At 74.4% G+C, this 54,780-nt stretch carries 42 protein-coding genes, 1 tRNA gene and 1 pseudogene; 23 read left to right on the top strand and 21 right to left on the bottom strand.

What is annotated here, in order from left to right; all coding sequences use genetic code 11:
* The 6 genes from E1298_RS47780 to E1298_RS06405 form a co-directional block, all read left to right on the top strand.
* On the top strand, positions 1–471 hold a 471-nt coding region (locus E1298_RS47780), incomplete at its 5' end, for a DUF4132 domain-containing protein (RefSeq protein ID WP_165975330.1).
* A gap of 501 nt (positions 472–972) precedes the next feature.
* Positions 973–3,864 (top strand): class IV lanthionine synthetase LanL, encoded by a 2,892-nt coding sequence (lanL, locus tag E1298_RS06420; protein ID WP_131889927.1) that lies wholly within the window; start codon positions 973–975, stop codon positions 3,862–3,864.
* Positions 3,861–5,771, top strand: a complete 1,911-nt coding sequence (locus E1298_RS06415; RefSeq protein WP_131889925.1) for an alpha/beta hydrolase family protein — start codon at positions 3,861–3,863, stop codon at positions 5,769–5,771. The genes lanL and E1298_RS06415 overlap by 4 nt, the downstream gene beginning before the upstream one ends.
* Positions 5,772–5,778: 7 nt before the next feature.
* Positions 5,779–5,931 carry a VenA family class IV lanthipeptide gene (locus E1298_RS47775; protein ID WP_165975329.1) on the top strand — a complete coding sequence of 51 codons (153 nt, stop codon included), beginning with the start codon at positions 5,779–5,781 and terminating at the stop codon, positions 5,929–5,931.
* 148 nt (positions 5,932–6,079) lie between these two features.
* Positions 6,080–7,912 carry an ABC transporter ATP-binding protein gene (locus E1298_RS06410; RefSeq protein ID WP_165975328.1) on the top strand — a complete coding sequence of 611 codons (1,833 nt, stop codon included), beginning with the start codon at positions 6,080–6,082 and terminating at the stop codon, positions 7,910–7,912.
* Positions 7,909–9,624, top strand: a complete 1,716-nt coding sequence (locus E1298_RS06405; protein WP_207944476.1) for an ATP-binding cassette domain-containing protein — start codon at positions 7,909–7,911, stop codon at positions 9,622–9,624. The genes E1298_RS06410 and E1298_RS06405 overlap by 4 nt, the downstream gene beginning before the upstream one ends.
* Positions 9,625–9,776: 152 nt before the next feature.
* Here the strand turns inward: E1298_RS06405 and E1298_RS06400 are convergent, their stop codons facing one another.
* Together E1298_RS06400 and E1298_RS49320 are read right to left on the bottom strand one after the other, a co-directional pair.
* Positions 9,777–10,172 carry a hypothetical protein gene (locus E1298_RS06400; protein ID WP_131889921.1) on the bottom strand — a complete coding sequence of 132 codons (396 nt, stop codon included), beginning with the start codon at positions 10,170–10,172 and terminating at the stop codon, positions 9,777–9,779.
* Entirely contained in the window at positions 10,169–10,531 is a 363-nt protein-coding gene (locus tag E1298_RS49320; protein ID WP_207944475.1) for a hypothetical protein, read from the bottom strand. Before E1298_RS49320 ends, E1298_RS06400 begins: the two co-directional genes overlap by 4 nt.
* Positions 10,532–11,270: 739 nt before the next feature.
* Here E1298_RS49320 and E1298_RS06390 point away from each other — a divergent pair.
* From E1298_RS06390 to E1298_RS06370, 5 genes are read left to right on the top strand one after another with little or no spacing between them, the layout of a single operon-like run.
* Entirely contained in the window at positions 11,271–11,597 is a 327-nt protein-coding gene (locus tag E1298_RS06390; protein WP_131889919.1) for a hypothetical protein, read from the top strand.
* 52 nt (positions 11,598–11,649) lie between these two features.
* A complete protein-coding gene (locus E1298_RS06385) occupies positions 11,650–11,883 on the top strand; it encodes a hypothetical protein (RefSeq protein WP_131889917.1) in 234 nt (77 codons plus the stop codon).
* Positions 11,884–11,894: 11 nt separating this feature from the next.
* Positions 11,895–12,440, top strand: a complete 546-nt coding sequence (locus tag E1298_RS49315) for a glycine-rich domain-containing protein (protein ID WP_207944474.1) — start codon at positions 11,895–11,897, stop codon at positions 12,438–12,440.
* Between the two features lie 24 nt (positions 12,441–12,464).
* Positions 12,465–13,268, top strand: coding sequence for a phosphotransferase (locus E1298_RS06375; protein WP_131889915.1), 804 nt, complete (start codon positions 12,465–12,467; stop codon positions 13,266–13,268).
* 4 nt (positions 13,269–13,272) lie between these two features.
* Positions 13,273–13,680, top strand: a complete 408-nt coding sequence (locus tag E1298_RS06370; protein WP_131889913.1) for a hypothetical protein — start codon at positions 13,273–13,275, stop codon at positions 13,678–13,680.
* A gap of 212 nt (positions 13,681–13,892) precedes the next feature.
* Here the strand turns inward: E1298_RS06370 and E1298_RS47770 are convergent, their stop codons facing one another.
* The 3 genes from E1298_RS47770 to E1298_RS06355 all read right to left on the bottom strand — a co-directional run bounded on the left by E1298_RS47770 (position 13,893) and on the right by E1298_RS06355 (position 16,176).
* On the bottom strand, positions 13,893–14,117 hold the full coding sequence (locus E1298_RS47770) for a hypothetical protein (RefSeq protein WP_165975327.1): 225 nt from the start codon (positions 14,115–14,117) through the stop codon (positions 13,893–13,895).
* A 128-nt stretch (positions 14,118–14,245) separates the two neighbouring features.
* Positions 14,246–15,424 carry a helix-turn-helix domain-containing protein gene (locus E1298_RS06360; RefSeq protein ID WP_131889911.1) on the bottom strand — a complete coding sequence of 393 codons (1,179 nt, stop codon included), beginning with the start codon at positions 15,422–15,424 and terminating at the stop codon, positions 14,246–14,248.
* Positions 15,425–15,585: 161 nt separating this feature from the next.
* Positions 15,586–16,176, bottom strand: coding sequence for a TetR/AcrR family transcriptional regulator (locus E1298_RS06355; RefSeq protein WP_131889909.1), 591 nt, complete (start codon positions 16,174–16,176; stop codon positions 15,586–15,588).
* Positions 16,177–16,253: 77 nt separating this feature from the next.
* Here E1298_RS06355 and E1298_RS06350 point away from each other — a divergent pair, with 77 nt between their 5' ends.
* The 7 genes from E1298_RS06350 (at position 16,254) to E1298_RS06320 (ending at position 29,881) form a co-directional block, all read left to right on the top strand.
* Complete coding sequence (locus E1298_RS06350; RefSeq protein ID WP_131889907.1) at positions 16,254–16,664, top strand: VOC family protein; 411 nt, start codon at positions 16,254–16,256, stop codon at positions 16,662–16,664.
* 68 nt (positions 16,665–16,732) lie between these two features.
* Positions 16,733–20,047, top strand: a complete 3,315-nt coding sequence (locus tag E1298_RS06345) for a DUF4132 domain-containing protein (RefSeq protein ID WP_131889905.1) — start codon at positions 16,733–16,735, stop codon at positions 20,045–20,047.
* A 1-nt stretch (position 20,048) separates the two neighbouring features.
* On the top strand, positions 20,049–23,333 hold the full coding sequence (locus tag E1298_RS06340) for a DUF4132 domain-containing protein (RefSeq protein WP_131889903.1): 3,285 nt from the start codon (positions 20,049–20,051) through the stop codon (positions 23,331–23,333).
* Positions 23,334–23,410: 77 nt separating this feature from the next.
* A complete protein-coding gene (locus tag E1298_RS06335) occupies positions 23,411–24,505 on the top strand; it encodes an ATP-binding protein (protein ID WP_131889901.1) in 1,095 nt (364 codons plus the stop codon).
* Positions 24,505–26,784, top strand: a complete 2,280-nt coding sequence (locus E1298_RS06330) for a DUF5682 family protein (RefSeq protein WP_131889899.1) — start codon at positions 24,505–24,507, stop codon at positions 26,782–26,784. The genes E1298_RS06335 and E1298_RS06330 overlap by 1 nt, the downstream gene beginning before the upstream one ends.
* Complete coding sequence (locus E1298_RS06325; RefSeq protein WP_131889897.1) at positions 26,781–27,929, top strand: VWA domain-containing protein; 1,149 nt, start codon at positions 26,781–26,783, stop codon at positions 27,927–27,929. The genes E1298_RS06330 and E1298_RS06325 overlap by 4 nt, the downstream gene beginning before the upstream one ends.
* On the top strand, positions 27,926–29,881 hold the full coding sequence (locus E1298_RS06320) for a hypothetical protein (RefSeq protein ID WP_131889895.1): 1,956 nt from the start codon (positions 27,926–27,928) through the stop codon (positions 29,879–29,881). Before E1298_RS06325 ends, E1298_RS06320 begins: the two co-directional genes overlap by 4 nt.
* Before the next feature lie 13 nt (positions 29,882–29,894).
* Here E1298_RS06320 and E1298_RS06315 read toward each other — a convergent pair whose 3' ends face one another.
* Complete coding sequence (locus E1298_RS06315; protein ID WP_131889893.1) at positions 29,895–30,500, bottom strand: PadR family transcriptional regulator; 606 nt, start codon at positions 30,498–30,500, stop codon at positions 29,895–29,897.
* A gap of 92 nt (positions 30,501–30,592) precedes the next feature.
* Between E1298_RS06315 and E1298_RS06310 the strand changes: the two genes are divergently transcribed.
* Positions 30,593–31,750, top strand: coding sequence for an FAD-dependent oxidoreductase (locus E1298_RS06310; RefSeq protein ID WP_131889891.1), 1,158 nt, complete (start codon positions 30,593–30,595; stop codon positions 31,748–31,750).
* Between the two features lie 12 nt (positions 31,751–31,762).
* On the opposite strand, the gene E1298_RS06305 is transcribed toward E1298_RS06310, so the two are convergent.
* The 12 genes from E1298_RS06305 to E1298_RS06250 all read right to left on the bottom strand — a co-directional run bounded on the left by E1298_RS06305 (position 31,763) and on the right by E1298_RS06250 (position 46,008).
* Entirely contained in the window at positions 31,763–32,701 is a 939-nt protein-coding gene (locus E1298_RS06305) for an MBL fold metallo-hydrolase (protein ID WP_131889889.1), read from the bottom strand.
* Complete coding sequence (locus E1298_RS06300) at positions 32,698–33,891, bottom strand: vWA domain-containing protein (protein ID WP_131889886.1); 1,194 nt, start codon at positions 33,889–33,891, stop codon at positions 32,698–32,700. The genes E1298_RS06305 and E1298_RS06300 overlap by 4 nt, the downstream gene beginning before the upstream one ends.
* Before the next feature lie 4 nt (positions 33,892–33,895).
* A complete protein-coding gene (locus E1298_RS06295; protein WP_207944473.1) occupies positions 33,896–35,077 on the bottom strand; it encodes an AAA family ATPase in 1,182 nt (393 codons plus the stop codon).
* Positions 35,074–36,753: an ankyrin repeat domain-containing protein gene (locus tag E1298_RS06290; protein WP_131889884.1), complete on the bottom strand. Its 1,680-nt coding sequence runs from the start codon at positions 36,751–36,753 to the stop codon at positions 35,074–35,076. Before E1298_RS06290 ends, E1298_RS06295 begins: the two co-directional genes overlap by 4 nt.
* Entirely contained in the window at positions 36,750–37,883 is a 1,134-nt protein-coding gene (locus tag E1298_RS06285; RefSeq protein WP_131889882.1) for a leucine-rich repeat domain-containing protein, read from the bottom strand. Before E1298_RS06285 ends, E1298_RS06290 begins: the two co-directional genes overlap by 4 nt.
* A 2-nt stretch (positions 37,884–37,885) precedes the next feature.
* Positions 37,886–39,355 carry an SDR family NAD(P)-dependent oxidoreductase gene (locus E1298_RS06280; protein ID WP_131889880.1) on the bottom strand — a complete coding sequence of 490 codons (1,470 nt, stop codon included), beginning with the start codon at positions 39,353–39,355 and terminating at the stop codon, positions 37,886–37,888.
* A 31-nt stretch (positions 39,356–39,386) separates the two neighbouring features.
* Positions 39,387–39,459, bottom strand: a tRNA-Arg gene (locus E1298_RS06275).
* A 58-nt stretch (positions 39,460–39,517) separates the two neighbouring features.
* Positions 39,518–40,450, bottom strand: coding sequence for a DUF5954 family protein (locus tag E1298_RS06270; protein WP_131889878.1), 933 nt, complete (start codon positions 40,448–40,450; stop codon positions 39,518–39,520).
* Positions 40,451–40,550: 100 nt separating this feature from the next.
* Positions 40,551–41,603 carry a rod shape-determining protein gene (locus E1298_RS06265; protein WP_131889876.1) on the bottom strand — a complete coding sequence of 351 codons (1,053 nt, stop codon included), beginning with the start codon at positions 41,601–41,603 and terminating at the stop codon, positions 40,551–40,553.
* Between the two features lie 201 nt (positions 41,604–41,804).
* Entirely contained in the window at positions 41,805–42,656 is an 852-nt protein-coding gene (locus tag E1298_RS06260; RefSeq protein WP_131889874.1) for an SAM-dependent methyltransferase, read from the bottom strand.
* 83 nt (positions 42,657–42,739) lie between these two features.
* Positions 42,740–44,848 carry an ATP-binding protein gene (locus E1298_RS06255; protein ID WP_131889872.1) on the bottom strand — a complete coding sequence of 703 codons (2,109 nt, stop codon included), beginning with the start codon at positions 44,846–44,848 and terminating at the stop codon, positions 42,740–42,742.
* 113 nt (positions 44,849–44,961) lie between these two features.
* On the bottom strand, positions 44,962–46,008 hold the full coding sequence (locus E1298_RS06250; protein ID WP_131889870.1) for a polyprenyl synthetase family protein: 1,047 nt from the start codon (positions 46,006–46,008) through the stop codon (positions 44,962–44,964).
* A gap of 280 nt (positions 46,009–46,288) precedes the next feature.
* Here E1298_RS06250 and E1298_RS06245 point away from each other — a divergent pair, with 280 nt between their 5' ends.
* Together E1298_RS06245 and E1298_RS06240 are read left to right on the top strand one after the other, a co-directional pair.
* Positions 46,289–47,212: a terpene synthase family protein gene (locus tag E1298_RS06245; RefSeq protein ID WP_131889868.1), complete on the top strand. Its 924-nt coding sequence runs from the start codon at positions 46,289–46,291 to the stop codon at positions 47,210–47,212.
* Positions 47,209–48,717, top strand: a complete 1,509-nt coding sequence (locus tag E1298_RS06240; protein WP_131889866.1) for a prenyltransferase/squalene oxidase repeat-containing protein — start codon at positions 47,209–47,211, stop codon at positions 48,715–48,717. Before E1298_RS06245 ends, E1298_RS06240 begins: the two co-directional genes overlap by 4 nt.
* On the opposite strand, the gene E1298_RS06235 is transcribed toward E1298_RS06240, so the two are convergent.
* Positions 48,639–50,075 carry a cytochrome P450 gene (locus E1298_RS06235; RefSeq protein WP_131889864.1) on the bottom strand — a complete coding sequence of 479 codons (1,437 nt, stop codon included), beginning with the start codon at positions 50,073–50,075 and terminating at the stop codon, positions 48,639–48,641. The genes E1298_RS06240 and E1298_RS06235 overlap by 79 nt on opposite strands.
* A gap of 244 nt (positions 50,076–50,319) precedes the next feature.
* Between E1298_RS06235 and E1298_RS06230 the strand changes: the two genes are divergently transcribed.
* A complete protein-coding gene (locus E1298_RS06230; protein WP_165975326.1) occupies positions 50,320–51,330 on the top strand; it encodes a Rieske 2Fe-2S domain-containing protein in 1,011 nt (336 codons plus the stop codon).
* Positions 51,331–51,415: 85 nt separating this feature from the next.
* Complete coding sequence (locus E1298_RS06225; protein WP_131889860.1) at positions 51,416–53,362, top strand: N-6 DNA methylase; 1,947 nt, start codon at positions 51,416–51,418, stop codon at positions 53,360–53,362.
* 16 nt (positions 53,363–53,378) lie between these two features.
* Here the strand turns inward: E1298_RS06225 and E1298_RS06220 are convergent, their stop codons facing one another.
* Together E1298_RS06220 and E1298_RS47765 are read right to left on the bottom strand one after the other, a co-directional pair.
* Positions 53,379–54,374, bottom strand: coding sequence for an aldo/keto reductase (locus tag E1298_RS06220; protein ID WP_131889858.1), 996 nt, complete (start codon positions 54,372–54,374; stop codon positions 53,379–53,381).
* A gap of 90 nt (positions 54,375–54,464) precedes the next feature.
* Positions 54,465–54,780 (bottom strand): annotated as a pseudogene (locus tag E1298_RS47765) (hypothetical protein); the annotation flags it as partial.

The raw sequence follows: 54,780 nt of genomic DNA, 5'->3' as shown, positions 1-54,780 counted from the left end.
ACCGACGTGTGGATCACCGACCGGCCCCAGCGTTTCGTCCCGGCGGACGGCACCGGCCACACCTTCGCCGCCCTGGACCCGGTGACCGCCTCGGAGCTCCTCACCGACCACGCCCTCGCCCCCGAGGAGCGGACGGCCTGGCGCCTCACGCGCTTCGAGGGCATCACCGTCCCCGTGGGCGCGCTGCTCGCCCTGGAGAAGCGCGGCTGGGAGCGCGGCCGGCCCGAGGACAACGGCACCCAGAACTGGCTCGCCTACCCCGCCGGCTGCGCCTATGTCGTCCTGAGCCTGCACTGGGGCATCCAGATCGGCGACCCCTTCGGCCGCGACGAGGACAAGATCACCGACGTGTGGATCACCGACCGGCCCCAGCGTTTCGTCCCGGCGGACGGCACCGGCCACACCTTCGCCGCCCTGGACCCGGTGACCGCCTCGGAGCTCCTCACCGACCTCGCCTCCCTGGCCCCCTGACGCCGCGGCCGCCGTTCCATGATCGGTCCCAGGCCGCGCCCGCCGGCCTGTGATCGGCAATTCCGAATGACACTGCCGTTATTCGGATATTGCGGAAGAAGTGGACATTAAGGGCATGGGGTAAGGGTTCCTGATCATTTACGGGGCGGGATCGGGCGCCCGGAGGTCTGAGACGACTCGGCTCAACTTCTTTTTGTCAAGATCGAAGTCGAGTTCACGCCGTCAGTCAAGAATGCGAAAAGTCCTCTTGTGGACTTCGATCACCTCTGGAGTAACACCGGCAACAGGAGTCACGGCGAGAGATCTCCAAGGATAAGTTACCCACCATTCCTGTCGATTTAATTAAAAAAGGGGCCCTGGATTTTGTCAGGATTCGTGGTTAGCGTGGCCAATCGACAAGGGCAGATCGTCCGGATTCGACGCTCTTGGCAAGAGTGGTTTCGATCTTGTGCGCGACCCCGCCGATGAATATCGCAGCACACATGGGAGTGGAGATCTTTCATGGTCGACTTCAATTTGAGCGTCTTCACCGCGGCGTCGGCCGCGGATTCCGGAGATGCCGCTCTCATGGACGTGCTCACGGGGGCGCTCGGCCGGGCCTCCGCCCCGGAGCGATGGGCCACGGCGCGGACCGGCATCTGGTGCTCGGTCGCCCCCGAGGGGATGCCGCGGCGCCCGCAGGGCTGGAAGCTGCACGTTTCGGCCACCCCGGCGTCCGCGCCGGAGGTGCTCGGACGCTGCGCGGCGGTGCTTCTGGAGGCGGGCTCGGCGTTCAAGTTCGCCGCCTCGATCGACAGCGTCGTGGCGCTCAACGGGCGCAACACCTCGCGCGGCCATTCGGGCAAGTTCATTACGATCTATCCCGATAGTGACGCCGAGGCCGTCCGGCTGGCCGCCGAACTTGACCGGGCGACGGCCGGCCTGCCCGGCCCCCGAATCCTTTCCGACCGGCCCTATTCTCGGGACAGTCTTGTCCATTATCGGTACGGCGCGTTCATCGAAGAACGCCAGATCACCAATGACGGATTCTACGCCTGGATGATCCTTGATCCGGACGGCAACCCCGTGGAAGATCGGCGGATCGGCAGATACGTGCCTCCCTCCTGGGTGAGCTGCCCCTTCCCTGACAACGGTATGAGCATTACGCGGCGGGAAGGTGATGGCGGAGCTCGTTCAGGTGGAGACGGCAATAAGGTCATGATCGGGTCCCGCTTCGCGGTGCGGGAGGCGATCCGCCATTCCAACAAGGGCGGCGTGTACCGGGCCGTGGACACCGAAACCGGTGAACCGGTGGTGATCAAAGAAGCGCGCCCGCACGTGGACGCCGATCTCCAGGGGCGGGACACCAGGGAACGCCTGCGGGCGGAGTTCCGGGCCCTGGAGGCGATTCAGGACCTGGAGTTGGCGCCGCACCCCGTCCGGCTGTTCACCCAGAGCGGGCACCTGTTCCTCGCGCAGGAGATGATCCCGGGAACCGCGTTGCGGGAGTGGGCGCCCGATCTCATAGGCGAAGCGGGCTGGGGTCCCCATCTGGCCCCGGCGCTGGGCATGGCGCGCCGCCTGGCCGACCTGATGATCAGGGCGCATGCCGCCGGGCTCATCGTGCGCGACTTCAACCCCAACAACATCATGGTGCGCCCGGACGGTACCCCCGTCATGATCGACCTCGAACTGGCCGTGACCGGCGACGACCCTCAGGAGGAGCCGCCTCTGGCGGCGGGGACCCCTGCCTTCGCGGCACCTGAGCAGATGAAGGGCGCACCGATCCGGGCGGCGGCGGACTACTTCAGCCTCGGTGCGACCCTGTGCTACGTCTTCACCGGCGCCCCGCCCTACTTCCTGCCCGACAGCCCGCCGGCCAGGTCCCTGACGGACCGCCTGACCGAATGGCTGACGGCCCGCACCCAGGGCCTGGGCCTGCCCGCCTCCCTGACCGAGGCGCTCACCGGGCTGATGGCGGACGAGCCCGAACACCGCTGGACTCCCGAACGGGCGCGCGAGGCAATGGCGGGGTGGACACCGGCCTCCCAGCCCGAGCATCCCGAAGACCTCCCGGATCCAGACCGGCGGGTCACAGAAGCGATCGACGCCGGGATCGGCGAAGCCATCGACGACTCGGGAGAGGGCCATCCCGAGCCGCAGTGGCTGCGCGAAGCATGCGACGAGACCGTCGAAGGAATCACCGACTTCCTGCTCGCGTCCATGGAGCCGGAGTCGGCGCTGGCGCTGTGGCCCGCCTCCTGCGCCCATGGCGCGCTCGACCCCTGCAGTCTCCAGCATGGCGCCGCGGGGTGCCTGGGTGCCCTGGTGCAGTGCTACCGGCTCACTGCCGATGCGCGTCTCCCGCAGGCGATCGACGTCGCGGCGCGCTGGATCCTCAAGCGGCTGGAGGAGGACGCCAAACGGCAGTCCGGGCTGTACTACGGCACGGCGGGCACCGCGTGGTCGATGCTGGAGGCGGGCCTGGCGCTCGGCGACGACGGCCTGGTCGAAGATGCCCTTGCCGTGGCCGACAGGCTCCCGTCCGCGGTCGCCAGTCCTGACATGACCCACGGGACGGCGGGCATCGGCGTGACCGCCCTGCACCTGTGGGCCCGCACCCGGGAGGCGCGGTTCGCCGAGCGTGCCGGCGCGGCCGCCGACGCCCTGGTCGGCTCGGTCGAGGAGCGGCCGGGCGGGATCGTCTGGAGAACGCCGGCCGACCTGGACTCCAAGCTGGCCGGCGAGACCTACCTCGGGTTCGCGCACGGCGTCGCGGGCGTCGGGTACTTCCTGCTCGCCTACGCCGAGGCGGCCGGGCGCGCCGACTGTCGGGAACTGGCCGTCCGCGCCGGCGAGAGCCTGCTGGGCGAGGCCGTCATCACGCGGCGGTCGGCGATGTGGGGGGCCAGGGCCGGCGACGCGCCCACGGCTCCGTACTGGTGCCATGGCGCGTCGGGCATCGCGAGCTTCCTGGTCCGGCTGGGCCTGGCCACCGGTGACGCGCGTTTCGCGCGGGCCGCCGACCTGTCCGCCCAGGCGGTGACGGACCATGCGTGGCGCCCGGTGCTGGGGCAATGCCACGGCCTGTCCGGCACTGGCGACTTCCTGCTCGACATGGCCTCGCTCACCGGCGGCGCCCGGCATCGGGCCGCCGCCTGGCGGCTCGGCCGGATCATCCTCGCCTACGGCGCGCACCGCGACGGCCGGATCGTGTTCCCCGACGAGCGAGGGGAGATCTCGGCGACCTGGGGCGATGGCGTGAGCGGGATACTGGGCTTCCTCCTGCGGCTGCGGTACGGCTCGCCGAGGCTGTGGACGGCCGACGCGGCGACGGCCGACGCGGACGGTTCCGCCGGCGCTTCCCCCAACGGTGCGGTCGCCGGGACGATCGGCTCGGGACGGACGGCATGAGCGTGGCCGTGCCCGACCTTCCAGGCATTCCCAGCCGGTTCGGCTTCGCGTTCTCCGGTAACGGCCGGTGGGCCACCTGCCTGAGCACCGTCCAGGACCAGGTCACGCTGGAGAGATGGGACCTGGCCCGCGCGGTGCCGTCCCGCCGGGCGCTCGGCGGCGGCTCCACCGGCGCGGGAGGCGGCGGAGGCTGCGCCGGTACGGGGGGCGACGGCAGGGAGATCGTCGATCGGCGCAGCCGCCCGCTGCCACTGGACGACGGCCGCGTCCTGGTCGCGCGGGCAGCGGCCGGGGAACGCGGGGAGCCGGAAGGACACGGAACCGTGATCGCGGCGCAGGCGGACGGTGCGGACCTCGCCGTCACCCGCTCCTGGCCGGTCTCCTCGATGCTCGCCGGGTACCTGATGGCGGCCCCAGGGTCGCCGCAGGTGGTGGTCCTGGTGGCCGTGGAGGACGAGCGGCATTCGCGAATCTGGCGGCTGTCGGATTCCGCGCCGGCGATGGAGCCCGTCCTGCGGATCCCCGGCGTGCTGTCGGGCGGCGTCTGGCTCGACGACGGGCGCACGCTGGCCCTCGACCACACCGACGCGGGACGCCAGGCCGACTCGATCGTGGTGGACCTGCGCGAACGCACCTGGCGCCGGGTCTGGTCGGTCGCCGAGACGACGACCGACCGGATCGTCGCCTACAGCCCGCGGTCGCGCGTCCTGGTGCTGACCACCAACTCGTCCGGCGGTCGGCAGGCGGGCGCCCAGCGGATCGGGCTGTGGTCTCCCGGCGGCGGCCCGGTGCGGTTCCCCGAGGCCCTCAACCGGTCGGCCGGTGCCAGGACGCCGCTGACCTTCGACGAGAGCGGCGATCGGCTGCTGGTCGGCGAGGTGCACGGCGCCACGTCGCGGCTCCTGGTCTACACCCCGGACGGCGATCGGATCGAACCGATGCCGGGGCCACCGGGCACGCTGTGGCCGCCCGCCTCCTGGAGGGACGACCGGATCCACTTACGCTTCTCGGCCCCCGACCAGCCCCCGACCCTCGCGACGGTGCGCCGTCCCGCACGTTCCGGCTGGTCCCTGGCGGCGCGGCCCCCCGGCGCCTTCTCGGGCTGGAAAGGCGCCGAGCTCGTCGAGCTGCCAGGGCCGGCCGGACCCATCGAGGCCGTGGTCTACGGAGGTCCCCGCTGGCGGGAATGCCGCCGCCTGGTGATGGCGCTCCACGGCGGTCCCCTCTCCGCGTGGCGGTTCGAGTTCGACCCGCTCCTCCAGCACCTGGCGGCGGCCGGCATCGCCGTGGTCGCGCCCAACTACCGCGGCAGCACCGGCTACGGCGAGCGGCACCTGCGGGCGGTCATCGGTGACTGGGGCGGCCCCGATCTGCAGGACGTCGTCCACCTGGCGCGCGCCATCGCCCGCTCCCGCGACGACGCCGCGCAGCCGGGCCCGGTCCTGCTCGGCGGGAGCTACGGCGCCTTCCTGGCGCTGCTGGCGGCCTGCCTCGACCCGCGGCTGTGGTCCGGATGCGTGGCACTGGCGCCCTTCACGTCGGCCTCAAGCCTGTACCGCGACGCCGCCGATCCGGTCAGGGACCGCGTGGCGCGGTTGAACCGCCTCGAAGACGGCGGTGAACGGCACTCCCAGCGCGACATCCTCCGCGTGTGCGCCGCGCTTGAAGCGCCGTTGCTGCTGGCGCACGGAACCCGGGACGAGGTCATCCCGGTCGAGCAGTCCAGGGCGCTGCGGCGCCGCCTTCTCGAACTCGGCAGGACCGAAGGGGCCGGCTTCGACTATGTCGAGGTCGACGACGACCACACCAGCGTCGTCCAGGCATGGCCCTCGGTCCTGCGGAAAGCGGTGGTCCGCTTCTGCCTCACCGCAGAACGGACCTTAGACAGCGACCAGGAGAGGAGGTGAACCACACATGGATATCTTCGAAGGCGACCTCGTGGCAGCTCTGCAGGAACTGCCCGAGACCGACCCCATCGAGGTCGACGGGCTCCAGCTCGGCGGTACGTGCAGGTGCGATTGGGTGACGCTGATCCAAACCGTCTGCGTCACCGTCACCTCTTGCTAGTGGTGCCGATCACAGATGAGCGAGCCAGGATGAGTGAATGACCCCGGCCCGCAGACACCGGTTACGGACCGGCCGTCAGGCCGGTCCGTAACCGGACCCACTCCGTAGTCTACCGAACTACCGGCAATACCGAATGGAGTCGAAGGGCGTGGTATCGACAGAGCTCGCCGACACTGACGACTCTGGTACCGACGGCTCCGTCACCGCCCTCGCCGGACCGCGCGCCGCCTCCGCCGCGCAGCGCGCCGGGGGCAGGCGGCTGTTGCGCAAGGCCGTCTACCGCAACCGCGCGCTGATGGGCCTGCTCACGGTGCTCACGGCGCTCCGTGTCGCGGCGATGCTGGCGACGCCGGTCATGCTGGCCAGAGCGATCGACGCCGTCCGCACGGATGAGGGCATGGGCGCCGCCATGGTCGCCCTGACCCTCGTCCTCGCCGTCGCCGCCGTCGCCGATACCGCTGAGGACCTGGTGGGCGCCTATTGCGGCAGCCGCATCACCGCATGGCTCCGGCACAGCCTGATCGGACGGGTGCTGGAGCTCGGAGTGCCCGGCCAGCGGCGCTTTCCCACCGGGGACGTGCTCTCCCGGCTCACCGAGAGCGCCGGCGGCCCGGCCGGGTTCCCGGTCCTGCTGCTGTCGGCGGCCGCGTCCTTGGCGACCACCGTCGGCGCCGTGATCGCGCTGGCTCTGATCGACTGGTCCCTCGCCGCGGTCTTCGCGCTCGGCATCCCACCGGGGATCGTGGTACTGCGCGTCTTCGTCGTCCAGGCCAGCGAGCCGTTCTCGCGCTACCAGCGGTGCCAGGCGGAGATCGCGACCCGGCTGCTCGACGCCCGGCAGGGCATCCGGACGATCCGGGCCGGCGGCACCGCCGACCGCGAGGTCCGCCGCATCCTGCGACCGCTTCCCCGGCTGCGCCAGGCGGGGCACCGCACCTGGGCCGTGCAGGGGCAGGTGAGCTGGCGGCTCTCGCTCCTGGCCCCCGCGCTGCAGGTCCTGGTCGTCGGCGTCGCCGGGGTGCGCCTCGCCTCGGGCGACATCACCACGGGCCAGCTCGTGGCCGCCGCGTCCTACACCTCCCTGGCCATCGGCGCGGCCACGCTCTTCGACATCTTCGTCGCGCTGCTGAACTGCGAGGTCAGCGCCGGGCGGGTCGAAGAGGTCCTCAGCGCGCCCCCAGCCGTCAGGCCGCCCCCGCAGCCGATGCGGCTGCCGGACGGTCCCGGCCATCTGCGGTTGAGCCAGGTCACCGTCCGGATCGGTGACCGCACCGTGCTCGACCGCCTCGACCTGACGGTGCCCGCCGGAGCCTGCGTCGCGGTCGTGGGCGCGTCCGGGACGGGCAAGAGCGTGCTGGTATCGACCATTGGACGGCTCCTGGACCCCGCCGAGGGATCCGTCGAACTCGACGGCGTTCCCGTCACCGTCATCGCGCTCCCGCAGCTGCGCCGCGCCGTCACCTACGCCTTCGAGCGCCCCGCCCTGCTCGGCGCCACCGTGCACGACATGATCGCCTACGCGCGGCCCGAGGCGACCCGCGCCGAGGTGGTCCGGGCGGCCCGGACCGCGGCCGCCGACGGCTTCGTCCGGGCGCTTCCGGCCGGATACGACACGCCGCTCGCCCAGGCGCCCATGTCCGGCGGTGAGCTCCAACGGCTCGGCCTGGCCCGCGCGGCCCTGACGGACGCCCGGGTCCTCATCCTCGACGACGCCACCAACAGCCTCGACACGGCCACGGAGCTGAAGGTGACCCAGGCGCTCCGGACGCTGCTGACCCGCCGGACCAGCCTGGTGGTGGCGCGCCGCCCGGCCACGGCGGCCCGCGCGGATCTGGTCGCCTGGCTCGACGCGGGACGGATCCGCGCCCTGGCGCCCCACGCCGACCTGTGGCCGGACCCCGGCTACCGCGCCGTGTTCTCCGCCGACCCCGCGTCCCCGTCCGCCGTCCCGGCGCCGTGCCCGGACCCGGCCGGCCCATGAGCCTCCCGCCCGGCGCGCGGCTGCTTCGCCGCCACCTGCGCGGGCGGGGGCCGGCGATGCGCCGCCTCGCCGCGTGGTCCGTCCTCGAAAGCCTCCCCGCGTTCGCCTCGGGATTCCTGCTCGCCCAGGCCATCGACCGGGGCTTCCTGGCCGGCGAGCCGCTCGTCGGGCTGTGGTGGCTGGCGGCCCTGGCCGCCGTCTACGCGCTGGGCGCCGTGGGCACCAGGCAGATCTACCCCTGGCTCGCCGCCACCGTCGAGCCGCTCCGCGACTCCCTGGTCGCCGACGTCGCCGCCGCCGCCCTGAACCGGATGGCCGACCAGGCGGGCGGCACCGCGGGCGCCGGGGTCTCCCAGCTCACCGAGCAGGTCGAGGCCGTCCGGGCGCTGCTGGGCACCGCGCTGCGCAACGTCCGGCAGCTGCTGGCCGCCGGGCTCGCCGCGCTGCTGGGGCTGACGCTGCTCTCCCCGCTGCTGGGTCTGGTCATCTTCCTGCCGGTGGCGCTCGCGCTGACCCTGTTCGCCGCCTTCCTGGGCGTCCAGGTCCGCCGCTACCGGGCCGTCGTACGGCACGCCGAGCGCATCGGCGAGTCCGCCACCGCGATCGTCCAAGGTGTGCGCGACGTCGTCGCCTGCGCGGCCGAGGACCGCGCGGCCCGCACGGTCGCCGAAGCGATCGACGCGCAGGCCGAGGCCCTGCGCTCCTTCGCCCGCTCCCGCCTGGTCCGCCTCCCCGTGCTCGCGCTGGGCGTGCACCTGCCCCTGCTCGTCCTGCTCGCCCTGGCGCCCTACCTGACCGAGCACGGGCAGCTCACCGCGGGGCAGGTGGCCGGAGGGATCAGCTACCTCATCACCGGGCTCCAGCCGGGGATCATCCTCCTGGTCGACGCCGGCGGCACCCTCCTGCTCAGCCTCGCCGTGATCCTCGGCAGGCTCGCCGAGATCTGCACGGGCTCCGACCGGACGTCCCCGGCCACCCCGAAGAGCGTCGCCACGTCCTACGACATCGAGGCCGACCACGTGACGTTCGCCTACGCCCCCGAAGCCGAACCCGTGCTCGCCGACCTGTCCCTGCACATCCCCGAGGGCACCCACCTGGCCGTGGTCGGGCCCAGCGGCACGGGCAAGTCGACGCTCGCCAACGTGCTCACGGGCCTCGTCCAGCCCCAGCGGGGCGGCGTGACACTCGGCAAGGTGCCGCTGCCCGGCCTCGACACGGCGCACCTGCGGTCGGCGATCACGCTCATCCCGCAGGAGAGCTACGTCTTCGCCGGGACGCTGCATGAGAACCTCACCTACCTGCGGCCCCACGCCACCACCGCGCAGGTGGACGAGGCCGTCGACGCCATGGGCCTCACTCCGACCATGAGCCGGCTCGGCGGATACGACGCCGACATCCCCCCGGGAGGCGGCACGCTCTCCCATGGCGAACGCCAGCTCATCACCCTCGCCCGCGCGTACCTGTCCGCCGCGCCCGTCATCATCCTCGACGAGGCCACCTCCCACCTGCACCCCGCCGCGGAGGCCCGCGCCGAACAGGCCCTGGCCGGCCGCGAGGGCACGCTGATCGTCATCGCGCACCGCATCAGCTCCGCGCAGCGCGCCCACCAGGTGCTACTGCTGGACGGCTCGTCCCCGCTCCTCGGAACACATCACACGCTGCTCGACCTCAGCCCCCTCTACGCCGAACTGGTCGGGCACTGGCAACGATGACAACCGCCCGACCGCCTTTTCCGTACGGCCCGTCCGCCACCCCGACACTCTCGCCGAGCATCCAGCAATGCCGCGCTCGGGGGACGGGAACTTGTAGCTCGTGGTCGTGCCCACAGCGGCGCGCCCCGCCGAGTCCGCCGGCGCGACGTGAATCACTCACCGACACCGCGAGTCTCGCGCTTCTCGATCTCCTCGAAGATGTCGCTATCGGTCTCCTGCTGCCACGTCGGCAGCTCATCCCAGTCGGCAACGTAGGACGGCTTGGGCTCGGGGATGTGCTTGTAGATCTGGGCGATCCAGCACAGGGCGACGAAGCGCCCCTTCTGCTGACGGGACAGGTTGACGGTCGCTCCGTCCGCCGACCCCACGAACTGGGCAACCTGGGTGTAGACCGCGCTGGCAGCTTGCCGTTCCCAGCCGGGGGTATCGTCCCAGGGCGTGACGTATCCGGGCTTGGGTTCTCCCGGGAAGTACTTCCGCACCCGGGCAATCCACGCCGCGCGGAAGACGCGGCCGGGCTCGTCCTGCTGGAACTCCCGGGTTGTCATACGGCCTCCTCAAGTTGCGAAATGCGGTCGCTGAGCTGCGCCGCACGGCGGTCTGTCAACATCGGCTCAAGCTCCCCACGGAGGACCTGAAGCTTCCGACCGACATAGCCGGACGAACGGGTCTGATCGGCTAGCCCCGCAGCTTGAACGCCGTACTCAAGGGCTTGGTCGAGCTGGCGTGCCTGGGCACCGAGCACGGCCAAGTCGGTAAGGATGCTGCCCCGGCGGCGCAGCGACGTCGCGGTCTTTAGAGCTTCGGTCAGAGCCGCAGAGGCAAGGTCGGGACGGCCGAGCGCGGCGTAGCAAGTTCCCCGCTCCTCGGCGAGACGGGCGCCGTCGAACCGTAGCCATGTAGGCATGACGAACCTGCGCGCACGCCCATCGGTCGAAGGCCCTTGCCTCTTTGCTCGCGTCAGCGGCCAGCTTGTAGCAGTGCGCAGCGTCCGTGTACCTGTTCGCGTCGAACAGGATTTCTCCAGCGAGCTGGAGTAGATCACCGACCAACGTGCATAGCCGCTCATGGACGGTCTGAGAGTGGGCTTGCCGCAGCGTGCCAGTCAACACGCTGAGTTGTTGGTGGACCGTCGGGTACACCGCTCGCTTCGAGGATGACAGGGCGAAGACCTGCCAGAGGTGGGAGTTCAGCAGATCGAACTGGTCGATCTGCTCCGTGTCTTCAGCGTGGGCGACGGCGGGCGCGGGGATGGCGACCAGAGTTCCCATAATTGTCAGCAGGCGAAGCAGCTCCCGGCGGTTCATGCCCTCCAGTTCACCAGAGGACGAGCCCGAAGGGATCACCGCGTGGCCAGTCACGCGTTCGGAGAGCTGAGGGGCCGGCACAGGAAGCGACGCAGGTATGCCGCCCGGTTCGGGCGTGAGCAACTCGTCCAGCGAATCGTGCGAGATCCGCAAGTGTTCACAAAGCTTGGCGCGGTGGTGCGGCTGGGCGTGGACGCACCAGAGATGCACCACAGATGCGCCGCTGCTGCCCTGGGCTGCGTAGGCGGTTCTGGATTCCATGGTCGAAGCGAGTCACCAGCCGGGAGGTTCTCCCACTGCTATCCCACCTCCCGTGTTCCGAGACGACAGAGGATCACCATGAGTTTCGACAGGCCCCGCCGACACGGCGCTCCCACACTCGACGCTTCCCGGACGGACAGCTCCGGCCGCTCCGAGGACGAAGCACTGCTCGGGAAGATCGCGGCGGAGCTGGAAAGCCTGGGCGAGCGCGCAACGATCCGCCGGACCGGCAGCGGGCAGCCGTTCCTGTCCGCCTTCGGGGCGATCACGCGGTTCAACGAGGAGATCACCACCGTCCGCCGGGACGGCCAGATCCGCGCGATGTGGGCGTGGGACGAGGAGCTGCCCGCCGACCCCCGCGAGGCCGCCGCCGCCATCCGGCGCGTGATCAATCCGGCGGCGTGAGATGTCGGGCCGACACGCGGCCCCGTCCAACGGGCCGCACACGCCGCCGCCCGTGGCCGACGTCGAGCGGACCGACGGCAGTCACTTCGCCGCCGCGAACGAGCTGAGCAAGGCGGCGAACATCATCCGGCGCGCCATTGAGAGTCAGCCAGACGCCGGGCGGGGCCGGTGTTCGCACGACCCCGTCTGCCCCGGCCGAGACTTCGCAACAGCCAAGGGAGGTGATCTCACGGGTTCGACATATCGGGGGATCGGGTGCGGCGAACGGCGTCGCGCCTTTGACTAAGGAGCAGAGTCATGACGGTTGCGTTGGACAGCGTCACCGAGACCGGCAGGGACCCGCGCGAGCTGATACCGGCCGAGGCGTTCAATCTCCTGGTGGAGGACTTCCGCAAGGCCACCCACGCCAGCCACGACTACACCAGGCGGGTCGTCGGGCAGAGCCTCGTGTTCCTCAAGGCGGTAGGCGACATCCGCCAGGCCGAGCGCGAGGACCCCCGCAACTACGTCCGCATCGTGCCGACGCCGCCCGTAGACGAGGCGTGGCACCTCAGCCTCCAGCGGACTGAGGTGTACGTTCCGACGAGCCTGGCGTTCTGCGGGAGCTTCATCCACCACCGCCCCATCATGGACGACGACATCCGGTCGGGCGCGGCACTGGCGCGCACCATCCCGCAACTCCACGCCACGGGCTGCTTCGTGGACCCGGAGTTCTGGGAGGGCGAGGTGGGCACGAGCTGTTGTCCGCCCGAGTGCAACGACCAGAGCGGCCGGGACTGGCGGACGCTGGTCGACCGGAGCGGCTTCCTGCCGGTGGACGGCCCGCTCGCCATCCGTATCTGATCGAGTGATCTAGGAAGGGCTCACGTGCGTACCGACTGGACCGACCTGCCCGAGGAACTGCGCGCCGAGATCACGGCCCAGACCGGCCCGATCGGTCGCATCGTTCCGGCTCCCACGGGCAACCACGCGGACATCGCGTCCACCCTGGAGACCGGCGATGGCCGGGTGTTTGTGAAGGCCGCTCGCAAGCTGGCCGACAGGGACGGCCCGGAGGTCATGTCGCTGCGCCGTGAGGCCGCCGTGAACCCCGCCGTGCGCGAGTTCGCCCCCCGCCTTCGGTGGCAGGCCGAAGCCGGGGGGTGGCTCGCGCTGGGGTTCGAGCACGTGCAAGGCCGCCCCGCCGACCTCTCCACCGGGTCACCGGATCTGGAGATCTTGGCCAAGACCGTTCACACCCTCCAGAGCGCGCCCTGCCCCGATGTGCCGATGCTGTCAGGCGGGAAGCGCTGGCAGAGGTTCGCCGACGACCCCGCCCCGTTCGAGGGCAGCGCGCTGCTTCACACCGACCTCAACGAGGACAACTTCCTCATCACCGCCCAGGGCCGCGCCTACGTCATCGACTGGGCGTTCGTCACGCGCGGGGCGGCCTGGTTGGAACTGATGTTGCTGATCCCGTGGCTGATCAAGGCCGGGCACACACCGCAGGCCGCCGACCAGTGGGTCAGCCAGTTCCCCTCATGGGTCGCGGCCCCGCCCGCCGACCTCGACGCGTTCAGTGCCGCCTTTGCTCAGCAGTGGCGCGCGGCCAGCCAGGTACGGGATGACGAGTGGATCGCGCGGCATGCCGACCTGACGTCGCGGTGGGCTGCCTACCGGCTGAAGGAGTAGCCAGATGACCGACTGGACCCAGCACCACCCCACGCAGAAACTCACCGCACCCGATAACCAGATGGTGAACATCGACGTGGAGATGGTTCCGCTGGTGACCGCGCTATGGCGGTTGGGGTGCGTGACCAAGGTGTCGTGTCAGGACGCCGGGGAAGCCGTTCGTGAGGGCGGCACACGCACGCCCGAGGCCGACCGGCCGCGCGTGTCGGCCAAGCTGACCGGCCGGGCCTGGCTCGTGGTCCGGCACGACGACGTTCCGCGGCTGCTGGACATCTGGTCCGGACTCGGAACGCCGGACGACTGGATGGTGCGGCCGGTGAAGAAGGACCGCAATCCTGACGAGTGGCGGTCCATCGTGTTCCCCCGCGAGCTGATCTCGGCGGCGGCGCGGGCTGCTCACGCGGCCGGGTAGCTCTCGCCGTAGCAGTAGACACTACGGTGCTTGTTGGGACTCGGCGGGAGCCGGGGTGACGGTCTGAGTCAGTCGCTCGTTGAGGGCCTGCATGACACCACCGCCCCCCTCCACGGGGCCTCGCGCGGCCAGGCACGCCGCCGTCACCACGAACGGCATCAGCATCGCGGACACCTCCGCCGCCGCGTGCCGCACGTCCGAGCATGGTGCGATCAGACCGCCCGCCGACGACCGGAACCACGGCCACCCGTGCGGCCCGTCCGCCACCCCGACGCCTCGCCGAGCATCGGCAGCGCCGCGTCGAACACCCGCAGCAGCGCGGGCTCCCCATACCGGGGCACAACCTCGAACCCCCGCCGTCCCAGCTCCACGCCCAGCGCGTCCAGTCGTCGGTCACCCCGCCCGCCCTGGCCGCGCGGCTCACCTCCACATCCCACGAGTACAGCAGCGGCGGATCGCACGAACGCCGGACCATGAACATGTCACGCCCTCGTCTCATGTTTCGTAGTGGGACGAGCACGCTAAGTCCGCCCGGAAGACCTCCGGTTTCGCGCCGGGAATCGTCTCAGGCGAGGTTCATCCGCCAGGCCAGGCCCCGGAGGTCGCGGCCTGGGGCGCGGGTGAGGAGGTCGGCGATGAGATCCCTTATCAGGGGGTGGTTGTGGACCTGCTGGGGCGAGAGGCGTTCGGCTTGGCGTAGATCGTGGACGGCGCGGGAGTCGTGGCCGAACATCGCGTGCGCGCGTGCTCGTTCGATGCAGAGCGCCGCGCGTCTGTTGCCGGACGCCAAGGCGCGCGGGTTGACGCTGTCCGCGTAGGTCAGGGCCTCGCCCGGCTCGCCTGCCTCCACTGCGAGGGACGTCTGCCAGACGCCGACGTTGGCGGGGCCGAACAGCTCCCAGGCGTCCGGGGAGTCGCCCAGGGGTTCGGCGATGCGGGCCGCCTCGGCGGCGTTGTCGCGGGCACCGGCGTGGTCGCCGTCGACCTCGCAGGCCAAGGCGGCGGAGAGGCGGAGCATCCCGTAGACCTCGCGCGCGAAACGGTCGTCGCCGACGTGTGGTTCGAGGGTGTCGGCGGCCTGGCGGGAGGTCATGAGCGCACGAGGTCTGTTGGTCGAGCTGCGGGCGTGGGCGCGGCCGAAGGCGGCGGCGCCCGTCCACACGGGGTCGCTGAGCAGGTCAGCGGCCTGACGGGCGCGTTCCCCGCTGATCCAGGCGAGGTTCGTCTCGCCGAGGTGGCGGAGGGTGCAGGTCCCGTCGGAACCGCACGCGCGGATGAGCAGCCTCAGGGCATCCTCACGATCGGGACCGATGGTGTGGACGTAGAGTTCGCCGATGACCTGGGGGAGGAGCTGCACCACGGTGACGTAGTCGGCCTTGCGCAGCGCCTGGTCGGCGCGTTCGAGTTCCGTGCGGAGGAACTCGATGGGCCGGGCGGAGATGTCGGGCGGGTCGTCCGGAGCCGACTCCAGGAGGACGGTCTGCATCCGCACCAGGCTGAACCGGCGGCGGTCCGGGCGGATCTCGGGGGCGGGCATTCCGAGGAGCGCGTCCGCCGAGACCTCAAGGGCTTCGGCCAGCGCCGCGATGTCAGAGCGGCGCTCCAAGCGGAGCAGCCCGTTCTCGATCTTGCTCAACCATCCCTTGGAACGGCCGATCAGGCCGGCGGTCACTTCCAGGCTCAAGCCTCTTGCCCGCCGGGCGGCGCGGATGTTGTCGCCGATGCGGCGGGGGTCGTCGGTCATGATGAAACCTCATCGCGGTCGGGGTCCGCCCTTGCCACGGTACGTGTTGGCGGGGCGGGGGTGAGTCCTTTCGCGGGAGGCTGGGCTGCAGACCGTGTCGCGGGGACGGCTGGAGCGCTCCTGCGCGGACGGCCGGTGCAAGGTCCGGTGTGGTGCCGTGACTACTTGCGGCGTAGTGCCTCAAGCATTCGGGAGAGGGCGGCCCAGGTGTCGGCCAGGTCGTCGGGGTTGGTCGACGTGGCCAGCCACAGGGCCGCTTCGTTCATGGCGCCGGACAGCAGGTGGGTGAGCGGTTCGACCGGCTGAGCGGCGATGGCTCCCGCTTCGGTGAGGCTGGTGAGTGCTTCGGCCAGGTGGTGCGCCGACGCGCTCTCGTCCATCGCGCGCCATTCGCTCCAGCCGAGGACGGCGGGGCCGTCGATGAGCATGATCTGCTGGACGTCCGGGTCTGTGCTCGCGGTGAGGAACGCCCGGCATCCGGCGGTCAGCTGCTCCCAGGGGTCGTCGTGGGCCTCGGCGGTCGCGGCCACCTTCTGGGCGACCTCTTGCTGCACCTGTTCAAGGACCGCGCGGAACAGGCCGGCCTTGCTGTCGAAGTGGTGGTAGAGCGCGCCCTTGGTGACCCTGGCGGCGTACACGATCTCGGCCAGGCCGACCGTGCCGTAGCCGCGGGTCGCGAACAGCCGCCGGCCCTCACGCAGCAGGGTGCGCCTGGTCTGCTCGCGCTGGCGGGCTCGGGCCCCGCTGGCCATCACGTCCTCCTTTGACGTACCGATGGTACGCCAGTAGGCTACCTTCACATACCATCGGTACGTGAAAGGACGCTTCCATGATGCTGACCAGCTTCTATCCCGTCATCGGCACCTCGCGGCTGGCCGAATGCCACGACTTCTACACGCGCCTGTTCGGGTTCGAGACGACCTTCGAGGCCGACTGGTACGTGAGCCTGCGGCGGCAGGGGCCGTATGAACTCGCGCTGCTCGACTACACGCATCCGACGGTGCCGGAGGGGTATCGCGCACCGGTGCAGGGGTTGCTGCTCAACTTCGAGGTGGAGGACGTGGACGCCGAGTGGGAACGGCTCGTCGGCGGCGAGGGACTGCGCCCCGAACTCGAACTGCGCAGCGAGGAGTTCGGGCAGCGGCACTTCATCGTGGCCGACCCCGGCGGCGTTCTGATCGATGTCATCACGCCCATCGCGCCGTCCGGAGCTCACGCGGACCAGTACGTCACCGCGTGAGCCGGGCCGCCGGTGACATCGTGGATCTTGGAGCGGTTTGTCGGAGTGCTCCTCTACCGTGAGGGGGCATGGACGATCAGCTTTCTCCGCTGCCCGATGAAGACGCCCTGACCCTCCCGGACGCGTGGCGGCGCTCGCTGCACGCGCGGCGCGGCGGCGCGCCCGGGCCCAAGATCAAGGTGGACGCGGCGGCGCCGCGGGCGGCGCGCTCGCTCATCGAGGAGACCGGCGGCGCGGTCGCGTCGCTGCTGCGGGGCGAGCACGGCGACCTGGAGCTGACTGGGGCCGCGCGCCGGTACCTGGACGGCGCGGACGACCCGGCCGGGGCGGCGGCGGTCGCGGCCGTCACGGAGATGGGTGTCGGGCAGCGGCGCCGGGAAGAGGTGAACCGGACGTTCGTCGACTCCTGGGTCGTCGAACACGGCATCGCCTTCGCCGCGTGCGCGCTGGTGGAGTTGAGCCGCACGGAGGGAAGCCGCCGCGCCGGGGGCGACTGGATCGGCACGTGGGTCGGCGCCGTCCACCGCGAGCTGGACGACCTGAACCCGGCGTCGCCGGAGGCCATGCGGCGGGTGCGGGGGCTGCTCGCGGTCGCGGACGAGCCCGACTACGCCGAGGCCGTGAAGCGGCTGGAGGCCCACCGGTCGACGTGGGCGACGCGGTGGCTCGTGTCGTACCTGGTGCCCACCCGTGAAGACTGGGTGGACGAGTGCTGCGCCGCCGACGTCGCCCATCCGCGGGGGACGGCCCAGCGCTGGCTGGCGCTGTCGTCGCTGGGCAGGGCCGACCAGTTCGCGAACGCGTACATCGGGCGGGGGCTGTCCTGGGGGAACGCGACGCGCGCGCTGCTCACGACGATCGTCGACGGCGCGGGCGCGGGGGCCCTGCCGTACCTGCTCGACAACGCCGACGACACCTATATCGAGGCGGCCGACCGCAAGCGCATCTTCGAGACGGTCGCGGTGATGCCCACCGACGAGGCGTTCCAGGCGCTCCTGGACCGGCTCGACCGCAAGCACGCGCGGCCCGCGCTGCTGGAGGCGATGAAGCGGTTCCCGGTGCGGGCGCTGCGGCTGCTGGCCGCCGCGGGGTCGGCCGAGACCGCCGCGCTGCTGGCCGATCACGTGCGCGCGCACGCGGAGGTCGTCGCGGCGGCGCTGCCCGGCCTTCCGGACGAGACGCGCGCGGTGATCGAGCCGATCGCGAACGCGGCGGCGCCGGTGCCCGAGGCGGCCCCCGGCGAGGTGCCCTCCCTCCTGCGCGCGCCCGCGTGGCGGAGCCCCCGGCGCCCGGTCGTCCCCGGCCTCACCGCCCCGGCCCCGGCGATGGCGTGGGCCGAGGGAGAGCGCCAGACGTGGCTCACCGGAGACCCGAAGGTCGAGGAACCGGCGAGCGCGGACTGGGAGATGCTCGTCGAGGGCTACAAGAACGGCGGCCCGCAGACCGGCTCGGTGCAGCTCATGGTGTACGGGCCCGAAGAGCTGATCCGTCCGCTGCTGGCGGGCTTCCAGGGTTTCGCCAGGCCGTGGGCCCACACGTGGACGCGCGTCCTGGCGGCGAAGTACGAGCTGGACGCCCTGCCCGTCGCGCTCCTGATGGCCAAGGCCGGCCCGGACACCTGCTACCCGCCGCTGCTGCCCTTCCTGGACGCGCGGGTCGCGACGCTCGCGGCCGACTGGCTCCTCAGCGGTGGGCAGCGCCAGACCGGCGGGCGGGCCTGGCTCGACCGGCACGGCCTGGCCGCGGTGCCGCTGCTCGTCCCCGCCGCGCTCGGCAAGACGGCCAAGCCCTCGCGGACGGCCGAGAACGCGCTGCGCCACCTGAGCTCCGCCCACGGCCGCGCCGCCGTCGTGGACGCCGCGCGGGCCGTCCACGGTGACGAGGCCGCGGCCGCGCTGGACGAGCTGCTGTCCACGCATCCGGCGGGGACGGGCCTCGCCGGGCCGCCGAAGATCGGCGACTGGGTCGATCCGGCGGTGCTGCCGCAGGTGCTGCTGCGCGGCCGCGAGCGCGCCCTGCCGGCGGAGACGACGCCGAACCTCGTGGAGTTCCTCGCCCTGCCCGACCCGTTCGGGCTGGAGGAGGTGCGGGAGGCGTGCGATCCGGAGTCGCTGGCGGAGTTCGGGTGGGCGCTGTTCCAGAAGTGGCGTGACGCGGGCAATCCGTCCAAGGACGGCTGGGCGCTGGCGCAGCTCGGCCGGAGCGGCGACGACGAGACGGTGCGGCGGCTGACGCCGGTGATCCGGGCCTGGCCGGGGGAGGGCGGGCACAGGTACGCCGTCACCGGGCTGGGCGTGCTGGCCGGGATCGGGTCGGACGTGGCGCTGATGCATCTCCACGGCATCGCGCAGAAGGTGAAGTTCAAGGCGTTGAAGGCGGAGGCGCAAAGGCGGATCGAGGAGGTGGCCGGCCATCTGGGGTTGAGCACCGAGCAGCTCGCCGACCGGCTCGTCCCCGGCTTCGGCCTGGACGCCGACGGCAGCCTGACGCTGGACTACGGTCCGCGCCGTTTCACCGTCACGTTCGATGAGCAGTTGAAGCCGGTCGTGGCGGACGAGGACGGCAAGCGCCGCAAGGCCCTGCCCAGTCCCGGCGCCAAGGACGACCCGGAGCTGGCCCCGGCGGCCCACAGGGCGTTCGCCGCCCTGAAGAAGGACGTGCGCACCGTCGCGTCCGACCAACTGCACCGCCTCGAACGGGCCATGGTCACACAACGGCGCTGGACGACGGACGAGTTCCGCCGGTTCATCGTCGACCATCCCCTCATGTGGCACCTGGCGCGCCGCCTGGTGTGGATCGCGGAGGACGGCGACAAGGCGTCCTCGTTCCGGATCGCCGAAGACAGGACCTACGCCGACGCCGGGGACGACCCGTTCGCGCTGCCCGAGTCGGCGCGCGTCGGGATCGCGCACCCGCTCCACCTGGGCGACGCCGTGGGCACGTGGTCGGAGGTGTTCGCCGACTACGAGATCCTCCAGCCGTTCCCGCAGCTCGGCCGCGCCGTCCACGCGCTGACCGACGAGGAGCGCGCGAGCGGGCGGCTGGCGCGGTTCGAGAAGCTCAAGGTGCCGTTCGGCAAGGTGCTCGGGCTGGTCAAGCTCGGCTGGGAGCGCGGCGTCCCGCTGGACGCGGGCGGCGAGCGGTGGATCTCGCGGCGCGTCGCCGACGACCGGTACGTGGTGATCGACCTGGACCCCGGCATCGCGGTCGGCGCGGTCGACGCGACCGGCGACCACCAGACGCTGGACTACGTCTGGTTCGCCACCGAGCCCGACGACTACCGGCCGAGCCGGGGCACGCCGCTGCGGTTCGGCGAGCTGGACCGGGTCACCGCGTCCGAGGTCATCGCCGACCTGACCACGCTGGCCGAGGCGGCCGTCTGACATGGCTCCCGACGAGGACGTTCTGACCCTTCCGGACGCCTGGCGCGCCGCCCTGCACCCGCGGCGCGGCGGGACACCCGGGCCCGAGATCAAGATCGGCCCATCCGCGGTGGAGGCCGCGCGGAAGCTCGTCGACCGGACGGGCGGCGCGGTCGAGTCGCTGCTCGCGGCCCAGGCCGGGGACCCGGAGCTCGCCGAGGCCGCGCGGCGGCACCGGGACGGCACCCCCGACCCGGCGGGGGCCGCCGCGGTCGCGGCCGTCACCGCGACGTCGATCGACTCGCCGGGCGGGCCGGCGGTGCATCGCGCGTTCATCGACTCCTGGACCGCCGAGCACGGGATCGGGTTCGCCGCGTGCGCGGCGGTGGAGCTGAGCCGGATGGCCGGGCAGCGGGTCAGGGGCGGCGGCTGGAACGGCCTGTCGCTCGGGGTCGCGTACCGCGAGGGCCTCGGCGGGGCGGGGCAGGAGCCGCTGCGGCGCGTCCGGTCCCTGCTCGCCCAGGCCGGCGACCGCGGCCACGAGGAGGCGGCGGAGCGCCTGGCCGCCTACCGGTCGGCCCCGGCGACCCGGTGGCTCGTGTCGTACCTGGTGCCGACCCGGCGCGACTGGCTGGAGGAGTGCCTCGCCGACGGCGCCGGCCCCGACAGGGGCCACCGCTGGCTGAAGCTCTGCGCCGTGGACGACGCCGCGCTGCTCGGGAACCCGCCGCCGCGCCTCTCCTGGAACGAGACGTCCCTGGGCGTCCTCGCCACGATGGCGGACGCCATGGGCCCGGACGTGCTCGCCGTCCTGCTCCGCACCGCCGACTCGGGCCGCCTCGACAGCCGCGAGCTCAAGATCGTCTTCGAGACGGTCGCGGTGCTGCCCACCGACGAGGCGTTCCAGGCGCTCCTGGAGCGGCTCGACCGCAAGCACGCGCGGCCCGCGCTGGTCGCGGCGATGAACCGGTTCCCGGTGCGGGCGGTCCGGCTGCTCGCGGCGGCGGGCTCGTCCGAGGCGACGGCCCTGCTGAGGGAGCATCTGCCGGTGCACGCCGAGGTCGTCGCGGCGGCGCTGCCCGGGCTGCCCGCCGAGGTGCGGGCGGCCGTCGAGCCGATCGCGGCGTCGTTCGTCCGGCTGCCGGAGGCGCCTGCGGAAGACGTGCCCGGGGTCCTGGCCCGTCCCGCGTGGGAGCGTCCCGACCTGCCGGTCATGGCCGGTCTGGAGCCGCCCGCCGGGCGGATCTTCTGGGCGGACGGCCGGCGGGAGGAATGGCTCGGCGCCGACCTGACGTCGCTCAGGGCGCCGGAGGATCCCGACTGGGAGGCGCTCTCGGCCCGGTACCGTGCCGGTGGTACGCCGAGAGAGGCCGCCGAGCTGATGGTGCACGGGCCCGACGACGTGGTCCGGCCGCTCCTCGCGGGGTGGAAGGTCGCCCACTGGAGCGGCACGCGCGACTGGATGCGGTCCCTCATCGCGCGGTACGGGCTGGACTCCTACCCGGCCGCGATGGGCGCCGCGAAGGCCAACACCTCCCACACCCGGCTCCTGATGCCGTTCGCGCACGCCGACGTGGCCCTGATCATGGCGGACTGGCTGCGGAAGAGCGGCTGGCAGGGCGACATCGCCCGTGAGTGGTTCGACTGGCACGGGACGGGCGGGGTCCCCCTGCTCGTCCCGGCGGCGCTGGGCAAGGCGGCCGCGCGGCGCCGGTCGGCCGAGATCGCGCTGCGCCACGTGGACGCCACCCACGGCCGCGCCGCCGTCGTGGACGCCGCGCGGGCCGTCCACGGTGACGAGGCCGCGGACGCGATCGGGCTCCTGCTGGCGGCGCATCCGGTGGAGACGGGGCTCGTCCGCCCGCCGAAGATCGGAGACTGGGCCGATCCGGCGGCGCTGCCGCAGGTCCTGCTGCGCGGCCGTGAGCGAGCGCTGCCGCAGGCCGCCACGCGCCGCCTGATCGAGCTGCTGGCGCTGCCCGACCCGTACGGGTTGGACGAGGTGTGGGAGGCGTGCGATCCGGAGTCGCTGGCGGAGTTCGGGTGGGCGCTGTTCCAGAGGTGGCGTGACGCGGGCGGTCCGTCCAAGGAGAGCTGGGCCCTGGCGCAGCTCGGCCGGAGCGGTGACGACGAGACGGTGCGGCGGTTGACGCCGGTGATCCGGGCTTGGCCGGGGGAGGGCGGGCACCGGTACGCCGTCACCGGGCTGGGTGTGCTGGCCGGGATCGGGTCGGATGTGGCGCTGACGCATCTGCATGGCATCGCGCAGAAGGTGAAGTTCACGGGATTGAAGGTCGAGGCACAGGCGCGGATCGAGAAGGTGGCCGACCGTCTGGGGTTGAGCACCGAGCAGCTCGCCGACCGGCTCGTCCCCGACTTCGGTCTGGACGCCGACGGAACCTTGACGCTCGACTATGGGCCGCGCCGTTTCGTCGTCGGATTCGACGAGCACCTCAAGCCCGTCGTGTCCGACGAGGACGGCAAGCGCCGCAAGGCCCTCCCCAGCCCGGGTGCCAAGGACGACCCGGAGCTGGCCCCGGCGGCCCACAAGGCGTTCGCCGCCCTGAAGAAGGACGTGCGCACCGTCGCGTCCGACCAGCTGCACCGCCTCGAACGGACCATGGTCGCGCAACGGCGCTGGACGACGGACGAGTTCAGCGGCTTCATCGTCCACCACCCCCTGGTCTGGCACCTCGCCCGGCGCCTGGTGTGGATCGCGGACGACGGCGACACGACGTCGCTGTTCCGGATCGCCGAGGACAGGACGCTCGCCGACGCCGACGACGACGCGTTCACCCTCCCCGGGTCCGCCCGCGTCGGCATCGCGCACCCGGTGACGATGGGCGAGGCCGTCGAGACGTGGTCGGAGGTGTTCGCCGACTACGAGATCCTCCAGCCGTTCCCGCAGCTGGGCCGCGCCGTCCACACCCTGACCGACGAGGAGCGCGCGAGCGGGCGGCTGGAGCGGTTCGAGAAGCTCAATGTGCCGTTCGGGAAGGTGCTCGGCCTCGTCCGGCTCGGCTGGGAGCGCGGCGTCCCGCAGGGCGGCGGCAACGAGATGTGGATCTCGCGGCGCGTCGCCGGCGACCGGTACGTGATGATCGACCTGGACCCCGGCATCCCGGCCATGGAGCCCGGCGCGAACGGCGACCACCAGGTCCTGGAGCGCGTGTGGCTCGGCCGCGAGCCCGAGGAGTACGCCTTCCGGACGGCCGGGGAACCCCCGCCGCGGTTCGGCGAGCTGGACCGGGTCACCGCGTCCGAGATCCTCGCCGACCTGACCGGCTTGGCCGATACCGCCGTCTGACCCCTCGACCCCACGAGCTGGACCCCACGACCCGGACCCCTCGACCTCCCGATCCGCCCGACCCCCGGAAGCAGGACATGACCAAGGACAGGAACGAGGTGCAGCGGCCGCCCGCCGAGGTGCGGTTCGCCGACGAGCTGGAGCGGCTGCGGGAGGACGACTCCGGGCCGCGCCCGCCGGGCTGGGCGCTGAGCCTGACGGCGGCGCGCCGGTTCGTCGTCGGCGACGGCGCGCTCGGGGTGACGCGCAAGTTCGTGGGCGACACCTCCCTGATCGACCGGGCGCTGGTCACCCTCGCCACGAGCCGCGGGCTGATGCTGGTCGGCGAGCCGGGGACGGCCAAGTCGCTGCTGTCGGAGCTGATCGCGGCGGCGGTGAGCGGGACGTCCACGCTGACGATCCAGGGCGGCGCGGCCACCACCGAGGACCAGATCAAGTACTCGTGGAACTACGCGCTGCTCGTCTCGGAGGGGCCGTCCACGCGGTCGCTGGTGCCCGCGCCGCTGCTGCGCGGGATGGCCGAGGGGAAGGTGGTCCGGTTCGAGGAGATCACCCGCTGCCCGCTGGAGGTGCAGGACTCGCTGCTGTCGCCGCTGTCGGACCGGGTCCTGGCGGTCCCCGAGCTCTCCGGGCCGGACGCGATGGTGTTCGCCCGCGACGGCTTCAACGTCATCGCGACCGCCAACACCCGCGACCGGGGCGTCAACGAGATGAGCGCGGCGCTCAAGCGGCGGTTCAACTTCGAGACGGTGTTCCCCATCGCCGACTTCGCCACCGAGCTCGGCCTGGTGGAGGCGGAGGCGACGCGGCTGCTGGAGCGGAGCGGGGTCGCGGTCGCGCCGCGCCGGGACGTCCTGGAGGTGCTGGTCACCGCGTTCCGGGAGCTGCGCGACGCCAGGACGGAGGAGGGCCGGTCGCTGGACCGGCTGTCGGCGGTGATGAGCACGGCGGAGGCGGTGTCGGTCGCGCACGCGGTCGGCGTCCGCGGCTGGTTCCTGCGCGGCGAGGCGGGCGGCGCCGCCGACATCGTGGAGTGCCTCGCCGGGACGGCCGCCAAGGACAGCCCCGACGACCTGGCCCGGCTGCGCCGCTACCTGGAGCAGCAGGCGCCGCGGCGCGACGGCGAGCAGTGGAGGGCCCTGCACGCCGCCCGGCACCTGCTGCCCGGCTGATGGCGGTCACGTTCATCGGGGTCCGGCACCACAGCCCCGCGTGCGCCCGGCTCGTCCGGGACACGATCGAGCGGCTGCGGCCCGCCTACGTGCTGGTGGAGGGGCCCGCCGACTTCGGCGACCGGCTGCCGGAGCTGCTGCTCGGCCACGAGCCGCCCGTGGCGATCTTCAGCTACTACCGGGACGAGGAGCGCGTACACGCCTCGTGGTCGCCGTTCTGCGACTACTCCCCGGAGTGGGTCGCGCTCACCGCCGGACGCGACGCGGGCGCGGAGACGCTGTTCATCGACCTGCCCGCCTGGCATCCCGCGTTCGCCGAGCGCACCAACCGCTACTCCGACGCCGAGCGGCGCTACGCCGAGGCCACCGAGCGGCTGTGCCGGGAGTTCGCGGTCGACAACACCGACGTCCTGTGGGACCACCTGTTCGAGATCGGGGACGGCGACGTGGCCGAGCGGCTCGGCGCCTACTTCGCCCTGGTGCGCGGCGAGTCGGAGGCCGGGCCGGACGACGCCGCCCGCGAGGCGTACATGGCGGAGTGGGTCCGGGCGGCGGAGGCCGACGCGGACGGCCGCCCGGTCGTGGTGCTGACCGGGGGATTCCACAAGCCGGCCCTGGAGGCCCTCGCCGCGAACGGCGCGGCGCCGGAATGGCCGGAGGTGCCGCTGCCGCCGGACGGCGCGTCCGGCGGCAGCTTCCTCGTCCCGTACTCGTTCCGGCGGCTGGACGCGTTCACCGGCTACCAGGCGGGCATGCCGTCGCCGGAGTACTACCAGCGGCTGTGGGAGGGCGGGCCCGACCACGCCGCGGCCGGGCTCACCGAGACGGTCGTGGCGCGGCTGCGGGCGCGCAAGCAGGTCGTGTCGACCGCCGACCTGATCGCCGCGCGGACCCTCACCGAGGGCCTGACCCGGCTGCGCGGCCACCGCGCCCCGGCCCGCACCGACCTGCTGGACGGTCTGGTCGCCGCCCTGGTCACGGGCGACCTCGACCAGCGGCTGCCATGGACGTCGCGGGGGGCGCTCGCGCCCGGCGCGCACCCGGCCGTCGCCGAGATGGTCGCGGCGCTGAGCGGCGACCGCGTCGGGCGCCTGCACCCGGACACCCCGGCGCCGCCGCTGGTGCACGACGCGGCCGCCGAGCTGGAACGCCTCGGCCTGGACCGCGCCGGAGTCCACACCCTCAAGCTGGCGACCGAACGGGGGCTGGAGCGCAGCCGGGCCCTGCACCGGCTGCGCGTCCTCGGGATCCCGGGCTTCGAGCGCGAGTCGGGGCCGCAGAGCGGCGCCGACCCGATGCTGGAGGAGCGCTGGCAGGTGGCGCGCGACGACGCGGGCGGCCCCCGGCTGCCCGCGCTGATCGAGGCGGGCGCGTACGGGCCGACGCTGCGGGACGCGGCGGCGGCCCGGCTGGAGGAGCGCGCGGCGGGCGCGGGCGCCGGCGTCCGGGCGCTCGCCGGGGTGCTGTTCGACGCGGCGCTGTGCGGGTGCGCCGGCCAGTCCGACCGGATCGCCGCCTCGATCTCCGAGCGGATCGCGCGGGCCTGCGACATCGGCGCGCTCGGGGCGGCGCTGGAGGTCGTCCTCGGGCTGTGGCGGCACGACCGCGTCCTCGGGACGGCCCGCAGCCCCCTGTTCGGCGCGGTCGTCCAGGAGTGCGTGACCCGCGTGCTGTGGCTGGCCGAGGGGATCCGCGGCGGGCCCGCCGCCACCGACCTGGACCGGCTGCGGGCCGTCGCGGCGGTCCGGGACGCGCTGCTGCACGCGTCCGGGCCCCTCGGCCTGGACCGTGACGCCGCGCTCGGCGTCGCCCGCCGGGTCGCCGCCGACGACGCGGCCCCGCCCGACCTGCGCGGCGCCGCGTTCGGCCTGGCGCGGGTGCTCGGCGACACCGGCGACCCGGCCCGCGCGGTGCGGGGCGCGGCGGTCCCGGCCGCGCTCGGCGACTGGCTCGCCGGGCTGTTCGCGCTGGCGCGGCAGGAGGTCCTCGACCCGGGCACCGCCGTCCTCGCCGTCCTGGACGAGCTGGTCTGCGACCTGGACGAGGGCGACTTCCTCATCGCGCTGCCCGCCCTGCGGCAGGCGTTCGAGTTCTTCCCGCCGCGCGAGCGCGAGACGATCGCCCAGGGCCTGCTGGAGCGCCGCGGCCTGCGGGGCTCGGCCCGCGCGCTGCTGCGCGCCCCGGGCGATCCGCTGGCCGTCGCCGAGGCGCGGGCGCTGGAGGAGCGCGTCGGCCGGGCCCTCGCCGCCGCCGGCCTGACCCCCGGGGAGCCCGCGTGATCACACCGGACCTGGAACGCTGGCGGCTCGTGCTCGGCGCGCCCGCCGAGCAGGCCATCGGATGCCCGGGCGGTGAGTCCGCCGAGCGCGACGAGGCGCTCGGCTGGCTCTACGGCCGCGACCCCGACCTGGAGAAGCGGGGCGTGCGGCGCGGCGGCGGTGACCCCGCCCGGTCCGACGACCGCACCGGTGGGGACGGGCCGTCCGCGCTGACCACCGTCGACTGGCTCGACGCCGTGCACCGGCTGTTCCCCAAGGAGACGATCGAGCGGCTGGAGCGCGACGCCGTCGAGCGCTACGAGATCCACGAGATCGTCACCGATCCCGCCGTGCTGGAGCGCATCGAGCCCGACCGGGCGCTGCTGCGCGCCGTCCTGCGCACCAAGCACCTGATGAACCCCGAGGTGCTGGCCCTCGCCCGGCGGATCGTGGACGCCGTCGTCCAGGAGCTGATGGACAAGCTGGTCACCGAGGTGCGGGAGGCGTTCCACGGGGTCAGGTCGCGGCGCCCCAGCCGGATCAAGAACGCCCGCAACTTCGACTTCCACGGCACGATCCGCGCCAACCTCGCCCACTACCGCCCGGACGAGCGGCGCCTGTACATCGAGCGGCCGCGCTTTGTGTCGCGGACGCGGCGGCACGTCGAGCAGTGGCAGATGATCCTGCTGGTCGACCAGTCGGGCTCCATGGTCGGGTCGGTCATCCACGCCGCCGTGACCGCCGCGTGCCTGTGGGGGCTGCCCGGCCTGAGGACGCATCTCGTCGCGTTCGACACCTCCGTGGTCGACCTGACGTCCGACGTCACCGACCCGGCCGAGCTGCTGATGAAGGTGCAGCTCGGCGGCGGCACCGACATCGCCCGCGCCGTCGCCTACGGCGCGGGCCTGGTCGACAATCCGCGCCGCGCGATCGTCGCGGTCATCAGCGACTTCTACGAGGGCGGCGACGTGCACCGGCTCGTCCGGGAGGTCAAGGAGCTGGTGGAGCAGGGTACGCAGGTGCTCGGGCTGGCCGCGCTGGACGAGGAGGCCGATCCGTCCTACGACCGGGGCACGGCGCAGCTCCTCGCCGACGTCGGCGCGCACGTCGGCGCGATGACGCCGGGGCGGCTCGCCGCGTTCGTCGCCGAGCGGATCGGCCGGTGAGCCGCGCCGACCTGCTCGCGCTGACCCCGGACGCGCTGGCCGCCCTCGCCAACCGGGGCCTGGTCAAGCGCGCCGCGAAGGACCTGGACGCCGGGAACGGCCCCGAGGTGACCGTCGCGGCGGACGGCGGCGTCCACGGCGCCTACGCCGACGGCACGCGGACGGCGCTGCCCGCCGGAGCCGGGCTGGAGGCGGCCACCTGCACCTGCGCGGCGCCCTCGGCGTGCCGGCACCGGATCTGCCTGGTCCTGGCCTACCAGCGGGACCACGCGGCGGAGCCCGCGCCCGAGGCCGCCGGGGCGGAGATCTGGTCTCCGGGGGAGTTCGATGACGACGCGCTCGCCCGCGTCCTCGGGCAGCGCGCGATCACCGCCGCGCGGCGGACGTTCCGCGCCGGCTACGCGGCCCGCGTCCACCGGCCGGGCGCGGACGATCCGGTGGCGCGAGTGGAGCTGCCCTCCTGCACGGTCCGGTTCCTGGTGCCGAAGGAGCTGGGCTATGTCGACACCGACGCCGTGGCGGCGGTGCGCGGCGAGGTCACCGTGCTGGCCGTCTGGGCGTTCCGTGCCGCCGACGAGCGGGCACCCGGCGACGCCGACGTCCGGGTCGACGTGGGCGGCAGGGCGGGCGCCGCCGCGGAAGGCGCGGGCGGCACCGGGCTGGAGGGCGTCCTCGACCTGGCCGGGCAGGTGCTCCTGGAGGGCGCGGCGCACGCGGGCCCCGTCCTGTCCACGGGGCTGCGCCGCGCCGCCGCGGAGCTGGCGGCGCGCGACCTGCACTGGCCCTCGGCGGCCGTGGACGAGCTGGCCGGGCAGCTCGACGCCCACCGCGAGCGCCGCGCCGACCACGAGCCCGGACGGCTCGCCGCGCTGCTCGCCGAGGTCCACGCCCGGCACCGGGCCGCGCTGAACGGCGCCCCCCGCACGCAGGTGCTCGGCACGGACGAGTCCGCCGAGACGCCGCTGCGCCGCGTCCGGCTGGCCGCGCTCGGCTGCCGCGTGGGCGGCACCGCCGACACCCGCACCGCCGCCGTCTACCTCGCCCACGCCGACACGGTGCTCGTGCTGAAACGGCGGTGGGCCGTGCCGGACGGCGAGCAGGTGACCGGCGCCGACCTGGCCGCGCGCAAGATCCTGGGGACGTCGCTGCGGGGCCTTGCCACCGCCAACGTCGTGTCGGAGACCGCCACCCGCAGCGCGGGCCGCGTCGTGCGGGTCGCGCCGGGCCGGGTCGCCAAGACCACGGTGACCCCGCTCGGCGACGCCTGGGATGGCCTGCCGCCCGCGCTGCTCGTCCGCGACCTCGCGGCGGAGGGACGGGCGCTGGACGCGCTCCCGCCGCGGCTGGTCCGGCCGAGGGTCGAGGCGGAGCTGGTCCGCGTCGTCGCGGTCGCCGAGGTCCGCGACGTCGGCTACCACCCGGGCGACCAGCGGCTCGACGCGGTGGTCGCCGACGGGGCCGGGACGACGGCCGTCGTGTCCGCCGACTACGCGCCGCACCGTCCCGGCGCCCTGGACGCCCTGGCCGGCGCGCTCGCCGCCGGTCCCCGATTCGTCAGCGGCGCCCTCCGCCGGGATCGCGGCGGCCTCGTCATCGACCCGTTCGCCGTCATGACCGGGGACGGCGTCGTCGTGCCCGACCTGGCGCCCGGCGACGGGAGCGCCGCGCTGGACGGCCCGTCCGCCCGCCCCCCGGACCCCTTGGGCGCCGTGCTGGACGCCGCCCTGGCCGTCTGCGCCGAGGCCGCCCAGCGCGGGCTCCTGCACGTCCCGAGGGGGTTCCGCGACCGGCTGGACCGCGCCGGGAAGGACCTCGACCGGATCGGCCTGCGCGCCGCCGCCGCGTCCGTCGCGGGTCTCGCCGCCGCGCTCGACGGCGGCGACCCCCACCGCATGACGCGGACCTGGGCCGACGCCCATATCCGCCTCATCACGACCGCCGAACTCCGCTGACCCCGGGGACGGGTCAGGTCCCGGCGTCCCCGAAGGCGCGCAGGGCCTCCTCCGTCCAGGTGAGGCGGCCGGTGCGCAGGTCGTCGACCACCGAGCGGACCCACGCGGCCTCGGCGGCGGTCACGGCCCGCAGGTACTCCGCTTCGAGCATGGTGACGCGGGGCAGGCCGCGCTCGCCCTCCGCGCGCAGGCTCGCGTCCAGCCCGGCCAGCTCCCGGTCGAGGGCCTCGGCGCGCTCGCCCAGCACCTCCACCATCTCCTCGCGCGGCAGCAGGAGCAGGTTGGACAGCGCCGCAGGGAACTCGGGGAACTCCCGTTTCGGCACGGCGAGCATCTCGCGCACCCATGCGCGGGCGGTGTCGCGCCCGGCGGCGGTCAGCTCGTAGACGGTCCGCTCGGGGTACTGGCTGCCGCGCTCGGTCTGCCGGACGGCGATGAGCCCGGCCGCGCTGAGGCGGTCGATCGTCCGGTAGAGGCTCGCGCGCTGCCCGACGTTGACGACCTGCTCCTTGCCCCACTCCTTGATCAGCCGCTGGACGCCGTACGGGTGCAGCGGCCGGTAGTGCAGCAGCGCCAGCACGGTCAGGGCGAGCGGGGAACTGCGGACGGGAGTGCTCATGCCCCGGATACTAGCCCTCACGCTACTAGTTGACATAGCACTAGTTTCACTGCGACTATTAAGTCTCTGAAAGCGAGACGAAGGAGACGGACGTGACGGCCATCCGGACGGCACTGGTGATCGGCGGAGGGATCGCCGGGCCGGTGGCGGCACTGGCGCTGCGCAAGGCGGGGATCCAGGCGACCGTTTTCGAGGCGCACCCCGGGGAGGCGAACGCGGGCGCCTCACTGACGGTGGCCCCCAACGGCCTGAACGCGCTGGAGATCATCGGTGCGGCGGACGCGGTCCGCGCCGCCGGGCGCCCGATCCCGGGCATGGCGATGGGGGACGGGAGGGGCAACCGGTTCGCCGAGTTCTCCGGCCTCCCGGGGCTTCCGGCGAGCCATGTCTTCGCCAGGGCCGACCTCAACCGCGCCCTGCACGACTACGCCGCGTCCCAGGGCGTTGAGATCGAGCACGGCAAGCGGTTCGTGGGGGCCGAGGAGACCGCCGGCGCGGTCACGGCCCGGTTCGCCGACGGCTCGACCGCCGCCGCCGACATCCTGATCGGCGCCGACGGCATCCGCTCCGCCGTCCGGCCCCTGATCGACCCGGCCGCGCCCAGCCCCGAGTACGTCGGCCTGATCGGCCTGGCGGGCTTCGCGTCCGGCAGCGGTGTCGAGCCCGACCCGGACGTCATGTACTTCGCGTTCGGCGACCGCGCGTTCCTCGGGTACTGGGCGATGCCGGACGGCCGGGTCGCGTGGTTCAGCAACGTCCCCGAGCCGGACGCGGCCGTCGCCGCGGCGGCCCGGAAGACACCCCCCGGGGACTGGCTTGAGCGGCTCCGCGACCTGTACGCCGACGACGTGCCCGGCGCCGCGCTCCTGCGCCACAGCGAGCCCGGCGACCTGTTCGTCCTCGGCGGCATGGAGATCATGCCGGACGTCCCGTCCTGGCACCGCGGCCGCATGGTCCTGGTGGGCGACTCGGCCCACGCCCCCTCGCCCAGCTCGGGCCAGGGCGCGTCGCTGGCGATCGAGAGCGCCGTCGAGCTGGCCCGCTGCCTGCGCGACCTCCCCGGCGCCCCGGCCGCGTTCGCCGCCTACGAGCGGCTGCGCCGCCCCCGCGTCCAGGCCATCGCCGCCGCCGCGGCCCGCACCAACGAGGACAAGAGCAGCGGCGGACCCGCCGGTCCGGTCGACCCGGAGCAGATCTTCGGCTTCGTCCACCGCCACCGCGTCGACTGGGACGAACGCGTCACTCCCTAGCGCCGGCGCGCGTCACGCGCGGCAGGTGAGCGGGCGGCCCCCGTTGAAGGTGATCATGTCGCCCAGCGCGGCGGGCAGGTCGATGACGCCGCCGGGTTCGAGGCCGTCCAGCTCGGCGTAGGCGCGGTGGAGGTTGCCGACGAGCCGCTCGGGGTCGGTCAGCTCCGCGTACGGGCCGAGGTCGGTCTCGCGGGCCGCCTCCAGCGGGGCCAGCCCCGCCGCCTTCCCCTCGGTCGCCGCCGCCTGGACGAACCGCAGGTAGCCCAGCACGCGGTCGATCAGCTCCGGGCCCGCGACCGGGCCGTGCCCGGGGACGATCGTCTCCGCGCCCAGCGGTGCGACGACCTCCTCCAGGACCGCGACCGCGCCGGCGACCGACCCCTGGAGCAGGAACGGCGTGCCGCCGTTGAACAGCAGGTCGCCGCAGAACAGCACCCGCCGCTCGGGGACCCACACGATCGAGTCGTTGGTGGTGTGCGCGGCCGTCCCGACGTGCCGGACCTCGCAGCGCAGGTCGTCCACCCACAGCGTCACGCGGTCGGTGAAGGTGAGGAACGGCGGCTCCAGCTCGACCTCGCCCCACTCCACCTTCGTCCAGAACGGCTCGTCGAACGGCTTGCCCCAGCCGAACACGCCCTCGCGCGTCCCTTCGTGGCCGACCACGGTGGCGCCGGAGAACAGGTAGTTGCCGAACGTGTGGTCGCCGTGGTGGTGGGTGTTGACCAGCGTCCGGACGGGCAGCGGGGTGACCGACCTGATCGCTTCCAGGTACGCCCGCGTCCGCCGCTCGGTCGAGCACGCGTCCACGCTGGTGACGCCGCGCGCCCCGGCCAGGAAGCCGGTGTTGTTGATCCACCAGGTGCCATCGGGCTGGACGTAGGCGAAGATCCCGTCCGAGACCTCCTCCAGGCGGGGGGTTCCCGGGCCGTCGAGTTCGGGCGCGTCGCTCATGTCGGTCTCCCTGGTGTCGGGCCCAGGCGGACGGTCTCCACCCAGGCCGGCGGGTCGGGCGGCGCGTCGCCGACGAGCGCGGCGATCAGCCGGCAGGACGCGATCTCGGCCGGCCACGGAGTGTAACCATCGGTGAGGACGATGACCACCTGCGGACGGTCGCGCTGCGCGAGGGCCGCGGCGATACCGACGCGCATGTCCGTCCCGCCGCCCCCGCCCAGCTCGACCTGCTCGGCGGAGGCCACCCGCGTCACCGCCTGCACGTCGGCGTCGCACGCCAGCACGCTGACCCGGTCGCCGCGCACCCCGACCTCGCGGAGCACCCCGGTGACCTCGGCGAGCGCCGCCGCCAGGTCGTCCTCGCCCATCGAGCCGGAGGTGTCGATGACGATCGCGACGCGCGGCAGCGGGCGGCGCAGGCTCGGCAGGACGGCGCCGCGCAGCGCCGGGGCGCGGCGGGACGGGCGCCGGTAGGTGTAGTCGACGGCGCCGCCCGCCCACGCGACCGCCTCCCGGACGGCGCCCGCGAGGACGCGCCGCCAGTCGACCGTGGGCTCCAGCACCTCCTGCGCCCAGCGGCGCCACCCGCCGGGCAGGTGCCCCCGGGCGCGCTCGTGGCCGCGCATCGCCTCGGCGGTCGCGCGGCGCAGCGCCTCGGCCTCCACTGGGCTCACGCAGGGCCCGGCCTTCCCGTCCAGGTCCCAGGGCGCGGGACGGCCGTGCGCGCCGGACCCGCAGTCGTGATGCGGCTGCGGCGGGATGCCCGGCAGGTACGCCTCGAACAGCTGCCCGTCCGCCAGCCCGAAGTCGCCCGGCACCACGCGCCCGGCGGGCAGCGGCAGGCCGTCGGCGATCAGGTCGTCGTTGATCTCGCAGTCCTGCGCGAGGTTGATCCGGGCGTGGTCGCGCTGGTCGGCGGCGGGCAGCCGCCCCGCCCGCCCGTGGTGGTCGCGCAGCAGGTGCGCGGCCTCGTGGATCCACACCCCGGCCAGCTCCTGGACGGGCGTCGCGTCGACGAACGCGGGGGAGACGTAGCAGCGCCAGTGCCGGTCGACGCCCATCGTCGGGACGGCGGCGGTCGGCACGACCGTCAGCGAGTACAGCGCGGACGCCAGGTAGGGCCGGTCGGTCGCGGCCCGGTAGCGCGCCGCCAGCAGCTTCGTCCGGTCGAGCGCCGTCCCGTCTGGCATGGCGCTACCCGCCGCCGGGCAGCGCGCCGGACAGCTGGAGCAGGTCGACGAACCCGTCGATCCCGCTCGGGACGGGCCAGTCGGTGTCGCGGAGTGCGGCCAGGTCGGCGGCGGCCCGCGCCGCGACGTCGGGGACGCCCGCGTCCACCGCCTTGGCCAGGACCTTCCAGCCCGCCTCCCACCGCTTGCGCGTGCAGTCGCCCTGGACCGACGCCACGACCGCGGTCAGGAAGGCGAGCTGCCGGTCGCCGCGCTCCGGCAGCGCGAACGCCGCCGGGTTGGCCAGGACACGGTCGGGGTCGGGGAGGTCCAGCTCGTCCAGGTAGGACAGCAGCTCCAGCCCGGCACCGTCGCCGATCGCGCCGACCACCGCCGCGGCCAGCGCGTCCTGCCCGGCGCCGGTGGCGTAGCCGGTCGCGAGGAGCCGCAGCGCCATCTCCCAGCTGCGCGGCGACGGCCACGCGCCGCCCCGCGCCTCGGCGTCGGACGGCAGGTGGTGGGCCAGCCCCGGCCGCGCGGTCAGGAACCCCGACACCGCGCCCCGGGCGCGCGCGACGGCGGCGGCCGCCTTACCCTCGTCCACGGCCGGGACGCTCAGCTCCGGCCAGGTGCCCGCCATGCCCCGCGCGACCGTCCGCGGCTCGTGCGTCCAGTGCAGGTGGACGAACCGGTTCGCCAGCGGCGGGCTCAGATGCCAGCCGTCGGCGGCGCTCGCCGGGGGGTTGGCGGCGGCGACGACCCGCACCGGCCCCGGCAGCACCAGGCTCCCGACCCGGCGTTCCAGGACGACCCGCAGCAGCGCCGCCTGCACCGCGGGCGGCGCGGACGACAGCTCGTCGAAGAACACCATGCCGCGCCCGGCCCGCGCGAGCCGCACCGCCCAGTCCGGCGGCGCCATCGGCACCCCGGTCGCCGCCGGGTCGTCCCCGATGATCGGCAGTCCGGCGAAGTCGGACGGCTCGTGCACGCTGGCGATCACCGTCTCCAGCGGGACGCCGAGCCCCGCGGCGAGCCGCTCCATGCCCGCCGACTTGCCGATCCCCGGCTCGCCCCACAGCAGCACCGGGATGTTCGCCGACACGGCGAGGGCGAGCGCCTCCAACTGCGTGCTGCGCGCCGGCTCGGTCCGCCAGGCGCCGGCGCGGCGGTTCAGCTCGTCCGCCGCCGCGAGAAGGTCGCCCGTCACAGCCAGTCCAGATCCTCGCGCCCGCGCAGTTCGATCATCTGTTTCACGTCCGTCCCGTTGTCGTCGGAGACGTCGGTGTGCGCCCCCGCGTCCACCAGGGCCCGCACCAGCGCCGCCGAGCCGTGGTCGCCGACCGCGATGTGCAGCGGCGTGCGGCCGTGGTGGTCCAGGTCCTCCAGGCCGAGCCCCGCGTCCAGGAGCCTCGGCAGCATCACCGTGTGGTCCATCGTGTAGAGCTGGTGCATCAGCGTGCGCTTGCGTCCGTCGCGGACGAACGGGTCCAAGCCCGCGTCCAGGAGCGCCAGCACGCCTTCGGTGTCGCCGTGCTGGACCCGCAGGAACACCTCCCGCCGCTGCTCGCGCAGGCCGCGAGGCAGCCGGCCCTTCCCGGTCCGCCACACCCGGTGCACGGCGAAGCAGCCCGACACGGCCCCGCCGAGCGCCTCCAGCGCGCGCTCGCGCCGCTGCTCGTCCAGGCTGTGCGGCATCTCAAGGCCGCCGCCACCCGACCGGACCTCGTGCCACTCGCCCCGGCACCGCACCCGCACCGGCTCGGGCCGCCACGTGCCAGGCGGCCCGACCGGCCCCTCGGCGGCGGGACGGGCCGGGAACAGCGCCGACCGGACCAGCGGATGCAGCTCCTCCGGCGTGATCATTTCGGCGCGCAGCAGCTCCAGGTCGGGCGGGCGCCGCCAGTGGTGCTCCGCGAGCGGCGCGGCGTCCTCGTCTCCGCCCCAGCGGTGCCCGCTCCTCGCCAGCGGGCGCGCGCGGGCGCCGCCCGCCTCCAGCACCACCGTCCGGGCCCAGCCGCCCTCGATGCACAGCGTGACCGCGCCGTCCGGTCCGGCCGCCGGTCCCGCCGCCCGCTCGGCCACCGCGCGGGCGATCATGGGCGGCGACAGCGCCATGGCCGCGAACATGGACGACGGCTCGTCGAACCACGCCGGGTGGCCGGGGCGCCGCTCCAGGCTCAGGTCGATGCCGACGGCGTCGAACGCCTCCGCGAGGTCGCCGCGCTCGTGCAGCAGGAGCGCCCATTCGGCGTGGGCGGAGGCGTCCTCGGGCGCGGGGGGCGACGCCGGCAGCTCGGCGGCGGTGCGGAGCGTGCCGTCCGCGTGGAAGAACGGCGCGCGGTCCGGGCCTCCGCCGCAGTGCGCGAGCAGCCCCCCGCTGTGCCGGACGTCGAACAGGTGCCGCTCGCCGGTCCAATCGGTCGTCTCGCGGGGGCCGGGCCGGAGGATCAGCTTCAGCCGCTGGGAGCCGTTGACGAACATCGGCGTCACCACGTACAGGCCGAGCCCGCCGGAGTCGTCGTGGAGGCCGTCTCGGTGCGGGAAGCCGTCGTCGCCGTACCGGGCGAGGGCGATCACGAGCTGGGGGACGATGGTCGTCCGGCCGCACCCGACCCGGGGCAGGTTCCAGCGCAGCAGGTCGGGGGCCAGGTGCCGCAGGTCGTCCGCCAGCCGGGCCGCGGCCTGCGTCCCGTGCTCGCGGGCGACGGCGTCCAGGTCGAACCGGACGTCCACGTTCGCCGCCGCGCAGGCGCCGCGCCAGTCACCGGCCTCCCGGCGCTCCGCCGCCCTCTCGATCATCGGGCGGGGCACGGCGTGGCGGCGGATCCGCCTCCAGGTGGCCAGGTTCCGGTGCCACGGCGGGGACTGCGGCTCGGCGCTCATCGATAGACGCTCGCGATCGAGCACAGGTCGGGGTGGGGGCGCGCGGCCGGGCGCAGCCGCTCGGCGAACGCCCGCTTCACCTTGCGCGGCAGGCCGGGGCCGAGCCCGACGTACTCCAGGCGCGTCCCGTCGCCGACCTCCGCCAGCAGCGTCTTCGCGCCCCGGCCCGTGATGCCGGTGTGGCGCAGCTCCAGGCGGCGCAGCGGGCTGTGCGGCAGGGCCTCGGCCAGTGCCGCCGCGCCGTCGTCGCCGGTGGCGTTGGGGGGCGCGCCCAGCGCCCGCTCGGACGGCGGGCGGCCCAGGTCGAGCGCCTCCATCCGGCCGAGCGCCCCGGCGAGGGCCCGCGCCCCGGCCGGGCCGACGCCGTTCCCGCCGAGCCCGAGCCGCACGGGACGCCCCTCGGAGCGCGCCGCCGACGCCAGCACGGCCGCACCGGCGTCGCCCAGGTGGTTCGCGGGCAGGTACAGCTCGCGGACGTTCGCGTCGCGCATGAGCGCGGCGAGCACGTCCGCGGCGTCCGGGCCGAGGCCGTTGCCGCCGAGGAACATCCGCTCCAGCGGCGCCTCCCGCGCCGCGAGGGCGGCCAGGAGCGCGCGCAGCCCGTCGACGCCCACGCCGGTGTTGACCAGGTCGAGCGTCCGGATCGCCGTGTTGCGGCGCAGCATCCCGGCCAGCGCCGCCGCCCCGGCGTCGCCCACCGGGTTGCGCTTCAGCCACAGCGCCCGCACCTCGCCGTCCGAGGCCAGCCGCCCGGCGAGCGCCGCCGCGCCGTCCGCGTCGATGCGGTTGCAGCCCAGGTACAGCGTCTCGACGCCGTGGCCGGGCTCCAGCGCGGACGCGATGGCCCGCGCGCCCTCGCCGCCCATCGCGTTCGTCCCGAGCAGCAGGTGCACCGCGTGCGGCGACGCGGCCGCCGCCGGGACGAGCCGCGCGACACCCGCCGCGCCGAGCCCCTGCTTGCACAGGTCCATCCGGCCGTCGCCGCGCAGCGTCCCCAGCGGGAACGCCTCGTCGCCCCCGACCGGCGCGCCGTCCTCCAGCCGCGCCAGCAGCGGGCCGAGCGCGGCCGGGTCGGCGAGCGGCAGGTCGGGGTGCTCGATGGCCGGGCAGCGTACGGGGGTCGGTTCCATCGTCACCACTCCACCGGTCGGTAGTCCTTCAGGAACAGGCCGGACAGCCGCTCCCCGCCGACGCCCCGCACGATCGGGTCGTACACGCGGGCCGCGCCGTCGATCACGTCCAGCGGCGGCCGGAACCCCGCCTCCCGCTGCGCGAGCTTGCCGGGATGCGGGCGCTCGTCGGTCACCCAGCCGGTGTCGACGCTGGTCATGTGGATGCCCGCCGCCGCGTAGTCGGCCGCGGACGTGCGGGTCAGCATGTTCAGCGACGCCTTGGCCATGTTGGTGTGCGGGTGGCGGACGGTCTTGTTCGCGCGGGAGAAGCCGCCCTCCATCGCCGAGACCTGCACCACGTACCGGTCGGGCCACGGCGACGCCTCCATCAGCCCCCGCAGCCGCGCCGTCAGCAGGAACGGGGCGAACGCGTTCACCATCTGCACCTCCATCCACTCGGCCGGGTCGACCTCGTGCAGGCGCAGGCTCCAGCTGTTGCGCTCGCGCAGGTCGAGCGGCTCGCCCGTCTCGTCCCGCAGCCCGGCCGGGAACAGGGCGTCGTCGCGGACGGCCATGGCCGCCGCCGGTCCCGCGTCGAGCGCCGCCCGCCCGCCCTCCGCGACGTCGACCCGCGCGGCCGGGCCGTCCAGCGGCAGCGCCTCCGCCGCCCGCACCTCCCGGTGGTAGGCGGGCGGCCTGCGGACGGTCTGCGCCGCGTTGTTGACCAGGATGTCGAGATGGTCGAACCGCGCGTGCGCCGCCTCCAGCAGCCCCGCGACGCCCGGCAGGTCGAGCAGGTCGACGCCGTGGACGTGCAGCCGGCCGAGCCAGTCGCCGGAGTCGCGGACGGCCGCGAACCGGCGTGCGGCGTCGCGCGGGAAACGGGTCGTGACCAGCACGTCCGCGCCGTCGCGCAGCAGCTTCAGCGCGACCTGGAAGCCGATCTTCACCCGGCCGCCCGTCACCAGCGCCCGCCGGCCGCGCAGGTCGCAGCGGGCATGGCGGCGCGCCGCGTTCTCCCGCGCGCACTCCGGGCACAGCAGGTGGTAGTCGGGATGGACGTCCCTGTACGGCGCCTTGCACACATAGCAGCGCCGCGCGCCCGACAGCACCCGCGCCGCCTCGCTCGCGGGCTCCGGCACGGGCTCCGGCGCGGGGCCGGGCGCGGGTTCCCCGCCGGGGGACGGGCCGGGATTCTGGTTCTGGAAACGCGCCGTGGCCGCCAGTGCCTCCAGGTCGCCCCGGCGGCGCTCGGCCAGCCGGGACGCCTTGCGCGCCTTCTTCCCGGCCCGGTGGACCTGCGAGGCGGCCTCGTGCACGGCCCGCCACCGGGGATCGCCGGGCGGCGCGGACCGCGCCCGCTCCAGCACCCGCAGGCACGCCGCCAGCTCGGCCGGGCCGGGCGCGCCGGGGCCATCGGGTGCGCCGGCCGCGGCGGGTGCCCCGCCGGTGTCCGCCGCCTGCGGCTCCTCGGCGGGGACGGACGGCACGGCACTCCTCGCTACCGGGAACGGATAGGGGCAGGACTGGTCGGAATCGAACCGACGTCCTCCAGCTCGCAGCTATGGCGCGACGACCTCTGCGCTACAGCCCTGCCATGCGGCAGCCTAGCGAAGCCTCCCGACATTCCACCCGCAATATGGATCTTCGCGTCAGTCCGCGTCGGGTTCCTCGTCGGACGGACGCGCGGGTTCCGGGCCGTCCGGGCCCACCCGGATCATCCGCACCACCCGCACGACGCGGAACCGCCGGCCGCACGCGACGAACTCGACCCCGCGCCCGGTCTCGACGTGGTCGGCGGCGCGCGCGTACTCCTCCAGCTCGCCGGGGCTCGGCGGCGCCATGCCGGGCGGGGTGAACCGCGGCAGGATCACGCGGAAGTAGTGGGCGAGCGCGTCGCGGGCGTCCTGCGGCCCCTCCCCGCCGGTCAGCGGGCGCCAGCGGTCGTCCAGGTCCTCCACGACGGTGAACTCCGGGGGCAGCAGCACCACCCCCGGATGCCTCCTGATCGCCGCGACGGCCTCCCGGCGCAGCTCCTCCGGGACGGTGCCCGCGGCGGGCACCAGGCTCAGCAGCTCCAGCCGGAGCGCGGCGCCCGCCGGGCCGACCGGCGCCGTCGGGTCGATGAGGAACGAGCTGACCGGGCCCTCCTCGGTGTCGGTGGCGCGGGCGGGCTCGGGCCCGTCGTCCCCGAAGCGGGTGAAGCCCAGCGTCCGGACGATCCGGAAGCGGCCGCCGCCGACGCGGAACTCGGTGCCGGTGTCGGCCTCGCCCACTTCGGGGTCGAGCCGGTCGGCGATAGCGAGCATCTCCCGCCGCACGCACGCCCGCCGCCCGGCGGACGTCTCGCGCAGGTGGATCGCCAGGTCGATCCGGGCGCCGGCGGGCTCCATCGCGCCGAGCGTCAGGATCCGCCACTCGCCGCCGCGCTGCTCGGCGACGCCGAAGTCCGGCGGCCCGGCACCCACGATCTTCGGATAGACGCGCATCCGCTCGGCGGCCTCCTGATCGCGGACCGCCTCCACGGGCCCGAGCTCCCTGACGACGTTGATCAGGTCGTATCCGGGCATCCCCTCGAAGGCCATGCACCCATCGTGACGCCGCGAGGACCCGAGCGTGACGGAAACGGCCACCCGGTCAGCATCGGCTTCCCCTGCGGTCCTAGGTATGTGCCCTTTCGGAACGTTAGTACTGGGGGACGGTCGTCAGGAGATGCGGGCGGGACGTTGCGTCCTGGACGGGCGGGTTTAGCCCGGCGGTGCGCAGGACGTCCGCCGCGCCGATCACGGCCGCGTCGCCGGTGTCGTCGCCGAGCCAGGCGTCCAGCCCCGTCCGGTCGCGGATCAGCCGCTCCAGGCCGGGGAGGCGGGCGGTCCCGCCGGTCAGGGTGACGCCCACGCTCAGCAGCTCGCCGGAGACCTCGGGCGAGCAGCCGCGCAGGCCCGCGTGGACCGCCTCGACGATCTTGGAGACGGGCCCCTCGATCGCGCGCTGCACGTCGGTGGTGGTGACGACGACGCGCCGGGGCAGCCCGGTCGTGGCGTCGCGGCCGTCCACCGGGGCCTGCCGGATCGGCTGCCGCCCCACGCAGGGCACGGCGCCGACCGCGATCTTGGCCTCCTCGGCGGCGGCCGCCGACAGGGTCACCCCGTGCTCGCGCCGGACGAGGGCGACGATGGCGCGGTCCAGGTCCGAGCCGCCGACCGCCGCGGTGTGCGAGGTGACCAGCCCGCCGAACGCGATGACGCCGACGTCGGTGAGGTCCGCGCCGATGTCGGCGATGACCGCGATCTCGGGTCCGGCCTCCGTCATCCCCATGCCGATGGCGGCGGCGATCGGCGTCGGGACCATGGTGAGCCGCCGCGCGCCCGCCTGGTAGGCCGAGAACTGCAGGGCCCGGTAGTGGACGGAGGTCATCCCGCTGGGGACGGTGACGACCAGCCGGGGCCGCGCCATGTAGTGGCGGCGGTGGTGCCTGCGGACCAGGTGCCGCATCAGGTACTCGGCCTCGTCGGTCTCGGTCGGCGCGCCCTCGCGGATGGGCCGCACGAGCGCGACGTCGGAGTCGCGTCCCGCCATCTGCTGCGCGGGGAGGCCCAGCGCGAGGATCTGGCCGGTCCGCCGGGAGCGGGCCAGCAGCGAGGGCTCCCGGCAGACGACCCCGCGGTCCTTGACGTGCATCCGCACGGTCGCGCTGCCCATGTCGATCGCGGTGTCCCGGCCCGCGTAGTCCCACATCGTGGTGTCCCCCCAATCGCCGCAAATGCGAACGGAGACTTCTTGATGCCCTCCTCTCGTGCGGAAATGCCCACGGACCGGTCAGCGAATCGCAAGGTCGCGACGGGAGCGGATCCGGAATGTCGGATAGGCCGCCGGGCCGGCGCCCGCCCGCCCCCGCCGCGGGGCAGTCCCGGGACCAAAAGATCGTCTAGCAGGGTTTCAGCGCTTGCGGAGGACGCCGCCGTACTCGTAGATGGAGCGATCCAGCTTGGAGGCGCCCGCGTACCGCTCCAGCTCGGGCGGGACGGGCGCGAGCTGCGGCTGGAGGTCCATCGGCCGCCAGTCGACCAGGTTGACCAGGCCCGGCTCGACCGGGTCCAGGTCCGACAGCAGCGCGTCGATCTCGGCCGGGGTGCGCGTCTGCCACCGGATCCCGGCGCTGGTCACCTGCTCGGTCATCTGCGCGCTCCGCACCGGGTCGTCGCACGCCACCTGGGAGAACGTCAGGTGGCTGCCGGGCGCCGCCCGGTCGATGACGGTGTGCAGGACGCGGCGCGGGTCGTCGCCGTCGGGCAGGTGGTGGCCGACCGACAGGAACAGCGTCGCGACCGGCTCGGAGAAGTCGATCAGCCGCCGCACGTCCTCGTGCTCCAGGATGTAGTCCTGGTCGCGCATGTCGGCGGTGATCACGGTCGTGGACGCGTCGCCCGCGAGCAGCGCGCGGCCGTGCGCCAGCACGATCGGGTCGATGTCGACGTAGACGACGCGGGCGTCCGGCGCGAACTGCCGGGCGACCTGGTGGACGTTGTCGTCGGTCGGCAGGCCGCAGCCCATGTCGATGAACTGCCGGATCCCGGCCTCGGTGGCCAGGTAGCGGACGGCGCGGTAGAGGAACAGCCGGTTCTGCCGGGTGATGTCCAGGCCGGCGGGATGGGCCTCCAGCTGCTTCCTGATGAACTGCCGGTCGACCTCGTAGTTGTCCTTGCCGCCGAGGAGCCATCCGTAGGCCCGGGCCGAGGTCGGCACGTCGTTGGGGATGTCGGCGAGCGAGGGCTGGTCGTCGTAGTTCACTGCGCGCTCCGGATCTGCGCTGGTCGGGACAGGGGGAAACCGCGTGAGGAACGGTACTCCGAACTGTCCGCCTTGCGGTGATTTTACCGATCTTGGTGGTGCCGGGTGGCGAGCGCGTACTCGATGCCCTCGTCCGGGGGCGTCCGGAGACCGGCGGTGTGGGCGGCCTCGTACGCCGCGTCCCCGAGCGCGCCGCGCAGCCGTCCCTCGCACGCCTGGCGGGCGGCGGCCAGCTCGGGGGAGCCGAGCTGGGACAGCCCGTGCGCCCGCCAGATCCGCTGCCCGATCCCCAGGAGCCGGGCCGCGCGCTCGCCGTCTCCGGTGGCGGCGACCGCCAGGGCCAGCGCGTCCAGGCAGAGGGCCATGAACCAGGTGTCGTGCAGGGGCCGCTTGCTCTCCAGGGCGCTCCGCGCGTGCCGGGCCGCGGCCTCGGGGCGCCCGAGGCCGAGCTCGGCGAGCGCCTGCACGTAGTCGCCCCACGCCTGGAGGCACCGCTCGCCGCGCTCGGCGCTGCCCGCCCGCGCCTCCTCGGCCAGCGCCGCCGCCTCGGCCAGATCGCCGAGCTGGACGTGGGCGAACGCGCGGACGCCGCGTTCGAGGAGCCAGATCGCCTCGTCCATGCCGCCGCGCAGCGGGTCGGGCTCCAGCCGGCGCAGCACGACCAGCGCCTTGGCGCTCTCGCCGGTCAGCGTCAGGGCCGACCCCTCCAGGAACGCGGCGGCCGTCTCGGCGGTCCGGCCGGCGTCGGCGCGGCAGATGCCGGCGCACTCCTCGGCCGCGTCGATGTCGCCCTGGGAGAGCGTGATCAGCCCGCGCGCCCAGGCCGCCAGCGTCCGCCTCGGGCCCGTCTCGGCGGAGACGGCGAGCGCCCGTTCGAGGTAGTGGCGGCCCTCCCGCTGGAAGCCGCACGCGTACCAGTAGAACCACAGGTTCCCGGCCAGCTCCAGCGCGTCGCCGACGTCCGGGCCGGCGAGGCAGTGCTCCAGCGCCACCCGGATGTCGGCGTGGGCCGACAGGGCGCGCTCGTACCAGGTGACCTGCCTGCCGCCCATCCAGCACGCGTAGGCGCGCCGGGCGTGGGCGAGGTGGAAGTCGCGGTGCCGCCGCCGGATCTCCGGCTCCTCGCCCAGCTCGCGCAGCCACCGGGCCCCGTACTCGCGGACGGTGTCGAGCATCCGGTAGCGGGGCTGGGCGCCGTCCCCGCCGTCCATCACGATCGACTTGCGGACGAGCCGCGCCAGCAGCCGCGGGACGTCGGCCGGGTCGATCGGCCCGCCGGAGCACACCTCCTGGACGCTCCGGCGGTCGAAGCCGCCCGCGAACACCGACGCGCGGACCCACAGCAGCCGCTCGGCGGGGCCGCACAGCTCGTGGCTCCACCCGATCGCCGTCCGGAGCGTCTCGTGCCTGCCGGGCTGCCTGCCGGGGCCCCGGGCGAGCAGCCGGAACCGCTCGTCGAGCCGGTCGGCGACGGCCTCGACCGGGAGCACCCGCAGCCACGGCGCCGCCAGCTCCAGCGCCAGCGGCAGGCCGTCGAGCCCGCGGCACAGCCGGGCCACGACGGCCCGGTTCGCCTCGTCCACCACGAAGCCGGGGACGGCGTGCCGCGCCCGGGCGGCGAACAGCCGCACCCCCTCGCTGAGCGCGGCGCCCTCGGTGTCGTCCTCGCCCTCGGCCGGGACGGCCAGCGGCGCGAGCGTGACCACCCGCTCGCCCTCGGCGTCGAGCGGCTGCCGCCCGGTCGCGAGGATCCGCAGGTCCGGCGCCGCCGCCAGCAGCGGCGTCACCAGGTCGGCGCACGCCCCGGGCAGATGCTCGCAGGTGTCCAGGATCAGCAGGCTGCGCCGGTCGGCGAGGAAGCCCGCCAGCACATCGGGCAGGGGGCTCGTGCCCTGGTCGTGCACGCCCAGGGACGTCGCGACCGCGTGCGGCAGCAGCTCCGGGTCGCGCAGCCGCGACAGCTCCACCAGCCAGACCCCGTCGGGGAACCGGTCGCGCACGCGGTGGGCCGCCTCCAGCGCGGTGCGGGTCTTGCCGACCCCGCCCGTCCCGGTCAGCGTGACCAGGGGCGCCGTCTCCAGCAGGCGCTCCAGGTCGAGGAGCTCGGTCTCCCGTCCGACGAAGCTCGGGAGCCCGTAAGGCAGGTTGCCCGCGGGGCGCCCGCCCGCGCCCGCCGTCGCCGATCCGCTCATGTGCTGTCACCGTTCCGCGATGCCTCGGGCCTTCGACCGTAGCCGGGGAGTCGCGGACGGTGACGGCGAACGGCAAAAGCCGGTCAGGCCCGGCGGGCGGCTGTGCGGGTGCGCTAGGCGGTGCGTTCGGCGACCAGTTCGGCGATGGCGCGCAGGGCGGCGGCGGGGCCGGGGAGCGGCGCGGCCGCGTCCAGGCAGGCCGTCGCGTCGGCGAGGTTCTTGGCGGTCAGCTCGGCGGCCAGCCGCCGGGCGCCCGTCCGCTCGACGAGCGCGGCCAGGTGCGCCAGCACGGCGGGGGAGAACTCCACGTCCGCCTCGTAGGCGGCGGCCAGCTCGCGGCCCGCGGCGGTGCCCGAGCCGAGCGCGGCCACCACCGGGAGCGACCGCCTGCGGCGCGCCAGGTCGGAGTGGACGGGCTTGCCCGTCTCGCGCGGGTCGCCCCAGATCCCGAGGACGTCGTCCACGAGCTGGAACGCGTGGCCGAGCCGCTCGCCGAACATGCGCATCAGCCGGACCTGCTCCTTGCGGCCGCCGCCGTACATCGCGCCCAGCGAGCAGGCGCAGCCGAGCAGCGAGGCGGTCTTGCCGGCGATGACCTCGCGGCAGTCGTCCAGGGTCGCCCCCTCGTCGGCCGCCAGCCGGATGTCGGCGGACTGCCCCGCGCACAGGTCCTGCAGCCCGGCCGCCAGGTCGCGCAGCGCGCGCGGCGCCACGTCCGCGCGCTCGGCGGCCAGGGTGTCCATCGCCGCCACCATCATGGAGTCGCCGGTCAGCAGCGCCTGCGCGGTGCCGAAGACGGTCCAGGCCGCGGGCCGGTGCCGGCGCGTCCGGTCGCCGTCCATGATGTCGTCGTGCAGCAGTGAGAAGTTGTGGACGAGCTCCACGGCGACCGCCGCCGGAAGGGCGCCGTCGCGGCCGCCGCCGACGGCCTCGCCGCACAGCAGGGCCAGCACGGGGCGGATCGCCTTGCCGCCGTTCCCGCCGGGCGTGGGGCGCTCCCGCTCGTCCCACCAGCCCAGGTGGTAGCCCGCGATGCGGCGGATGGGGGCGGGAAGGCGGTGCACCGCCGCCCGGAGCGCGGGCTCGAAGACGGCGCGGGTGCGCGCCAGCACGCGTCCCGCGTCCCCGATCGACGGGGCGGGTGCCTCGGTCGCCGTCATGCTCGTCCCCACTGTTCTCCTCCGCGCTCGTCTTCCCCACAGGTCGAGACAAACGTAAGCCGAACAATCCCGAACGCGGGAAAGGCGGGGCCGGGCACGCCGTGATTACTGTTTCATGGGGCATTCGATACTGCGCATTGACGTGGCAAAAGAGCAGGCCGGTCGCAGGACGAGGGCGGCAAAACCCTGCCCCGCCGGGGCTCGGCGCGGATTGGCTGTGCGGGACGGCGAGGAGATTTCGCGCCGCGACATCTGCGAGAAGAAATAGGCGGGGGTCGAAATGCAGAATGCGGGATGCGCCGGGACGGGACCGGGGGCGGACCCGGCGGGCGCCTGCCGGCCGCTGGACGTGCTGGCCGCCGCGGACGCGGCCGTCGTCACCGCGCGGCTGGCGGAGCGCTCGGCGGCGTGGGCGGGACGGCTCGGCCCGCCGTTCGACCCGGCGCTGGCCGCGCTGTGCAGCCTGCCCGCCGCGTTCGTCGCCCCGTGGCTGTCCGGGCGGGGCGCCGACCTGGCCGCCCGCACCGGGCTCTGGATCTTCGCCCTGGACGCCTGGACGGACGGCCCGCCGGCCCGCCGCGATCCCGTCCGCCTCCACACGGGCCTGGACGCGCTCCAGGCGGTCGCGGGCGGAGCACCGCCCGCCGGGGGAGCGCCGGGGGGAGCGTTGGGGGATGCGCTCGCCGAGATCCGCGACGGGGTCGCCGCGTCTCCGGCCGTCCTGCCCTGGTGGCGGCGCGCCGTGGACGCGACGCTGGCCGGGGCGCGGTTCGAGTACGAGGCCGCGCGGCGCGCGGAGGCCGGTGTGCCCGCGCCGCCGCTGGAGGAGTACCTGCGGCACGGCGCCGCGAGCATCGCGCTGGCCCCGCTCGTGCTGGCGATGTGGTCGGACATGCCGGGCCCGGGGCTGCCCGAGGTCCTGCCCGCGCTCCGGCGGCCCCTGCGGGACGCCTGCCTCGCGGTCCGGCTGGCCAACGACCTGCGCGGGCACCGCCGCGAGCGGGACGAGGGCGTCCTGGACGCGCTCGCGCTCGGGCTCCCGGCGGCGCGGGCGCGCGACCGGATCGCCCTGTACGTGGCGCGCTGCCGCCGCGCGCTGCGCCCGCTCATCGGGCCCGTCCCGGGGCCCGCGCTCGCCCTGGAACGCCAACTCCTGTGGTCGGTGCGCCACTACGAGCGGACCGACGCGGGGCACGCGGCATGATCGAGCAGGACGTCCGGGCCGAGCCGTCCGTGCGCGAGCGGGCGGAGTCCCTGCTCGGGGGGCTGGGGGACGGCGGGTCGTTCGGGCCCTGCCCGTACACCACCGCGTGGATCTCCCGGCTGCGCGACGCCGACGGGACGGTGCGGTTCCCCCGGTCGCGGCGCTGGCTGATCGGCCACCAGCGGCCGGACGGCTCGTGGGGCGGAGACATCGAGCTGCCCCACGACCGCACCGTCTGCACGCTGGCCGCCGTCGTGGCGCTGACCGACCCGGGCCCGTCCCTGCCGGGGCGTGCCGAAGCGGTGCGGGCGGGGCTGGCCTACCTGCGGTCCCGCCCGGCCGCCTGGCGCGGCGCTCCGGTCGGCGAGACCATGGCCTTCGAGCTGGCCGTCCCGTTCCTGCTCGGCCAGGCGTCCGCGCGGGGACTGGACCTGCCCTACCGGGACTGGGACGACCTGGCCGGGGCGCGCCAGGCGAAGCTGGATCTCATCCCGAGGGAACGCCTGCTCGGCGGCCCGACCTCCCTCCTGTACTCGCTTGAGGCCATCGAGCCCGACCCGGCTCTGCGCGCGCTTGCGCGGTTCACCGGCCCGGACGGTTCGCTCGCCAACTCGCCCTCGGCCACCGCCGCGCTGGGGGCGGACGGCACCACGTCCGCCTACCTGGACGCCCTGGCGCGCCGGTCGCCGGACGGCGGCGTCCCGTCGCTCTACCCGACCGAGGCGTTCGAACTGGCCTGGGTACTGCACAACCTGCAACGGGCCGGGTTGCTCGACGTTCGTGTGCCTGCGGCCGTCCGCTGCCTGGACCGACTCCGGGCGCTGCTCGGCCCGCGCGGTCAGCTCGGGCTGAGTGCCACCTTCCCCTTGCCCGACCCTGACGACAGCGCCATGGCGATCCTCGTGCTGGACGCGGCCGGTCACGACGTCCTGCACCTGCTGGACGGCCTGCTCGCCTTCGAAGGAGACCGGTGCTTCTTCACCTACCCGGGAGAACGCGACGGATCGGTAACCCCCAACGCACGGGTACTGGAGGCCCTCGCGCTGCGTTCGGCCGCCTACACGCGGCCGATGGGCAAGGTCGTCCGCTTCCTGCTGGACACGCGCCGCGAAGGCGCCTGGTGGTACGACAAGTGGCACGTGTCCCCGTACTACGCCACCGCGCAGGTGACGTTCGCCCTGGCGCGGGCCACCGCCATGCGCCTGGACGGGACGCTCCGCTGGCTCCTGGAGACCCAGCGGCCGGACGGGTCATGGGGCTGGTACGGGTTCGGAACACCGGAGGAGACCGGTTGCGCCGTCCTCAACCTGGACGCTCTGGCCCGCCATGGAGCGCGGATCCCGGCGTCGGTCTGGGCGGCGGCCCACCGCTACCTGCGCGGCCGTCTCGGCGGGCCCTTCCCGGAGTTGTGGGTGGGCCGGAGCCTCTACACGCCGTACGACGTCGTGTCCTCGACCGTGCTGGCCGGAGCCGCGCTCGCCGCCGCGCACGCCGCCCTCCCGTGACCGTGTCCTCCGTGCCCGTGTCTCCCGTGACTGCGCGGATCGCGCCGGGACACGGTCATCGGCAGGACGTCCGGACGAAGCGCACCGGCGGGACGCTCCCGCACCCGGCTCCCAGGCACGCCCGACACCGACCAACGGGCCGACACGGTCGCGACGATGACGGTCATCTGGATATAGGAGAAGTGGTCGCCAATGCATTTCCGGGGGCCCGCACCGAACGGCACGAAATTCTCCCGGGGAGGCGGTGAAATCCACCGGTCGGGATCGAAGCGGAGAGGGTCGGGATAGAGCACCGGATCCCGGTGCAGGGTCGTCGGGCTGAACAGCAGTTCCGCACCCGCGGGTATCCGGTGGCCGCCCAGTTCCGCGTCCGTGCGCGCGCGCCTGGACATCATCCACGCGACGCTGTGCAGGCGGAGCGTCTCATCGATGACGCGCCGCGTGTACGCGAGCCGGGGCAAGTCGTCGAACCCGGCGGGCCGCCCCTCCAGGACCAGGTCCAGCTCGTCCTGCAACCGCTCCTGGACGGACGGGTCCCGGCCGAGCTCGTAGTACAGCCATGACAGCGTCGACGGGACGGTCTCGGAGCCGCCCGCCAGGATCGTCACGACCTCGTCCCGGACCTGCCGGGGCGTCATGGCCGCGCCGGTGTCCTCGTCCCGCGCGGCCATGAGCATCGACAGCAGGTCGTCCCGCGCCCGCGGATCCCGGCGGCGCTCCTCGACCATGCCGTCCACGATCCGCCGCAGCCGAGCGGCGACCCGGGCGAACCGCCGGTTCCCGGGCGTCGGCAGCCGCTCGGCGAACCGGGGCAGCACGGCGCGCAGCGGGATCTCCTCCAGGAAGACCGTGACGCAGTCGTCGATCTCGGCGACGGTCGCGTCGTCCAGGTCCGTCCGGAAGAGCGCCCGGAGCGCCCCAGCCGCGCTCGTGCGGTGCAGCGCCCGGTCCATCGCGACGCGCTGCCCGTCCCGCCACGTCCCGGCGAGGACCTCGGCCTGCGCGCGCATGACGCCGGTGTAGCCCAGCAGGCGCGCCCGGTGGAACGACGGCAGCATCAGCCTCCGCTGCCGCAGATGCGCCTCGCCGTCGGAGGTCGCCAGGCCGTCGCCCAGGATCGGCCGGCTCCGCTCGTACGCCAGCCCCCGGACGTAGGAGCCGGCGTCTGTCACGAGCACCCGCCGCAGCAGCTCCGGCGAGTTGACCACGTAGACCGGCCGCCGCCCGAGGTGGAACGCGGCGATCGGGCCCTCGTCCCGCAGCGCCTGCAGCAGCCCGACCGGATCGCGGAGCAGGCGGTGGACGTGACCGGCCAGGGGCAGGCGCCCCGGCGCGCACGGAACGGACGTTACCGGCATCGAACCTCCACGGACGGCAGCGGGTGATCCCCCGATCAGAACTCCCGCGCCACCGCTCGCGCCCCTTTCGCCACGCCGCTCCAATAAGACCTTGCGGGAAAAGAGGAAAGGTTTGATCCGGCAAGGCGATATCCCTCTTCCTCAAATTTTCCGGTGGCCTGGGCGCGGTCAATTCCGGTGCCGCCTGCGGTGCCGGAACGTCGGACCCGTGAAAGGCCGAAATATGAATCCGACAAGTCGCGCCATGCCCGTATCCCGCGTCCTGCCGCCGCGCCCCGACGGCTGGTACGGCGTCGCGTTCGCCGGCGAGCTCCGGCCCGGCGCCGTCCTGCGCCGCCGGCTGATGGGCGACGACGTGGTGCTCTACCGCACCCGCCGGGGGACGCCGCGCGCCGTCCGCCCCTACTGCCCGCACCTGGGCGCCCACCTCGGCTACGGGTCCACGGTGGAGGGGGAGAACCTGGTCTGCCCGTTCCACCGCTTCGCCTTCGCCCCGGACGGGACGTGCGTGAGCACCGGGACCGGCGCCCGCCCGCCCAAGGCGCGGCTGTCGCGCCTGGAGGTCCGCGAGATCGACGGGATCGTCCTGGTCTGGTGGGACGCGTCCGGCGGGCCGCCGCGCTGGGAGGTCCCGCCCGTGCTGCGCGACGGCTTCCCCGCGCCGATCAAGCGGTTCCACCGGCTCACCGCGCATCCGCAGGACATCGTCGAGAACACCATCGACATGGGCCACTTCACCGCCCTGCACGGCTACCGCAGCGCCCGCATCGCGAACCTGGAGTTCGACGGCCCGAGCATGCGCGCGGACGTCACGACGCGGCGCGGCTTCCCGCCCCTGGGGGACCTGGAGTTCCGCTTCACCGCCCGCGCGCACGGGCTCGGCGTCAACTCGGCGCGCGGTGTCGTCCCGAGCCTCGGCCTGGAGGTCCAGGCGTTCTTCCTCCAGACCCCGACGGACCCGGGCGCGCTGGAGTTCAGGGCCCTGCTCGCCCTGCGGTTCGCCGGGCCCCGGCGCCCCGCGCCGCTCGCCCGCCCGGCCGCGTGGCTGGCCACCCACGTCATCGGCCCGACCCTGTGGGCGGACGTGCGCCAGGACTTCCCCATCTGGAACAACCGCGGCCACCTGGACCGCCCGAGGCTCGCGGGCGGCGACGGCCCCATCGCCCCGTTCCGCCGCTGGGCCGCCCAGTTCTACGCGCAGGAGCCCGCCCGGCCCGGCGAAGCCGGATGCGCGCACGAATTGTTGATGAATTAACCATATGCGCGGTATTCGCCATTGGCGCGTTTCACGGCGTTCCGCGCGCCCTTCGGCATTCTGGATGATCAAGTAGGGTAACGGCATGAGCGGCGACCCGAGCGTGACGGCGGGCGACATCGCCCGCCTCGCGGGCGTCGGCCGCGCGACGGTCAGCAACTGGCGCCGCCGCCACGGCGACTTCCCGCGTCCCGTCGGCGGGACCGCGACCAGCCCGCTGTTCGCCCTCGCCGACGTCGAGGGCTGGCTGCGCCGCAACGGCAAGCCGTTCCAGGTGTCCCCGGGCGACCGGCTCTGGCAGCGGCTCCGCGCGTCCGGCGACGACTTCCGGCTCCCCGACATCCTCGGCTGGGCCGGGCTGCGGCTGCTGGAGGCGCGCGACGGCGCCGTCCCGCTGCCGTGGCCCGATCTCGACCCCGCCGAGGCCGACCCCGGGCTGCCCCGGATGCTGGACGACCTCGCCGCCGAGCACGGGCACCGGGCCGCCTTCGGCCTGCTCTTCGAGCGCTACGTCGCGGCCCACTCGCGGCGGCTCGTCCTCACGCGCCCGGAGGTGGCGGCGCTGATGGCGCGGCTGGCCTGCCAGAAGGGCGACGTCGTGCTCGACCCGGCGTGCGGCCTCGGCACCCTGCTGCTGGCGGCCCCGGGCGCGCGGCGCGCCCTCGGCCAGGAGACCGGCGCGCCCGCCGCGCGGATCGCCGCCGTCCGGCTGCTGCTGGCCGGGACGCCCGCCGAGGTCGCCACCGCCGACTCCCTGCGGCACGACGCCTTCCCCGGCGAGGTCGCCGACGCCGTCGTCTGCAACCCGCCGTCCGGCGACCGCGCCTGGGGCCGCGAGGAGCTGACCGGCGACCCGCGCTGGAGGTACGGGCTGCCGCCGCGCGGCGAGCCGGAGCTGGCCTGGGCGCAGCACTGCCTCGCCCACGTGCGGCCCGGCGGGCGCGCCGCGGTGCTGATGCCGTCCGCCGTCGCGAGCCGCCGCCCCGGCCGGCGCGTCCGCGGCAACCTGCTGCGGGCCGGCGCGCTGCGGGCCGTGGTCACGCTCGCGCCCGGCGGCCCCGACCTGTGGCTGCTGCACCGTCCCGAGCGTGGGGAGCCGCCGCCCGCGCGGGTCCTGCTGCTGGACGCCGAGGGCGACCTCGGGCGGGTCGAGCCGGAGTGGGAGCGGCACTGCTGCCGCGAGGGCGGCCAGTGGTCCGTCCCGGTCACCGACCTGTTGGGCGACGAGGTGGACCTCGGCCCGTCCCGCCACCGCCCCGAGCAGGGCGGCCCCGCGTTCGGCCGCAGGTTCACCGAGGCCCTGGAGCGCGTGGGCGCCGCCGCGCCCGAGCCGCCCCGCCTGGAGCTGCTCCCCGAGCGGCGCCCCCTGCCGCTCACCACGATCTCCGAGCTGGCGAGGGAGGGGGCCCTCACCATCGCGCACGCGCCGGCCCGGCTGCCCGCCGGCGGCGACGTGCCGGTCCTCACCGCCGCCGACGTCGCCACCGGCTCGGGCCCCTCGGCCCTCACCGCCGGGCCGTCGAGCGCGGCGGGACGCGAGCCGGGCGTGATCGCGCTCTGGCCCGGGGACGTCGTCGCCGCCCCGGACGGATCCGCCCGGGTCGTCGAGGACGGCGGCGCCGTGCTCGGCCCCTGCCTCACCCTCTACCGCCCGGATGCCGCCCAGCTCGATCCGCACTTCCTCGCCGGTTTCCTGACATTCGCGCATATTCGCGCCTGCGCCGGATCGAGCCGGCTGGATCCGCGGCGGATGCGGATCCCGCGGCTGTCCCTGGAACGGCAGCGCGAGTACGGCCGGGCCTTCCGGGAGCTGGCCCGGCTGACCGCGACATTGCGGGAGATGTCCGCCCATGGGGAGGCGCTGATCCGGCTGAGCTTCGACGGGCTGGTGGACGGCCGCCTGCGCCCGTCCCCGACGTGCGCTCCGTCCTCCGCGCCGCCTCCGTCCTCCGCGCCCCCTCCGTCCCCGGCCGGCGCTCCGTCCCCGGCGGGCCCTCCGTCCCCGGCGGGCCCTCCGCGCCGGGCGCGCTGAACCAACCGCTCGGGGCCTACCAGGCGAAGGCTTCGGGGGACGGGCCCGGCCCGGGGAAGATCTCGTCCAGCGCGGCCAGGAAGTCCGCCGGCAGGTCCAGCTCGACCGCGCGGAGGGCGGAGTCGAGCTGCTCGCGGGTGCGCGGGCCGACGATCGGGCCGGTGACCCCGGGACGGGTGAGGAGCCAGGCCAGCCCGGCGTCGCCGGGCACCACGCCGTGCTTGTCGCACAGGTCCTCGTACGCCTGGATCCGCGCCCGCTCGGCCGGATCGGCCAGCGTCCTCGCCGCGCGGCCGGACCGCGACCGCGCTCCGCCGCCCTCCCGCTCCTTGCGCAGCACCCCGCCGAGCACGCCGCCGTGCAGCGGCGACCACGGGATCACGCCGAGCCCGTAGGCGTCCGCCGCCGGGACGACCTCCATCTCCGCGCGCCGCTCCACCAGGTTGTACAGGCACTGCTCGCTGACCAGGCCGAGCGATCCGCGCCGGGCGGCGGTCTCGTTGGCGCGGGCGATCTCCCAACCGGGGAAGTTGGACGACCCGGCGTACAGCACCTTGCCCTGCTGGACGAGGAGGTCGACCGCCTGCCAGATCTCCTCCCACGGCGTCGCCCGGTCGATGTGGTGGAACTGGTACAAGTCGATGTGGTCGGTGCCGAGCCGCTTGAGCGAGGCGTCGGCGGCGCGGCGGATGTTCAATGCCGACAGCTTGTCCTCGTTGGGCCACGGCGTGCCGCCCGAGCTCATGGTGCCGTAGACCTTCGTGGCGAGGACGGTCTTCTCCCGGCGCCCGCCGCCCTTGGCGAACCAGCTCCCGATGATCTCCTCGGTGCGGCCCCGGTGGGTGTCCAGGCCGTAGACGTTCGCGGTGTCGAAGAAGTTGACGCCCGCGTCCAGGGCCGCGTCCATGATGGCGTGGCTGTCGGCCTCGCCGGTCTCGGGACCGAAGTTCATGGTGCCGAGCACCAGGCGGCTGACCCTGAGGCCGGTGCGGCCGAGCTGCGTGTAATCCATGATCCCAGCGAACCATCTGGAGCGCGCTCCAGGTCAAGCGCCGCGGCGGGCGGGGCGGGGACACCCCCGCCCCGCCCGCCGCTGCCGGGATCAGTGGGCGCCGGCCGCGCCCTCGCTCACGATCCTCTCCCAGAGGCCCGGCCGGGCCTGCGTCGCCGCGCGCACGTAGCGCGGCCGCGGCGCCGGTGCGCTCTCGGCCGCCGGATCGATGCCCGGCTCGATGTCCGCCTCGGCGGCGGGTGCCGCGGCCGGCTTGGGGGCCGCGGGCTTGATGTCATGGGACGGCTGGGCGGGCTTCGCGTCGTGGGACGGTGCCTCGCCGCGCGACGGTGGTGCCGCGGGGCCGTTCGCCTCCGGTTGACCGGCCGGAGTGCCGGGCGGCGCGGCGTCAGGGGCGCCGGGCGCG

Source organism: Actinomadura rubrisoli, from assembly GCF_004349215.1.
Taxonomy (GTDB): Bacteria; Actinomycetota; Actinomycetes; order Streptosporangiales; family Streptosporangiaceae; genus Spirillospora; species Spirillospora rubrisoli.
This window is presented reverse-complemented; position numbering and strand designations above follow the sequence as displayed.

Bases quoted from the DNA above. Each gene is read 5' to 3' on its own strand.
- lanL (WP_131889927.1), top strand. From the start codon at position 973: ATGGTCGACTTCAATTTGAGCGTCTTCACCGCGGCGTCGGCCGCGGAT.
- E1298_RS06415 (WP_131889925.1), top strand. From the start codon at position 3,861: ATGAGCGTGGCCGTGCCCGACCTTCCAGGCATTCCCAGCCGGTTCGGC.
- E1298_RS47775 (WP_165975329.1), top strand. From the start codon at position 5,779: ATGGATATCTTCGAAGGCGACCTCGTGGCAGCTCTGCAGGAACTGCCC.
- E1298_RS06405 (WP_207944476.1), top strand. From the start codon at position 7,909: ATGAGCCTCCCGCCCGGCGCGCGGCTGCTTCGCCGCCACCTGCGCGGG.
- E1298_RS06400 (WP_131889921.1), bottom strand. From the start codon at position 10,172: ATGACAACCCGGGAGTTCCAGCAGGACGAGCCCGGCCGCGTCTTCCGC.
- E1298_RS49320 (WP_207944475.1), bottom strand. From the start codon at position 10,531: ATGCCTACATGGCTACGGTTCGACGGCGCCCGTCTCGCCGAGGAGCGG.
- E1298_RS06390 (WP_131889919.1), top strand. From the start codon at position 11,271: ATGAGTTTCGACAGGCCCCGCCGACACGGCGCTCCCACACTCGACGCT.
- E1298_RS49315 (WP_207944474.1), top strand. From the start codon at position 11,895: ATGACGGTTGCGTTGGACAGCGTCACCGAGACCGGCAGGGACCCGCGC.
- E1298_RS06370 (WP_131889913.1), top strand. From the start codon at position 13,273: ATGACCGACTGGACCCAGCACCACCCCACGCAGAAACTCACCGCACCC.
- E1298_RS06360 (WP_131889911.1), bottom strand. From the start codon at position 15,424: ATGACCGACGACCCCCGCCGCATCGGCGACAACATCCGCGCCGCCCGG.
- E1298_RS06355 (WP_131889909.1), bottom strand. From the start codon at position 16,176: ATGGCCAGCGGGGCCCGAGCCCGCCAGCGCGAGCAGACCAGGCGCACC.
- E1298_RS06350 (WP_131889907.1), top strand. From the start codon at position 16,254: ATGATGCTGACCAGCTTCTATCCCGTCATCGGCACCTCGCGGCTGGCC.
- E1298_RS06345 (WP_131889905.1), top strand. From the start codon at position 16,733: ATGGACGATCAGCTTTCTCCGCTGCCCGATGAAGACGCCCTGACCCTC.
- E1298_RS06340 (WP_131889903.1), top strand. From the start codon at position 20,049: ATGGCTCCCGACGAGGACGTTCTGACCCTTCCGGACGCCTGGCGCGCC.
- E1298_RS06335 (WP_131889901.1), top strand. From the start codon at position 23,411: ATGACCAAGGACAGGAACGAGGTGCAGCGGCCGCCCGCCGAGGTGCGG.
- E1298_RS06330 (WP_131889899.1), top strand. From the start codon at position 24,505: ATGGCGGTCACGTTCATCGGGGTCCGGCACCACAGCCCCGCGTGCGCC.
- E1298_RS06315 (WP_131889893.1), bottom strand. From the start codon at position 30,500: ATGAGCACTCCCGTCCGCAGTTCCCCGCTCGCCCTGACCGTGCTGGCG.
- E1298_RS06305 (WP_131889889.1), bottom strand. From the start codon at position 32,701: ATGAGCGACGCGCCCGAACTCGACGGCCCGGGAACCCCCCGCCTGGAG.
- E1298_RS06300 (WP_131889886.1), bottom strand. From the start codon at position 33,891: ATGCCAGACGGGACGGCGCTCGACCGGACGAAGCTGCTGGCGGCGCGC.
- E1298_RS06290 (WP_131889884.1), bottom strand. From the start codon at position 36,753: ATGAGCGCCGAGCCGCAGTCCCCGCCGTGGCACCGGAACCTGGCCACC.
- E1298_RS06285 (WP_131889882.1), bottom strand. From the start codon at position 37,883: ATGGAACCGACCCCCGTACGCTGCCCGGCCATCGAGCACCCCGACCTG.
- E1298_RS06270 (WP_131889878.1), bottom strand. From the start codon at position 40,450: ATGGCCTTCGAGGGGATGCCCGGATACGACCTGATCAACGTCGTCAGG.
- E1298_RS06265 (WP_131889876.1), bottom strand. From the start codon at position 41,603: ATGTGGGACTACGCGGGCCGGGACACCGCGATCGACATGGGCAGCGCG.
- E1298_RS06255 (WP_131889872.1), bottom strand. From the start codon at position 44,848: ATGAGCGGATCGGCGACGGCGGGCGCGGGCGGGCGCCCCGCGGGCAAC.
- E1298_RS06250 (WP_131889870.1), bottom strand. From the start codon at position 46,008: ATGACGGCGACCGAGGCACCCGCCCCGTCGATCGGGGACGCGGGACGC.
- E1298_RS06245 (WP_131889868.1), top strand. From the start codon at position 46,289: ATGCAGAATGCGGGATGCGCCGGGACGGGACCGGGGGCGGACCCGGCG.
- E1298_RS06240 (WP_131889866.1), top strand. From the start codon at position 47,209: ATGATCGAGCAGGACGTCCGGGCCGAGCCGTCCGTGCGCGAGCGGGCG.
- E1298_RS06235 (WP_131889864.1), bottom strand. From the start codon at position 50,075: ATGCCGGTAACGTCCGTTCCGTGCGCGCCGGGGCGCCTGCCCCTGGCC.
- E1298_RS06230 (WP_165975326.1), top strand. From the start codon at position 50,320: ATGCCCGTATCCCGCGTCCTGCCGCCGCGCCCCGACGGCTGGTACGGC.
- E1298_RS06225 (WP_131889860.1), top strand. From the start codon at position 51,416: ATGAGCGGCGACCCGAGCGTGACGGCGGGCGACATCGCCCGCCTCGCG.
- E1298_RS06220 (WP_131889858.1), bottom strand. From the start codon at position 54,374: ATGGATTACACGCAGCTCGGCCGCACCGGCCTCAGGGTCAGCCGCCTG.